Source organism: Bacillus sp. BHET2 (assembly GCF_005938125.1).
Taxonomy (GTDB): domain Bacteria; phylum Bacillota; class Bacilli; order Bacillales; family Bacillaceae_B; genus Rossellomorea.
Genome location: NZ_VCQN01000009.1, coordinates 1 through 56,362, shown reverse-complemented (window position 1 = coordinate 56,362; position 56,362 = coordinate 1). Strand labels below are relative to the sequence as shown.

The 56,362-nt window shown below is 41.5% G+C and carries 71 protein-coding genes, 1 rRNA gene and 2 other annotated features (1 of these 74 cut by a window edge); all 72 genes read right to left on the bottom strand.

Going from position 1 to position 56,362, the window contains the following annotated elements; translation table 11 throughout:
- Positions 1-534, bottom strand: the 5' portion of a protein-coding gene (locus FGG79_RS20375; protein ID WP_138781685.1) for a P-loop NTPase. Its footprint begins 516 nt before the window's first position; 534 of the gene's 1,050 nt are visible here — the first part of the coding sequence; it begins with the start codon at positions 532-534; the stop codon falls past the left edge of the window.
- Positions 535-686: 152 nt separating this feature from the next.
- Complete coding sequence (cwlD, locus tag FGG79_RS20370; RefSeq protein ID WP_138781683.1) at positions 687-1,412, bottom strand: N-acetylmuramoyl-L-alanine amidase CwlD; 726 nt, start codon at positions 1,410-1,412, stop codon at positions 687-689.
- Between the two features lie 95 nt (positions 1,413-1,507).
- Complete coding sequence (locus FGG79_RS20365; RefSeq protein ID WP_138781681.1) at positions 1,508-1,954, bottom strand: DUF2521 family protein; 447 nt, start codon at positions 1,952-1,954, stop codon at positions 1,508-1,510.
- A 234-nt stretch (positions 1,955-2,188) separates the two neighbouring features.
- Positions 2,189-2,581 (bottom strand): 30S ribosomal protein S9, encoded by a 393-nt coding sequence (gene rpsI, locus FGG79_RS20360; protein WP_138781679.1) that lies wholly within the window; start codon positions 2,579-2,581, stop codon positions 2,189-2,191.
- 22 nt (positions 2,582-2,603) lie between these two features.
- Entirely contained in the window at positions 2,604-3,041 is a 438-nt protein-coding gene (gene rplM, locus FGG79_RS20355; RefSeq protein WP_098438503.1) for a 50S ribosomal protein L13, read from the bottom strand.
- Between the two features lie 183 nt (positions 3,042-3,224).
- Positions 3,225-3,977 carry a tRNA pseudouridine(38-40) synthase TruA gene (gene truA / locus FGG79_RS20350; RefSeq protein WP_138781677.1) on the bottom strand — a complete coding sequence of 251 codons (753 nt, stop codon included), beginning with the start codon at positions 3,975-3,977 and terminating at the stop codon, positions 3,225-3,227.
- 15 nt (positions 3,978-3,992) lie between these two features.
- Positions 3,993-4,790: an energy-coupling factor transporter transmembrane component T family protein gene (locus FGG79_RS20345; protein ID WP_138781675.1), complete on the bottom strand. Its 798-nt coding sequence runs from the start codon at positions 4,788-4,790 to the stop codon at positions 3,993-3,995.
- On the bottom strand, positions 4,787-5,656 hold the full coding sequence (locus FGG79_RS20340; protein ID WP_138781673.1) for an energy-coupling factor ABC transporter ATP-binding protein: 870 nt from the start codon (positions 5,654-5,656) through the stop codon (positions 4,787-4,789). Before FGG79_RS20340 ends, FGG79_RS20345 begins: the two co-directional genes overlap by 4 nt.
- Entirely contained in the window at positions 5,632-6,492 is an 861-nt protein-coding gene (locus FGG79_RS20335) for an energy-coupling factor ABC transporter ATP-binding protein (protein WP_171051024.1), read from the bottom strand. The genes FGG79_RS20340 and FGG79_RS20335 overlap by 25 nt, the downstream gene beginning before the upstream one ends.
- Positions 6,493-6,746: 254 nt before the next feature.
- A complete protein-coding gene (gene rplQ, locus FGG79_RS20330; protein ID WP_138781671.1) occupies positions 6,747-7,109 on the bottom strand; it encodes a 50S ribosomal protein L17 in 363 nt (120 codons plus the stop codon).
- Between the two features lie 44 nt (positions 7,110-7,153).
- A complete protein-coding gene (locus tag FGG79_RS20325; protein WP_138781669.1) occupies positions 7,154-8,098 on the bottom strand; it encodes a DNA-directed RNA polymerase subunit alpha in 945 nt (314 codons plus the stop codon).
- A 171-nt stretch (positions 8,099-8,269) separates the two neighbouring features.
- On the bottom strand, positions 8,270-8,659 hold the full coding sequence (gene rpsK, locus FGG79_RS20320; RefSeq protein WP_064091233.1) for a 30S ribosomal protein S11: 390 nt from the start codon (positions 8,657-8,659) through the stop codon (positions 8,270-8,272).
- Positions 8,660-8,684: 25 nt separating this feature from the next.
- A complete protein-coding gene (rpsM, locus tag FGG79_RS20315; protein ID WP_034765943.1) occupies positions 8,685-9,050 on the bottom strand; it encodes a 30S ribosomal protein S13 in 366 nt (121 codons plus the stop codon).
- A gap of 24 nt (positions 9,051-9,074) precedes the next feature.
- A complete protein-coding gene (gene rpmJ, locus FGG79_RS20310) occupies positions 9,075-9,188 on the bottom strand; it encodes a 50S ribosomal protein L36 (protein WP_003156543.1) in 114 nt (37 codons plus the stop codon).
- Between the two features lie 38 nt (positions 9,189-9,226).
- Complete coding sequence (infA, locus tag FGG79_RS20305) at positions 9,227-9,445, bottom strand: translation initiation factor IF-1 (protein ID WP_034765945.1); 219 nt, start codon at positions 9,443-9,445, stop codon at positions 9,227-9,229.
- Positions 9,438-9,761: a KOW domain-containing RNA-binding protein gene (locus FGG79_RS20300; RefSeq protein ID WP_138781697.1), complete on the bottom strand. Its 324-nt coding sequence runs from the start codon at positions 9,759-9,761 to the stop codon at positions 9,438-9,440. Before FGG79_RS20300 ends, infA begins: the two co-directional genes overlap by 8 nt.
- Positions 9,762-9,776: 15 nt before the next feature.
- On the bottom strand, positions 9,777-10,523 hold the full coding sequence (gene map, locus FGG79_RS20295; RefSeq protein WP_138781667.1) for a type I methionyl aminopeptidase: 747 nt from the start codon (positions 10,521-10,523) through the stop codon (positions 9,777-9,779).
- Complete coding sequence (locus FGG79_RS20290) at positions 10,523-11,173, bottom strand: adenylate kinase (protein ID WP_138781665.1); 651 nt, start codon at positions 11,171-11,173, stop codon at positions 10,523-10,525. The genes map and FGG79_RS20290 overlap by 1 nt, the downstream gene beginning before the upstream one ends.
- A 62-nt stretch (positions 11,174-11,235) precedes the next feature.
- The gene (secY, locus tag FGG79_RS20285; RefSeq protein WP_138781663.1) at positions 11,236-12,528 is read right to left on the bottom strand and encodes a preprotein translocase subunit SecY; all 1,293 of its coding nucleotides are present in this window, start codon (positions 12,526-12,528) and stop codon (positions 11,236-11,238) included.
- A complete protein-coding gene (gene rplO / locus FGG79_RS20280; RefSeq protein WP_113970897.1) occupies positions 12,528-12,968 on the bottom strand; it encodes a 50S ribosomal protein L15 in 441 nt (146 codons plus the stop codon). Before rplO ends, secY begins: the two co-directional genes overlap by 1 nt.
- A 32-nt stretch (positions 12,969-13,000) precedes the next feature.
- The gene (gene rpmD, locus FGG79_RS20275) at positions 13,001-13,183 is read right to left on the bottom strand and encodes a 50S ribosomal protein L30 (RefSeq protein WP_138781661.1); all 183 of its coding nucleotides are present in this window, start codon (positions 13,181-13,183) and stop codon (positions 13,001-13,003) included.
- 13 nt (positions 13,184-13,196) lie between these two features.
- Entirely contained in the window at positions 13,197-13,697 is a 501-nt protein-coding gene (gene rpsE / locus FGG79_RS20270; protein ID WP_138781658.1) for a 30S ribosomal protein S5, read from the bottom strand.
- 22 nt (positions 13,698-13,719) lie between these two features.
- Positions 13,720-14,082: a 50S ribosomal protein L18 gene (rplR, locus tag FGG79_RS20265; RefSeq protein ID WP_138781656.1), complete on the bottom strand. Its 363-nt coding sequence runs from the start codon at positions 14,080-14,082 to the stop codon at positions 13,720-13,722.
- A 33-nt stretch (positions 14,083-14,115) separates the two neighbouring features.
- Positions 14,116-14,655 (bottom strand): 50S ribosomal protein L6, encoded by a 540-nt coding sequence (rplF, locus tag FGG79_RS20260; protein ID WP_138781654.1) that lies wholly within the window; start codon positions 14,653-14,655, stop codon positions 14,116-14,118.
- A gap of 30 nt (positions 14,656-14,685) precedes the next feature.
- Positions 14,686-15,084: a 30S ribosomal protein S8 gene (gene rpsH / locus FGG79_RS20255; RefSeq protein ID WP_060674108.1), complete on the bottom strand. Its 399-nt coding sequence runs from the start codon at positions 15,082-15,084 to the stop codon at positions 14,686-14,688.
- A 30-nt stretch (positions 15,085-15,114) separates the two neighbouring features.
- Positions 15,115-15,300, bottom strand: coding sequence for a type Z 30S ribosomal protein S14 (locus FGG79_RS20250; protein WP_010191505.1), 186 nt, complete (start codon positions 15,298-15,300; stop codon positions 15,115-15,117).
- A 24-nt stretch (positions 15,301-15,324) separates the two neighbouring features.
- Positions 15,325-15,864 (bottom strand): 50S ribosomal protein L5, encoded by a 540-nt coding sequence (rplE, locus tag FGG79_RS20245; protein ID WP_138781652.1) that lies wholly within the window; start codon positions 15,862-15,864, stop codon positions 15,325-15,327.
- A 26-nt stretch (positions 15,865-15,890) separates the two neighbouring features.
- The gene (gene rplX, locus FGG79_RS20240; RefSeq protein WP_034765969.1) at positions 15,891-16,202 is read right to left on the bottom strand and encodes a 50S ribosomal protein L24; all 312 of its coding nucleotides are present in this window, start codon (positions 16,200-16,202) and stop codon (positions 15,891-15,893) included.
- Positions 16,203-16,241: 39 nt separating this feature from the next.
- Complete coding sequence (gene rplN / locus FGG79_RS20235) at positions 16,242-16,610, bottom strand: 50S ribosomal protein L14 (RefSeq protein ID WP_060674112.1); 369 nt, start codon at positions 16,608-16,610, stop codon at positions 16,242-16,244.
- Between the two features lie 44 nt (positions 16,611-16,654).
- Positions 16,655-16,918 (bottom strand): 30S ribosomal protein S17, encoded by a 264-nt coding sequence (gene rpsQ, locus FGG79_RS20230; RefSeq protein WP_138781650.1) that lies wholly within the window; start codon positions 16,916-16,918, stop codon positions 16,655-16,657.
- Between the two features lie 20 nt (positions 16,919-16,938).
- Entirely contained in the window at positions 16,939-17,142 is a 204-nt protein-coding gene (rpmC, locus tag FGG79_RS20225; protein ID WP_138781648.1) for a 50S ribosomal protein L29, read from the bottom strand.
- A complete protein-coding gene (rplP, locus tag FGG79_RS20220) occupies positions 17,132-17,566 on the bottom strand; it encodes a 50S ribosomal protein L16 (protein ID WP_044340527.1) in 435 nt (144 codons plus the stop codon). The genes rpmC and rplP overlap by 11 nt, the downstream gene beginning before the upstream one ends.
- 2 nt (positions 17,567-17,568) lie before the next feature.
- A complete protein-coding gene (gene rpsC, locus FGG79_RS20215; protein WP_138781646.1) occupies positions 17,569-18,225 on the bottom strand; it encodes a 30S ribosomal protein S3 in 657 nt (218 codons plus the stop codon).
- A gap of 3 nt (positions 18,226-18,228) precedes the next feature.
- The gene (gene rplV, locus FGG79_RS20210; protein WP_034765976.1) at positions 18,229-18,570 is read right to left on the bottom strand and encodes a 50S ribosomal protein L22; all 342 of its coding nucleotides are present in this window, start codon (positions 18,568-18,570) and stop codon (positions 18,229-18,231) included.
- A 19-nt stretch (positions 18,571-18,589) separates the two neighbouring features.
- Complete coding sequence (gene rpsS / locus FGG79_RS20205) at positions 18,590-18,868, bottom strand: 30S ribosomal protein S19 (protein WP_060674120.1); 279 nt, start codon at positions 18,866-18,868, stop codon at positions 18,590-18,592.
- 60 nt (positions 18,869-18,928) lie between these two features.
- Complete coding sequence (gene rplB / locus FGG79_RS20200) at positions 18,929-19,759, bottom strand: 50S ribosomal protein L2 (RefSeq protein ID WP_138781644.1); 831 nt, start codon at positions 19,757-19,759, stop codon at positions 18,929-18,931.
- A gap of 31 nt (positions 19,760-19,790) precedes the next feature.
- The gene (gene rplW / locus FGG79_RS20195; protein WP_034765982.1) at positions 19,791-20,075 is read right to left on the bottom strand and encodes a 50S ribosomal protein L23; all 285 of its coding nucleotides are present in this window, start codon (positions 20,073-20,075) and stop codon (positions 19,791-19,793) included.
- Positions 20,075-20,698, bottom strand: coding sequence for a 50S ribosomal protein L4 (gene rplD, locus FGG79_RS20190; RefSeq protein ID WP_138781642.1), 624 nt, complete (start codon positions 20,696-20,698; stop codon positions 20,075-20,077). Before rplD ends, rplW begins: the two co-directional genes overlap by 1 nt.
- A gap of 30 nt (positions 20,699-20,728) precedes the next feature.
- Positions 20,729-21,358 carry a 50S ribosomal protein L3 gene (gene rplC / locus FGG79_RS20185; protein ID WP_138781640.1) on the bottom strand — a complete coding sequence of 210 codons (630 nt, stop codon included), beginning with the start codon at positions 21,356-21,358 and terminating at the stop codon, positions 20,729-20,731.
- Between the two features lie 35 nt (positions 21,359-21,393).
- Entirely contained in the window at positions 21,394-21,702 is a 309-nt protein-coding gene (gene rpsJ / locus FGG79_RS20180; RefSeq protein WP_007085291.1) for a 30S ribosomal protein S10, read from the bottom strand.
- Between the two features lie 694 nt (positions 21,703-22,396).
- Positions 22,397-23,587, bottom strand: coding sequence for an elongation factor Tu (gene tuf, locus FGG79_RS20175; RefSeq protein WP_138781639.1), 1,191 nt, complete (start codon positions 23,585-23,587; stop codon positions 22,397-22,399).
- Between the two features lie 129 nt (positions 23,588-23,716).
- A complete protein-coding gene (gene fusA, locus FGG79_RS20170) occupies positions 23,717-25,795 on the bottom strand; it encodes an elongation factor G (RefSeq protein WP_138781637.1) in 2,079 nt (692 codons plus the stop codon).
- Positions 25,796-25,846: 51 nt separating this feature from the next.
- Positions 25,847-26,317 (bottom strand): 30S ribosomal protein S7, encoded by a 471-nt coding sequence (rpsG, locus tag FGG79_RS20165; RefSeq protein ID WP_138781635.1) that lies wholly within the window; start codon positions 26,315-26,317, stop codon positions 25,847-25,849.
- Between the two features lie 44 nt (positions 26,318-26,361).
- Entirely contained in the window at positions 26,362-26,784 is a 423-nt protein-coding gene (rpsL, locus tag FGG79_RS20160; protein ID WP_034765995.1) for a 30S ribosomal protein S12, read from the bottom strand.
- A 99-nt stretch (positions 26,785-26,883) separates the two neighbouring features.
- Positions 26,884-27,132, bottom strand: a complete 249-nt coding sequence (locus tag FGG79_RS20155) for a 50S ribosomal protein L7ae-like protein (RefSeq protein ID WP_138781633.1) — start codon at positions 27,130-27,132, stop codon at positions 26,884-26,886.
- A 160-nt stretch (positions 27,133-27,292) separates the two neighbouring features.
- On the bottom strand, positions 27,293-30,892 hold the full coding sequence (gene rpoC, locus FGG79_RS20150; RefSeq protein WP_138781632.1) for a DNA-directed RNA polymerase subunit beta': 3,600 nt from the start codon (positions 30,890-30,892) through the stop codon (positions 27,293-27,295).
- A gap of 51 nt (positions 30,893-30,943) precedes the next feature.
- Positions 30,944-34,501, bottom strand: coding sequence for a DNA-directed RNA polymerase subunit beta (gene rpoB / locus FGG79_RS20145; RefSeq protein ID WP_138781629.1), 3,558 nt, complete (start codon positions 34,499-34,501; stop codon positions 30,944-30,946).
- A gap of 232 nt (positions 34,502-34,733) precedes the next feature.
- Positions 34,734-35,342 carry a class I SAM-dependent methyltransferase gene (locus FGG79_RS20140; protein ID WP_138781695.1) on the bottom strand — a complete coding sequence of 203 codons (609 nt, stop codon included), beginning with the start codon at positions 35,340-35,342 and terminating at the stop codon, positions 34,734-34,736.
- Positions 35,343-35,495: 153 nt separating this feature from the next.
- Complete coding sequence (gene rplL / locus FGG79_RS20135) at positions 35,496-35,855, bottom strand: 50S ribosomal protein L7/L12 (protein ID WP_138781627.1); 360 nt, start codon at positions 35,853-35,855, stop codon at positions 35,496-35,498.
- A gap of 58 nt (positions 35,856-35,913) precedes the next feature.
- A complete protein-coding gene (rplJ, locus tag FGG79_RS20130) occupies positions 35,914-36,414 on the bottom strand; it encodes a 50S ribosomal protein L10 (RefSeq protein WP_138781626.1) in 501 nt (166 codons plus the stop codon).
- A gap of 42 nt (positions 36,415-36,456) precedes the next feature.
- Positions 36,457-36,601 (bottom strand) — a sequence feature (ribosomal protein L10 leader region).
- Positions 36,602-36,652: 51 nt separating this feature from the next.
- On the bottom strand, positions 36,653-37,354 hold the full coding sequence (gene rplA, locus FGG79_RS20125) for a 50S ribosomal protein L1 (protein WP_138781624.1): 702 nt from the start codon (positions 37,352-37,354) through the stop codon (positions 36,653-36,655).
- A gap of 126 nt (positions 37,355-37,480) precedes the next feature.
- A complete protein-coding gene (gene rplK, locus FGG79_RS20120; protein ID WP_032085258.1) occupies positions 37,481-37,906 on the bottom strand; it encodes a 50S ribosomal protein L11 in 426 nt (141 codons plus the stop codon).
- Between the two features lie 175 nt (positions 37,907-38,081).
- Positions 38,082-38,615 carry a transcription termination/antitermination protein NusG gene (gene nusG / locus FGG79_RS20115; protein WP_138781622.1) on the bottom strand — a complete coding sequence of 178 codons (534 nt, stop codon included), beginning with the start codon at positions 38,613-38,615 and terminating at the stop codon, positions 38,082-38,084.
- A 170-nt stretch (positions 38,616-38,785) separates the two neighbouring features.
- Positions 38,786-38,965, bottom strand: a complete 180-nt coding sequence (gene secE, locus FGG79_RS20110) for a preprotein translocase subunit SecE (RefSeq protein ID WP_138781620.1) — start codon at positions 38,963-38,965, stop codon at positions 38,786-38,788.
- Between the two features lie 48 nt (positions 38,966-39,013).
- Positions 39,014-39,160, bottom strand: a complete 147-nt coding sequence (rpmG, locus tag FGG79_RS20105) for a 50S ribosomal protein L33 (protein ID WP_079534455.1) — start codon at positions 39,158-39,160, stop codon at positions 39,014-39,016.
- Positions 39,161-39,232: 72 nt separating this feature from the next.
- Entirely contained in the window at positions 39,233-39,886 is a 654-nt protein-coding gene (gene sigH / locus FGG79_RS20100; protein WP_481747295.1) for an RNA polymerase sporulation sigma factor SigH, read from the bottom strand.
- A 68-nt stretch (positions 39,887-39,954) separates the two neighbouring features.
- Positions 39,955-40,464: an NYN domain-containing protein gene (locus FGG79_RS20095; protein WP_138781616.1), complete on the bottom strand. Its 510-nt coding sequence runs from the start codon at positions 40,462-40,464 to the stop codon at positions 39,955-39,957.
- A gap of 5 nt (positions 40,465-40,469) precedes the next feature.
- A complete protein-coding gene (gene rlmB / locus FGG79_RS20090; RefSeq protein ID WP_138781614.1) occupies positions 40,470-41,213 on the bottom strand; it encodes a 23S rRNA (guanosine(2251)-2'-O)-methyltransferase RlmB in 744 nt (247 codons plus the stop codon).
- Positions 41,210-41,635 carry a Mini-ribonuclease 3 gene (locus tag FGG79_RS20085; protein WP_138781612.1) on the bottom strand — a complete coding sequence of 142 codons (426 nt, stop codon included), beginning with the start codon at positions 41,633-41,635 and terminating at the stop codon, positions 41,210-41,212. Before FGG79_RS20085 ends, rlmB begins: the two co-directional genes overlap by 4 nt.
- A complete protein-coding gene (gene cysS / locus FGG79_RS20080) occupies positions 41,635-43,035 on the bottom strand; it encodes a cysteine--tRNA ligase (RefSeq protein WP_138781610.1) in 1,401 nt (466 codons plus the stop codon). The genes FGG79_RS20085 and cysS overlap by 1 nt, the downstream gene beginning before the upstream one ends.
- Positions 43,032-43,682 (bottom strand): serine O-acetyltransferase, encoded by a 651-nt coding sequence (gene cysE, locus FGG79_RS20075; protein ID WP_138781608.1) that lies wholly within the window; start codon positions 43,680-43,682, stop codon positions 43,032-43,034. Before cysE ends, cysS begins: the two co-directional genes overlap by 4 nt.
- Positions 43,683-43,979: 297 nt before the next feature.
- Positions 43,980-44,200, bottom strand: a binding site (T-box leader).
- Between the two features lie 43 nt (positions 44,201-44,243).
- Entirely contained in the window at positions 44,244-45,701 is a 1,458-nt protein-coding gene (gltX, locus tag FGG79_RS20070) for a glutamate--tRNA ligase (RefSeq protein ID WP_138781606.1), read from the bottom strand.
- An 86-nt stretch (positions 45,702-45,787) separates the two neighbouring features.
- Complete coding sequence (gene ispF, locus FGG79_RS20065) at positions 45,788-46,264, bottom strand: 2-C-methyl-D-erythritol 2,4-cyclodiphosphate synthase (RefSeq protein ID WP_138781604.1); 477 nt, start codon at positions 46,262-46,264, stop codon at positions 45,788-45,790.
- On the bottom strand, positions 46,257-46,961 hold the full coding sequence (gene ispD / locus FGG79_RS20060; protein WP_138781602.1) for a 2-C-methyl-D-erythritol 4-phosphate cytidylyltransferase: 705 nt from the start codon (positions 46,959-46,961) through the stop codon (positions 46,257-46,259). Before ispD ends, ispF begins: the two co-directional genes overlap by 8 nt.
- Positions 46,962-47,038: 77 nt before the next feature.
- Positions 47,039-48,130: a PIN/TRAM domain-containing protein gene (locus FGG79_RS20055; protein WP_138781600.1), complete on the bottom strand. Its 1,092-nt coding sequence runs from the start codon at positions 48,128-48,130 to the stop codon at positions 47,039-47,041.
- Positions 48,131-48,343: 213 nt separating this feature from the next.
- Entirely contained in the window at positions 48,344-49,417 is a 1,074-nt protein-coding gene (gene disA / locus FGG79_RS20050) for a DNA integrity scanning diadenylate cyclase DisA (RefSeq protein WP_138781598.1), read from the bottom strand.
- 3 nt (positions 49,418-49,420) lie between these two features.
- Entirely contained in the window at positions 49,421-50,797 is a 1,377-nt protein-coding gene (radA, locus tag FGG79_RS20045; protein WP_138781596.1) for a DNA repair protein RadA, read from the bottom strand.
- Positions 50,798-50,991: 194 nt separating this feature from the next.
- Positions 50,992-53,439 (bottom strand): ATP-dependent protease ATP-binding subunit ClpC, encoded by a 2,448-nt coding sequence (gene clpC, locus FGG79_RS20040; RefSeq protein WP_138781594.1) that lies wholly within the window; start codon positions 53,437-53,439, stop codon positions 50,992-50,994.
- Position 53,440: 1 nt separating this feature from the next.
- Positions 53,441-54,523, bottom strand: a complete 1,083-nt coding sequence (gene mcsB / locus FGG79_RS20035; protein WP_138781592.1) for a protein-arginine kinase McsB — start codon at positions 54,521-54,523, stop codon at positions 53,441-53,443.
- Positions 54,520-55,068 carry a protein-arginine kinase activator protein McsA gene (gene mcsA / locus FGG79_RS20030; RefSeq protein WP_138781590.1) on the bottom strand — a complete coding sequence of 183 codons (549 nt, stop codon included), beginning with the start codon at positions 55,066-55,068 and terminating at the stop codon, positions 54,520-54,522. Before mcsA ends, mcsB begins: the two co-directional genes overlap by 4 nt.
- Before the next feature lie 20 nt (positions 55,069-55,088).
- Positions 55,089-55,550, bottom strand: coding sequence for a CtsR family transcriptional regulator (locus FGG79_RS20025; RefSeq protein WP_138781588.1), 462 nt, complete (start codon positions 55,548-55,550; stop codon positions 55,089-55,091).
- Positions 55,551-56,240: 690 nt separating this feature from the next.
- Positions 56,241-56,357 (bottom strand): 5S ribosomal RNA (gene rrf, locus FGG79_RS20020).
- Positions 56,358-56,362: the final 5 nt, after the last annotated feature.

Below are 56,362 nucleotides of genomic sequence, written 5' to 3'. Positions count from 1 at the left end.
GATGACTTTCACACCAAAACGTTCTACTGGAATAATTCTTTCCCCACGAACGACTGGTCTCTTCACGATTCCCATCATATCTGGAACGCTAAAACCATAAATGTCGGCATCCACAAGTCCCACCTTCTTACCTTGACGAGCCAAGGATACAGCCAGGTTTACGGAAACCGTCGATTTCCCTACGCCACCTTTTCCGCTGGCAATCGCGATAAAGGTTGTCTTACTTGCCGGTGATAGTAAGTCCGTTCCTTCTCCACCCGCTCCTCTATGCTTTTCGAGCTCTTCTTCTGGAAGCTCAGTGAAACGGATTCCCACAGATTCAGCTCCATTATCCTTTAAAAGCTGTACAATTTTTTGTTGGAATTGCATTTGCTCTCCCGTACCTGTCTTCGCAATAGCAATCTTTACACTTACATGATTCTTCTCTTCTTTTACTGCAATTTCGACAACGCCATTTGTTTCTTCTAATGTTTTATTTAAAAAAGGATCTTTTAGTCCAAATAAAAGTTCGCGTGTTTGTTGTTCTGTTAGCATGAATATCCACCCTTTTCTATGTATTCGTTTTCAAGCAACTGCCTTCAGTATAACATATTCTTAGTTTAATGAATGCTCAAAAGGTTTTGAATGCTTTAGTTGAATAATAAAGTCGTTCTTTTAAAAATGCCAAAAAAATAAAAGCTGAGAGGTTATTCCTCATCAGCTTTTTCTTTGTCTTTATCCATCGTTAAATAATTGAGTACTCCCTGGTAAACGGAGGCAGCAATCTTTTGCTGGTAGTCTTCTTTAAGGAGGTTAGCCCGCTCACCTGGGTTGGATAAGAAACCGATCTCCACGAGAGCACCTGACTTTTTCGCATGTTTTAGGATGTAGACATTTTGAAGACCTTTTGCTTCCCTTGTCGTGTTTTCTAAATTCCGCGTCAGTTCACCTTGAATGGCTTTCGCTAAGGCTTTGTTTTCTTCATATTTTGGGTTGTAAAAAGTTTGGGCGCCACTCCATTTTGCAGAAGGGATGGAATTCAGGTGGATGCTTAGAAATAGATCGGCTTGAGAATCATTAATCAGGTTTAGCCTTTTCTTTAAATCCTCCACTTTCCTACGGCTGTATCCCCTTGTACCTTCATCTGCGAGATCTTCGTCCTTCTCCCTAGTCAGGATTACGAGAGCCCCTTGTTCCTGGAGATAGTCCCTTATCATTAGAGAAACACTTAAAGCAATATCCTTCTCCAAAGCATCCTGATCTCCGGCCCCACCGTCCGGACCACCGTGCCCGGGATCTATATAGACGATTTTACCTGATAAGGGGAGATTCCAAGAATCCCATGTATTCTTGTCCAGAATCTTATATTGAATAATGAATATTAAAATGGCCAGTGCAAAAATCATCCCGATAATCTTTACTTTCTTGATCATTCCAGTCCCCCTACTTCCAGTTTCAACACGGATGAAATTTCTCCGCTGTCCTTACTAAAAATATGGGACAAGAATGGTTTTTAGAACTGAAATGATTAATTCAAGCGTAGTTTATGACGTTTGATACCCTTGTTATATCCTTCTGACCACCATGTTTCTACAAAGTGCTCACAGCAGAAATAAAAGGATTCGTCTACTTGGTTCGATACCCCCAACTCAGACCAATACAGCCAGAAATTATAGAGTGTATCAATAAAATGCTTTAATTCATCATGACACCGCTTTTTAACAACCTCTGGATTTTCACCGGAGTAACCAAACTTACTAATCTTCCCACCAAGTAGATAAGCTTCAATCGCTACATCAAAGCACGCCTCATCAAAACCCTCCTGCATAAATACGCCACCTTGAACCTTTATATATCCAAAATGCTTTCGGACACTCTCCTGTAGCATCTTTATCGAAATTTCTTTCAACAACGTTCTTTCCGTCTTTATCTGCTTTTCGCGTCTCTTTGTATTAAAAGTTGTAATAACAGTCAAAGATCATCCACCCCTTTGAACGTATTTTCCTACTTAACACACCACTTCATTCGAGTAACTGTTACCAATTTTTTGAGGGACGGACCTCAAATTTCAGTCGTTTGAAGTGGATGAAGCTTGATGTGAGAAGGGCAAGGTTCAGGATTTGGATCGAAATTGGAGGTCCGTCCCTCCTGCAAATAACAAAAAAAGCCCAGCCGAATGAATCGGCTGAGCTTTTGTTTGAAATAATAATTAACGCTTAGAGAATTGTGGCGCGCGACGTGCACCTTTAAGACCGTATTTTTTACGCTCTTTCATACGAGAGTCACGAGTTAATAATCCAGCGCGTTTTAGAGTTCCGCGGTATTCAGGGTCTGCTTGTAGTAAAGCACGAGCGATTCCGTGACGGATCGCACCAGCTTGACCAGAATAGCCTCCACCATTAACGTTTACTAAAACGTCATAGTTACCAAGAGTTTCAGTTGCAACTAGTGGTTGCTTAATTACTTCTCTTAGTGCTGCGAATGGGATATAAACTTCTACTTCACGATCATTGATAACAATGTTTCCGTTACCTGGTACTAAACGTACACGAGCTACTGAGCTCTTACGACGACCAGTTCCGTAATATTGAACTTGAGCCAAGATAATAACCTCCTCTTATTAATTATCCACGAAGTTCGTAAACTTCAGGTTGTTGTGCTTGATGCTTATGTTCTGCTCCAGCATATACATGCAATTTCTTGAACATTTGACGACCTAGAGAACCTTTTGGAAGCATACCTTTAATAGTAAGCTCTAACATTTTCTCTGAGTAATTTGTACGCATTTCTAATGCTGTACGTTGTTTTAAACCACCTGGGTGATTCGTGTGACGGTAGTAAATCTTGTCCGTTAACTTTTTCCCAGTTAATTCAATTTTTGAAGCATTAAGAATGATTACATGATCACCAGTGTCAACATGTGGTGTGAATGTTGGTTTGTGTTTTCCGCGTAGAATTGAAGCAACTTCACTGGATAGACGTCCAAGAGTTTTTCCTTCAGCATCTACAACGAACCATTTACGATCGATTTGATTGGCTTTAGCCATATACGTTGTACGCATGATTTAACCTCCTATTTAATGAATCCGTAGTATTTATTTTCTAATCACAATAAGTTTCCGGGGCTTATCGTGGGGTTAATAACATACCATATGCTATATTATCTTGTTCCCAGTCTATTGTCAAGAGAATGTTACACCAGGATTAGTTGTTTTAGTATTTTTTTTAATAACTTATCTATAATCCTATTTCAAAACAGGATCATAATCGACCTTCCACAGATACAGTCCATGGGGAGGTGCAGTCTTTCCTGCACGATTACGGTCCCTGACTTCGAGTATTCCAGGAATCTCTTCTACCAGGGTGTTGCCCGCACCTACCTCCAATAATGTACCCACAAGGATTCTAACCATATTGTACAAAAACCCATTTCCCACAAAGGAAAACATGATTTCTTCCTCATTTTGAGAAATGTTAATACGGTGAATGATTCTTACTTTATCTTCTACTTCCGTCTTAGCTGAGCAGAAACTCGTGAAGTCATGCTCCCCGATGAGATGCCGCGCAGCCCGCTCCATATCCTCAACCGATAGGGAATGAGGATAGTGAAGGGCAAAGTGGCGATTGAAAGGACTCCTCGATTTTCCTGTATACACTCGGTAGCGGTACTCCTTTTGCACAACCGAAAACCTTGAGTGGAAGTCAGCCGACACAAACGCAGCTTCCTTAACGGTCACTTCATCCGGTAAGCGTGTATTTAAGACGACCGGCCATTTCTCTTCTGGAATGGACAGGGGTGTATCAAAATGAAACACCTGACCGTTTGCATGGACACCAGCGTCCGTCCGACCAGATCCGCTGATTCGAATACGATCACCTTTATGGATCGTAGATAAGATGTCCTCTATAATCCCCTGAACGGTTCGTTGTTGAGGTTGAACCTGATACCCATGAAAATAGGTTCCATCATATGCGATGGTACATCTAACTCTCTGCATACTTAGACACTCCCGTTATACTCTGAAAATGATTAATACAATTGTCAGGAGAATGAGTACGACTAAAGCACCCGTATCCTTCTTATGCCAGGATAACAAGCGGTATTTCGTTCTTCCCTCTCCACCTTGGTATCCTCTTGCTTCCATGGCTGTTGCCAGGTCCTCCGCCCTTTTGAAGGCACTGACGAATAGAGGAATAAGTAAAGGGATAATCGCTTTGATCCGATCTTTCAGGGGACCGGATGAAAATTCAGCACCCCTTGCAATCTGGGCCTTCATGATTTTATCTGTTTCCTCCATTAAGGTCGGGATGAAACGCAAAGAAATCGACATCATCAGAGCAAGCTCATGAACAGGAAACTTTATTTTCCTTAGTGGGTTCAGGAGTGTCTCAAGGCCGTCTGTTATTGTAATCGGAGAGGTAGTCAACGTTAATAACGATGTAACGAGAATAAGATAAAAGAATCGTAAAGAAATAAAGACCCCTTGCCTTAACCCCTCCTCATGAACCGATAATATTCCTAAGTCCAGGACAACTGGTCCTTCCCTGGTAAAGAATACGTGTAAGAAGAACGTAAACAGAATCAACCACAGAATCGGTTTCAGACCTCCGATGATAAATCGGATGGAAAGGTTAGATAGAATGAGTGCGCTAAACGTAAAAATCCCTAGTAATGCATATGTCATCACATTATTAGCGAGAAAAACTACACATATAAATCCAAATATAAATAAAAGCTTGGCCCTTGGATCCATTTGATGAAGAATGGATTTCGCAGGTACATAACGACCAAATATCATTTTCTCCATCATCGGACTTCACCTCCACCCTGTATCATACCGATGGCTGAGGCTAATTCCTCTAGAGTTAAACAAGTCTTCGGTAACTTCTTCCCTGTTTTCTGCTCGAATTGGTATTGAAAGCGAACGACATCGGGAACATCTAACCCCATCTCAAACAATTCATCAGCCTCTGAGAAGATTTCCTCTGGAGTTCCTTTTCGTTTTAAGTGCCCTTTTTGCATAATCACAATCTCTTCTGCATAATGAGCGGCATCTTCCATACTGTGGGTGACGAGAATGGTGGTTAGTCCTTTTTCCTTATGAAGTTCATAGAACATGTCCATGATTTCCCTCTGCCCTCTTGGATCAAGTCCAGCTGTTGGTTCATCAAGTACGATAACTTCAGGATTCATAGCCAGAACACCTGCAATGGCTACACGCCTCATCTGTCCACCTGATAAATCAAAAGGAGATTTTTGCAATACTTCTTCAGAGAGTCCGACCTTTACGATCAGCTCTTTCGCCCGGAGTATAGCTTCTTCTTCAGATACTCCGAAATTCATTGGTCCATAGCAAATATCCTTAAGCACGGTTTCTTCAAACAACTGATGCTCGGGAAATTGAAAGACGATTCCCACCCTTTGTCTGACCGGCTTTAAGCTTTTCGCCTTTTGCTTTGACTTGATTTCGTGATCTCCTACTTTGACAAGTCCCTCAGTAGGCTTTAACAGACCATTTAGATGCTGTAAAAGAGTAGACTTACCTGACCCGGTGTGGCCAATCACAGCGAGAAACTGGCCTGTCGGGATCGAAAGATTGATATCTTGAAGGGCAAGCTTTTCGAATGGAGTGTTGAATGAATATCTGTATTCTACTTGTTGAAATGTGATCTGCATAATTCACTCACCAACTCTTCTTCTGTGAAATAGGTTTTAGACAGGGGAATCCCTGCTTCTTTAAGAGCACGAGCAAGCTTTACAGTAAACGGAGAGTCTAGTCCCAGCTTCAAGAGTTCGTCTTCTAATAAGAAGATTTCTTCAGGAATTCCTTCTTTAAAGACCACTCCTTGGTTTAAGACTATCATCCGATCAGCTTTTGTCGCCTCTTCCAAATCATGAGTGATGGAGATTACCGTTAAGTTTTCTTCTTCTTTCAGCTTTCGGATGGTCTCTAACACTTCTTTTTTCCCTTTTGGATCAAGCATCGACGTCGCTTCATCCAAGATGATAATCGATGGTTGCAACGCTACGACTCCGGCGATTGCTACTCTCTGTTTTTGACCACCTGATAAATGGTGCGGCTCTTGATCAAGAAAATCTTCCATATGGACACTTTTTAGAGCGTCATTAACTCTTTGTACCATCGTTTCATAAGGTACCCCATGGTTTTCTAACCCAAAAGCCACATCATCTTCTACTGTAGCACCTACAAACTGATTATCGGGGTTCTGAAATACCATACCTAGTTTCTGACGGATGTCCCAAATTGAGTCTTCTGCAAGATGTATCCCATCCACCGTCACATCTCCCTTCTCCGGGAAATGAAGGCCATTCAACATCTTGGCAAGGGTCGACTTACCGGAACCATTATGACCGACAATCGCTAACCACTCACCTTGTTTAACAGTCAGGCTAATGCCTTTAAGGGCATAGTTTACCTGATCCTGATATCTAAAATGAACATCGTTCACTTTAATGATTTCCTTCAATTCTGTAACCTCCTCTACGCTCATACTCAGCTCTGCTAAAAACCTTTGCATATAAAAAAAAGCCTGCACCCCTACCAAAGAAAAGACAATCTTTTCTTGTTCATCCATTGAACAGCTTCTATCTAAATAGAAGTTGGAAGGGGTGCACGAGCTAGACGAGTCAGACAGCGCTGCTCATCGTAACGCTCTGCTTTTCATCAACATGCACTTATACAAAAAGGGCAAAGAAGCAGTTAAGGATTAACTGTCCCGCCCTTAATGTTAGAAGTCACGAATTATTAAACTAATTCGATGATTGCCATTGGAGCACCGTCACCACGGCGAGGACCAACCTTCATAATGCGAGTATATCCACCTTGACGCTCTGTGTAACGAGGAGCGATGTCAGAGAATAACTTTTGTAAAGCATCTTGGTTGTTTTCAGCATTTGCAATTTCTTTACGGATAAATGCAGCAGCTTGACGACGCGCATGGATGTCACCACGTTTACCTAATGTGATCATCTTTTCCACAACAGAACGAAGCTCTTTCGCACGAGTTTCAGTTGTTTCGATGCGCTCGTTAATGATTAGGTCTGTAGCTAAATCACGTAGCATTGCTTTACGTTGAGCACTAGTACGTCCTAACTTTCTGTAAGCCATTAAGGGTTCCCTCCTTTGTTGAATCTATATATGAAAGAAGATTATCAGTCGTCTTTACGTAAGCCAAGTCCAAGGTCTTCAAGTTTAACTTTAACCTCTTCAAGTGATTTACGTCCTAAGTTACGAACTTTCATCATATCTTCTTCAGTTTTGTTAGCAAGCTCTTGAACAGTATTGATTCCAGCACGCTTCAGGCAGTTATAAGAACGAACAGAAAGATCTAATTCTTCGATTGTCATCTCAAGAACTTTTTCTTTTTGGTCTTCTTCTTTTTCTACCATGATTTCAGCATTCTGCGCTTCATCTGTAAGGCCAACGAAAATATTTAAGTGTTCTGTTAGAATCTTAGCACCTAAGGAAATGGCTTCCTTTGGTCCAATACTTCCATCAGTCCATACATCAAGAGAAAGTTTATCGTAGTTCGTCATTTGACCAACACGAGTATTTTCTATTTGATAGTTAACGCGTGAAACTGGAGTGTAAATAGAATCGATTGGGATCACGCCAATTGGAAGATCCTCACGTTTGTTTTGGTCTGCTGGTCTGTACCCGCGACCACGAGATGCACTTAAACGCATACGGAAGTGACCACTCTTAGATAATGTTGCGATGTGTAAATCTGGATTTAACACTTCGACATCAGAATCATGAGTAATATCAGCAGCCGTCACGACTCCTTCACCCTGTACATCAATTTCCAGCGTTTTTTCTTCATCAGAGTAGATCTTTAACGCTAGTTTCTTGATATTCAAGATGATGGATGTTACATCCTCTACGACGCCTTCAATTGTTGAAAACTCATGCAGTACGCCATCTATTTGAATAGATGTGACAGCAGCACCTGGGAGTGACGATAGTAGGATACGACGTAAGGAGTTACCCATAGTTGTACCATATCCACGCTCAAGTGGTTCTACGACGAATTTTCCATATGTGGCATCATCGCTGATCTCAACCGTTTCAATTTTTGGCTTTTCAATTTCGATCATTAATATTTACCCTCCTTCAAAACGTCGAAACTCCGGGCTAAATAATATAAAGTCCGAAATTCCCCATGTTTACGTTCCCTATTGTGCACCAACAACTGGTTACTTTTCTGAATGAACGTATCTTGTATCATATCCCATTATAGACAACGATACAAAATATATACAGAAAGATTAAACGCGGCGACGTTTTGGTGGACGGCATCCATTATGAGGAACTGGAGTAACGTCTCTGATTGCAGTAACTTCTAGACCTGCTGCTTGAAGAGCACGGATAGCTGCTTCACGACCAGCACCAGGACCTTTAACTGTTACTTCAAGAGTTTTTAAACCATGTTCTTGAGAAGCTTTAGCTGCTGTTTCAGCTGCTAATTGCGCTGCGAATGGAGTAGATTTACGAGAACCTCTGAATCCTAGTGAACCTGCACTTGACCATGCAACAGCATTTCCGTGAACATCAGTAATAGTTACGATTGTGTTATTGAATGTAGAACGAATGTGTGCAATACCAGCTTCGATATTCTTTTTCACACGACGTTTACGAGTGTTTGTTTTACGTGCCATACTAAGAAGTAACCTCCTTTACCTATTATTTTTTCTTGTTAGCTACAGTCTTACGAGGACCTTTACGTGTACGAGCATTGTTCTTCGTATGTTGTCCACGAACAGGTAGTCCACGACGGTGACGAAGACCGCGGTATGAACCGATTTCCATAAGACGTTTGATGTTTAGTGATACTTCACGACGAAGATCACCTTCTACTTTTAATTTATCAACGATATCACGAATCTTTCCTAGTTCGTCGTCTGTAAGATCGCGAACGCGAGTATCTTCAGATACACCAGCTTCAGATAAGATTTTCGCAGCAGTATTTTTACCAATACCGTAGATGTATGTTAATGAAATGACCACACGTTTGTCACGTGGAATGTCTACACCAGCAATACGTGCCATAGTGATAGCGCACCTCCTTTAAGATTAGCCTTGTTTTTGTTTGTGTTTAGGGTTTTCACAGATAACCATAACTTTACCTTTTCTACGAATAACTTTACATTTTTCGCAGATTGGTTTAACAGATGGTCTAACTTTCATCTTATTCTAACCTCCTTAATAGTACGGAGTGCAATAGATTATTTATAACGATAAGTGATTCTACCACGAGTTAAGTCATACGGTGATAATTCAACTGTTACTTTGTCACCAGGTAGGATACGAATGAAATGCATACGGATCTTTCCTGAAACATGTGCCAGTACTGTATGACCATTTTCTAATTCTACCTTAAACATCGCATTGGGCAAAGTCTCAGCGACCTTACCTTCAACTTCAATTACATCATCCTTAGCCATCGAACATGTCTCCCTTCTTCTCATCATTTAAAACTTCGTTAACAAACTTTGAAACAGCATAACGCAGTTTACCGTTCGTCACTCTACCTGTTTCCATCATACTGTTTTGAACTTCTGGAGAAACATAGTCACACAAGTGAAGATGAGCAATGTTCTTTCGCTTGGCGCGATCAAACTTCCGTTTATCTCCATCTGCTATAAGTACAAAACGTTCATCCAATTGCTGAACAACGACCGAGTAGCATCCTGTTTCTCTCCCTTTAAGGGTTTGAACAATCTGACCAATCCTCGGAATCGTCGAATCTGACTCGATCAATCCAATCACCTTCACTTAGGCTTTCGTCAATATCTCATAGCCTTCTTCAGTAATTGCAATGGTGTGTTCAAAGTGCGCACACATCTTATCATCAACTGTGACAACTGTCCAGTTATCTGATAACGTCCTAACATATCGACTTCCTGCATTAACCATTGGTTCAATAGCCAGTACCATGCCAGGCTTTAAACGAGGACCTTTGTTGGGTGGTCCATAATGAGGAATTTGAGGATCCTCATGTAAGTCTTGACCAACTCCGTGTCCTACATACTCTCGAACGATAGAAAAGCCATTAGCCTCAACAAAAGTTTGTATACTATGAGAAATATTCGACAGACGCTCGCCTGGTTTAGCTTCCTTAAGCCCCAGAAATAACGATTCTTCTGTTACATCGAGAAGCTTCTGGGTTTCATCATCTATTGTTCCAACTGGATACGTCCAAGCTGAGTCACCGTGATAACCGTTATACTTAGCACCGATATCGATACTGATTATATCGCCATCTTTCAGGACCCGATCACCTGGAATTCCATGTACCAACTCATTGTTGACTGAAGCACAGATGCTACCACGAAACCCATTATACCCTTTAAAAGATGGAATTGCATCATGTTTACGAATGAAATTTTCAGCAATTGCATCCAATTCCTTCGTTGATATTCCTGGAGAAATATACTTTTGCAATTCCGCATGAGTCAACGCAACGATCTTACCAGCATGTCGCATGATCTCAATCTCTCGCGGAGTCTTAGAAATGATCATTATGAAAGGCCCCCAAGTAGTTCATCAATGTCATCAAACACTCTATGGATGTCTTGTTGACCGTCAATGTTTTTCAGATAGCCTTTTTCTTCGTAGTAAGCCAATAGTGGTTGGGTTTGTTTGATGTTTACGTCTAAACGGTTTTGAACCGTTTCTTCGTTATCATCTGCGCGTTGATATAACTCGCCGCCGCAGCGATCACAAACACCCTCTTCTGTTGGCGGATTAAAGACAAGATGATAAGTAGCGCCGCACTCTTTACAGATCCTGCGACCTGTCAAGCGCTCCATCAGGATGTCCTTATCTACATTAATATTCATGACATAATGCATTTTTTTACCAAGATCAGCCAGGATGTTTTCAAGTGCTTCTGCTTGAGCAACCGTTCTTGGAAACCCATCCAGTAAGAAGCCTTTTTCACAATCCTCTTTGCTCAAACGTTCACGGACGATGCCGATTGTTACTTTATCAGGAACAAGATCACCGTTATCCATGAATGATTTAGCTTTCAAGCCTAGTTCAGTACCTTCTTTAATAGCTGCACGGAACATATCGCCTGTAGAGATATGGGGGATACCATATTTATCTACGATTTTTTCAGCTTGAGTGCCTTTTCCTGCGCCTGGTAAGCCCATAAGAACTATGTTCACTCAGAACTCCCCCTAATTATCTATAAAATGGTTTCAGGAACAAGATGTTCCCGAAAACCCTCTTATTTAATAAATCCTTTGTAGTGACGCTTCACTAACTGTGCCTCTAGTTGCTTCATTGTCTCAAGTGCAACCCCTACTACGATGAGCAAGCTTGTTCCACCAATTTGAGCTGCAGGAGGTAATCCCGCAAAGTTAATGAAGAAAACTGGAAGGACTGCGATAACAGCTAAGAAAATAGCCCCAACAAATGTTAGACGATACAGAACGCGAGTGAGATATTCTTGAGTGGTTTTACCTGGACGGATACCAGGGATATAGCCACCTTGCTTCTTCAAGTTTTCAGCCATTTGTTCTGGATTCACTTGAATGAAGGCATAGAAATACGTAAAGGCCACGATCAGAGCTACATAGATGATCATACCAACTGGTTTAGTGTAATCAAAGATGTACTGAATCGTACTAGTCACATCATTTTCCCCAAAGAAGGATGAAATGGTCTGTGGCGTGATAATGAAAGAAATCGCAAAGATAACTGGAATAACACCCGCAGCATTCACCTTTAAAGGTAGATGTGTTGATTGTCCACCAACCGGACTACGCCCCACTATACGTTTTGCATATTGAATCGGAATTTTACGAAGTGCCTGTTGGATAAACACGACTCCAACTACGATTGCAATAACTGCTAAAACAAGAAGTGCAAGAACCACAATACGAAGGAAGAGCTGCTCGCCTGCTCCTTCGATTTGCTGAGCATAGATTTGGTTGACAGTGTTAGGGATAGCGGCAACGATACCTGCAAAGATCAGGATCGAGATACCATTCCCAACACCTTTAGCTGTAATTTGTTCACCCAACCACATAAGAAAAGCCGTACCGGCTGTTAGAACTAATGCTATTAGTAGGTACGTACTGACTCCCGGGCTTTGGATAAGCATTCCACCGTAAATTCTATTAAAACCATAGGACATACCTAAAGCTTGAATAAAACCTAGAACGATAGTGAAATAACGTGTGAACTGAGCTAACTTACGACGGCCGACTTCACCTTGCTTTGACCACTCTGTAAACTTCGGAACAACATCCATTTGCAGGAGCTGTACGATGATTGAAGCGGTAATGTAAGGCATGATTCCCATCGCAAAGATGGAGAAGTTCTTTAATGCACCGCCACCAAATGTATTCAGGAATCCGAGAATTCCTGCTTGGTCTTGCATTTTCAATACATTAGCGTCTACGTTTGGTACCGGTATAAAGGTACCAAGACGGAAGACTATTAACATTAGAAGGGTGAAGATAATTTTGTTTCTTATATCACCCACGCGCATAAAATTGGAGACAGTTTGAAACATTAGATCACCTCGGATGTACCGCCAGCAGCTTCGATAGCTTCTTTAGCAGTGGTTGAGAATTTTTGTGCTTTTACTGTAAGCTTTTTCTCGATTGAACCTTTACCAAGAATCTTAATTCCCGCTTTTTCGTTACTCACTACGCCAGTTTCTACAAGTAGAGCTGGAGTAACTTCTGTACCATCTTCGAAGCGATTCAATGCGTCAAGGTTGACGATTGCATATTCTTTACGATTGATGTTTGTGAATCCACGTTTTGGTAGACGTTGGAATAATGGTGTTTGACCACCCTCAAAGCCAGGACGTGTTCCGCCACCTGAACGGGCGTTTTGTCCTTTATGACCTTTACCAGAAGTCTTTCCATTACCTGAACCAATACCACGTCCTACACGATTGCGGACCTTACGTGAACCTTCTGTAGGTTTTAACTCATGTAATTTCATGTCGGCACCTCCTTTTTTTCGAAAGAAATCGATTATTTTTCTGTAACCGTTACAAGGTGAGCAACTTTAGTGATCATACCACGAATAGCGGCATTATCTTGTTGTTCAACTGTTTGATGCATTTTGCGAAGTCCTAAAGCTTCAACCGTTTTGCGTTGATCTTGTGGACGACCAATAACGCTTCGAGTGAGGGTAATTTCTAGTTTGTTAGCCATCGTTATCCCTCCCTTATCCTAATATCTCTTCTACTGATTTACCACGTAATTTTGCAACGTCTTCAGCAGTCTTTAATTGTTTTAAACCTTCGATTGTTGCGCGAACCATGTTAATTGGAGTGTTAGATCCTAAAGACTTAGATAGGATATCTTGAACACCAGCTAATTCAAGTACGGCACGAACAGGTCCACCAGCAATAATTCCTGTACCCGCAGAAGCAGGTTTGATAAGAATTTGACCAGCACCAAATCGTCCAGTTACTAGGTGAGGTGTTGTACCTTCAACCATAGGAACTTCAATTAGATTTTTCTTCGCATCTTCAATCGCTTTACGGATTGCATCAGGTACCTCTTGAGCTTTACCCGTTCCGAAACCAACGTGACCGTTTTTGTCGCCTACTACTACAAGAGCAGCGAAACGGAAACGACGTCCACCTTTTACAACTTTCGCAACACGATTGATTGTAACTACGCGTTCTTCAAATTCTAGTTTACTTGGATCAATACGACGCATCTGGATTGTCCCTCCTTTTTAATTAAAATTCTAAGCCGTTTTCACGAGCTGCTTCAGCTAAAGCTTTAATACGGCCATGGTATAAATATCCACCACGGTCAAATACTACGGATTTCAATCCTTTTTCTACTGCACGTTTCGCAACTAGTTCTCCAACTTTCGTTGCAGCATCAATAGTAGCTGCTGAGTCTAGATCGAAATCTTTATCTTGAGAAGATGCACTAACTAGAGTAACACCGTTCATATCATCGATAAGTTGAGCGTAGATATTTTTGTTAGAACGGAAAACGTTCAAACGAGGACGAGTTTCAGTTCCAGTAATTTTTGAACGGACACGAGCATGTCTCTTCTTACGTGTTTTGTTCTTATCTGGCTTAGTAATCACCTACGGTCACTCCTTTCTTTTGCCTACGCGGCATTATTTACCTGTTTTACCTTCTTTACGACGAACATATTCACCTTCGTAGCGAATACCTTTTCCTTTGTAAGGCTCAGGAGAGCGTACAGCACGAATGTTAGCAGCTAATGCTCCAACACGTTCTTTGTCGATACCTTTGATAGATATCTTTGTGTTAGCTGGTACTTCGATCTCGATACCTTGTTCTGGTTCAATCTCAACTGGGTGAGAGTAACCAACGTTTAGTATAAGCTTCGTACCTTGCTTTTGAGCACGGTAACCTACACCGACTAGCTCAAGATTTCTTTGGAATCCTTTAGATACACCTTCAACCATGTTCGCGATTAGGGCACGAGTTGTACCGTGTAACGCGCGGTGTTCTTTTGCATCAGAAGGACGAGTAACTGTTGCTACATTTCCTTCTAATTCTACTTTAATATCAGAATTGAATGTACGAGAAAGTTCCCCTTTAGGTCCTTTTACAGTTACAGTGTTATCTTCACCTACTGTTAGAGTAACGTCAGATGGAATTTCGACTGGTAGTTTTCCTACACGTGACATCCTGTTGCACCTCCATTCATATAAAAAATATTACCAAACGTAAGCTAGTACTTCTCCGCCTACTTGTTGAGCACGAGCTTCTTTATCAGTTAAAACACCTGTAGAAGTAGAAACAAGTGCAATACCTAAGCCGTTTAATACTCTAGGTACTTCTGTAGATTTCGCATATACACGTAAACCAGGTTTAGAGATACGCTTTAATCCAGTAATTACACGTTCGTTATTTGCTCCATATTTTAAGAAAATGCGGATAACACCTTGCTTGTTATCTTCTACATATTCAACGTCACGTACGAAACCTTCACGTTTGAGGATTTCAGCAATTTCTTTCTTGATGTTAGAAGCAGGAACTTCTAATCTTTCGTGACGAACCATGTTCGCATTACGGATGCGAGTTAGCAAATCTGCAATTGGATCTGTCATTGTCATAATAATTTACCTCCTTCCCAATATGGGGTATTACCAACTAGCTTTTTTAACGCCTGGAATTTGACCCTTGTATGCAAGTTCACGGAAACAAATACGGCAAAGCTTGAATTTACGGATTACTGAATGAGGACGTCCGCAACGTTCGCAACGAGTGTACGCTTGAACATTATGCTTTGGCGTGCGTTTTTGTTTCGCAATCATAGATTTTTTAGCCACATTTTCGCCTCCCTTATATAGCGATTACTTTTGGAATGGCATTCCGATTTGTGTCAATAATTCACGAGCTTCTTCGTCTGTGTTCGCAGTAGTTACGATTACGATATCCATACCACGTGCTTTAGACACTTTATCATAATCAATCTCAGGGAAAATCAATTGCTCTTTTACTCCTAATGTATAGTTACCGCGACCGTCGAATGCTTTTTTAGAAACACCGCGGAAGTCACGTACACGTGGAAGTGAAACAGAAATTAATTTATCTAAGAATTGGTACATACGCTCTCCGCGTAGAGTAACTTTTGCACCGATTGGCATACCTTCACGAAGACGGAAGCCTGCGATAGATTTTTTTGCTTTCGTTACAACTGGTTTTTGACCAGTGATTTGAGTTAATTCATCAACAGCTACATCAAGAGCTTTTGAGTTTGAAACAGCATCGCCGATACCCATGTTGACAACGATCTTATCAACTTTAGGTACTTCCATTACTGATTTATAATTAAATTTGCTCGCTAGAGCTGGACTGATTTCTTGTTGAAATCTTTCTTTTAGGCGGTTCATTCAGAATACCTCCCTTCTTAATCGTACTATTTATCTAGAACTTCACCTGATTTTTTTGCTACACGTACTTTTTTGCCGTCTTCTGTCTTATAACCTACACGAGTTGGCTCGTTAGATTTTGGATCTAGAAGCATAACATTTGATACATGGATAGATGCTTCTTGGCTGATGATTCCGCCTTGCGGATTCATTTGTGAAGGCTTAGCGTGTTTTTTTACAACGTTGATACCTTCAACTAGCACTCGGTCTTTCTTTGGGAATGAAGCAAGAACAACACCTGTTTTGCCTTTGTCTTTCCCAGTAATGACCATTACTTTATCGCCTTTTTTTACATGCATTTCATCGCACCTCCTTGAATGGCCCAATGCTAATATCTATTAAAGAACTTCTGGAGCTAAAGATACAATTTTCATAAAGTTGCTGTCACGTAGTTCACGGGCAACAGGTCCGAAGATACGAGTTCCACGTGGTCCCTTATCGTCACGGATAATTACACAAGCGTTCTCGTCGAACTTAATGTAAGTACCGTCTTGACGACGTACACCAGATTTAGTACGTACAACAACTGCTCTGACTACGTCACCTTTTTTAACAACGCCACCTGGTGTTGCTTGTTTTACTGTACAGACGATAACATCACCGATGTTAGCTGTCTTGCGTCCAGAACCACCAAGCACTTTGATAGTTAATACTTCACGAGCACCAGAGTTGTCAGCGACTTTTAAACGTGATTCTTGTTGAATCATGTAGGTAACCTCCCTTCGGAATATAAAATATCCGAACAAATATATTAGATAATAACTGCTTTTTCAACAACTTCTACTAAACGGAAACGTTTTGTAGCAGATAGTGGACGAGTCTCCATGACACGTACGATATCGCCAACTTTTGCTTCGTTGTTCTCATCATGCGTCTTTAACTTCTTAGAGTACTTAACGCGCTTGCCGTATAGAGAATGCTTTTTATAAGTTTCTACCATAACCGTTACTGTTTTATCCATTTTGTCGGAAACAACACGGCCAGTGTATACCTTACGTTGATTGCGGTCACTCATTTAAGCAAACCTCCTCTCATTTATCGATTGTTAACCCCGATCTCTCTTTGACGGATTACAGTTTTCATACGAGCGATCCCTTTGCGGACTTCACGGATGCGAGCTGTATTTTCTAATTGTCCAGTCGCAAGTTGGAAGCGAAGGTTAAATAACTCTTCTTTCAGAGTCTTTACTTTTTGTTCAATTTCAGCAGTGGTTAGGTCACGAATTTCATTAGTTTTCATTTGATTCACCACCAATTTCCTCACGTTTTACAAACTTCGTTTTGATCGGAAGTTTATGTGATGCTAGACGAAGTGCTTCACGAGCTACCTCTTCAGAAACACCAGCGATTTCAAACATGATTTTTCCAGGCTTAACTACTGCTACCCAACCTTCTGGAGCACCTTTACCTGAACCCATACGTACTTCTAAAGGTTTTGCAGTGTAAGGTTTATGAGGGAAGATTTTAATCCATACTTTACCGCCACGTTTCATGTAACGAGTCATAGCGATACGAGCTGCTTCGATTTGACGGTTTGTGATCCAAGAAGCTTCCACTGCTTGTAAACCGTATTCACCGAACGCTACTTCTTGACCGCCTTTAGCACGTCCACGCATTTTTCCGCGGTGTTCGCGACGATGTTTAACGCGTTTAGGTAATAACATAATTATTTGCCTCCTTCCTCAGATTTCTTTCTTGTAGGAAGAACTTCTCCACGATAGATCCATACTTTAACGCCAAGCTTACCGTAAGTTGTGTCAGCTTCTGCATGAGCGTAGTCAATGTCAGCGCGTAGAGTATGAAGTGGAACAGTACCTTCACTGTAATGTTCTGCACGAGCGATATCTGCTCCGCCTAAACGACCAGATACTTGTGTTTTGATTCCTTTAGCGCCAGAACGCATAGCACGTTGGATCGATTGCTTTTGAGCACGACGGAAAGAAACACGGTTTTCTAATTGGCGAGCAATGTTTTCTGCTACTAGTTTAGCATCAACGTCAGCTCTTTTGATTTCTACGATGTTGATGTGTACACGTTTTGAAGTAAGTTCGTTTAATGCTTTACGAAGTGCTTCAACTTCTGTACCACCTTTACCGATAACCATACCAGGCTTAGCTGTATGAACAGTAATGTTAATACGATTTGCAGCACGTTCGATTTCTACTTTAGAAACAGAAGCGTCTACTAAACGTTTTGCAATATATTCACGTACTTTAATGTCTTCGTGTAAAAGATTAGCGTAATCCTTATCTGCGTACCATTTAGATTCCCAATCACGGATTATACCGACACGAAGTCCGACCGGATGTACTTTTTGACCCACAGCTTATCCCTCCTTCTTTTCTGATACGACAAGTGTAATGTGACTTGTACGTTTGTTGATTTGACTTGCACGTCCCATCGCACGAGGACGGAAACGTTTAAGTGTTGGTCCTTCATTTACATAAGCCTCAGTTACCACTAGGCTATTAATATCCATATCAAAGTTGTGCTCTGCGTTCGCAATAGCAGACTTAAGTACTTTTTCGATTACTGGTGAAGCTGCTTTCGGTGTATGCTTTAAGATAGCTACCGCTTCTCCAACTTGCTTACCTCGGATTAGATCAACGACTAAACGTACTTTACGAGGAGCAATACGTACTGTTCTTGCAACAGCTTTTGCTTGCATTAGGATACCCTCCTCTCAATTAGCGTCTTGTTTTCTTATCATCACTTGCGTGACCTTTGTAAGTACGAGATGGTGCAAATTCACCAAGCTTGTGTCCTACCATGTCTTCAGTGACGTATACAGGTACATGTTTACGACCATCGTAAACTGCGATAGTGTGACCGATGAATGCTGGGAAGATCGTTGAGCGACGAGACCAAGTTTTAACAACTTGTTTGCCTTCAGTTTCGTTCAATTTCTCAACCTTATTCATTAAATGATCATCAACAAAAGGTCCTTTTTTTAAGCTACGACCCATGTTTGAACCTCCCTTCGTGATTGATCTACGGCTCTTTTAAGGAACCGTAGTACAATCCCGTTATTTTTTGCGACGACGCACAATAAATTTATCAGATTTGTTGTTTTTCTTACGTGTCTTGAATCCAAGAGTAGGTTTACCCCATGGAGACATTGGTGATTTACGTCCGATTGGAGCACGTCCTTCACCACCACCGTGTGGGTGATCGTTAGGGTTCATTACAGAACCACGAACTGTTGGGCGTTTACCTAACCAACGAGAACGTCCGGCTTTACCAATGTTAATAAGTTCGTGTTGTTCGTTTCCAACTTGACCTACAGTAGCACGACAAGCAGAAAGAATCATACGAGTTTCACCAGAGTTAAGACGTACAAGTACATATTTACCTTCTTTACCAAGAACTTGAGCAGATGTTCCAGCAGAACGAACTAACTGGCCACCCTTACCTGGTTTAAGTTCAATATTGTGTACGATTGTACCAACTGGGATGTTGATAAGTGGTAATGTGTTACCCACTTTGATATCTGCTTCAGGTCCAGACATTACTTCCATTCCTACAACAAGTGTTTTAGGAGCAAGAATGTAACGTTTTTCCCCATCAGCATAGTTGATTAGTGCAATGTTAGCTGAGCGGTTTGGATCGTATTCGATCGTAGCAACGCGTCCAGGTATACCATCTTTTTCACGTTTGAAATCGATGATACGGTATTGGCGCTTATGGCCGCCACCTTGATGACGAACTGTTAACTTACCTTGGTTGTTACGGCCACCCTTTTTGTGTAGGGGTGCTAAAAGTGACTTTTCCGGAGAATCCGTTGTGATTTCAGCGAAATCAGAACTAGTCATGCCGCGACGACCATTAGAGGTAGGTTTATACTTTTTAATCGCCATGTTTTTCCCTCCTCTTCTTAATTAAAAGATTTTATACTTCAAAGAATTCGATTTCTTTACTATCAGCAGTAAGCTTAACGATTGCTTTACGACGCTTGTTAGTGTAACCAGCGTGTTTACCCATACGTTTGAACTTACCTTTGTAGTTCATGATGTTAACTTTGTCTACTTTCACGTCAAAGATTGCTTGAACAGCGTCTTTTACTTGAGTCTTGTTAGCTCTAGTATCAACTTCGAAAGTATACTTTTTCTCAGACATAAGATCAGTTGAAGCCTCTGTAATTACGGGGCGCTTAATGATTTCACGTACATCCATTATGCGAGCACCTCCTCTACTTTTTCAACAGCTGATTTAGTCATCACTAGTTTGTCATGTCCTAATACATCTAGAACGCTAATTCCATCAGCAGGAACAACTGTTACACCAGGGATGTTTCGAGCAGAAAGTGCTACATTTTCGTCAAGACCGTCAGTGACAACTAATGTTTTAGAGTTAACTGAAAGACCTTTAAGAACGTTAGCAAATTCTTTTGTTTTAGGAGCATCGAATGATAATGCTTCTAAAACTAAAATGTTTTCTTCTACTACTTTAGAAGATAGAGCAGATTTAATCGCTAAGCGACGAACTTTCTTAGGAAGTTTGTAGCTGTAGCTACGTGGAACTGGTCCAAATACAGTACCACCACCGCGCCATTGTGGAGAACGGATTGACCCTTGACGGGCACGACCTGTTCCTTTTTGACGCCAAGGCTTACGCCCACCGCCACGCACTTCAGAACGACCTTTTACTTTATGATTACCTTGACGTAAAGAAGCTCTTTGCATCAATACTGCTTCAAACAATACATGTTTGTTAGGTTCAATACCAAAAACAGTGTCATTAAGTTCGATATCACCGACCTTAGAACCGTTTTGGTTAAATAATGCTACTTTCGGCATTCTTGTTTCCTCCTTTCTTGAAAAGTTCTATTAGTTTGCTTTAATAGCTGACTTTACTTTGATCAGTTGTTTCTTAGGTCCAGGTACATTACCTTTAACTAAGATAAGGTTACGTTCAGCATCAATCTTTACAATTTCAAGGTTTTGAATTGTAATTTGCTCTCCACCCATACGTCCAGGTAGTAATTTACCTTTGAATACACGGTTTGGATCAACAGGACCCATTGAACCAGGACGACGGTGATAACGAGAACCATGGGACATAGGTCCACGTGATTGGTTATGACGCTTGATAGCACCTTGGAATCCTTTACCTTTTGAAACTCCTGTTACATCTACGATTTCGCCTGCCGCGAAAATATCAACTTTGACTTCTTGACCAACTTCGTACTCTTCTACGTTTACACCGCGGATTTCACGGATGAAGCGCTTAGGAGCAGTTTCTGCTTTAGCAACGTGGCCTCTCTCTGGTTTGTTAGAAAGCTTTTCACGTTTGTCTTCAAAACCTACTTGGATAGCTTCGTAGCCATCAACGTCTGTAGATTTCTTTTGAAGTACTACGTTTTGAGCAGCTTCGATAACAGTTACAGGGATAAGATCACCGTTTTCAGCGAAAACTTGAGTCATACCAATCTTTCTTCCTAAGATTCCTTTGGTCATAAGTCACACCTCCTAATAATTATGGTTTTTATGAATTAAAGTTTGATTTCGATATCTACACCTGATGGTAAGTCAAGACGCATAAGCGCATCTACTGTTTGAGGTGTCGGGTTTACAATGTCGATTAAGCGTTTATGAGTACGCATTTCGAATTGCTCACGAGAATCTTTGTATTTGTGCACAGCACGTAAGATTGTGTAAACAGACTTTTCTGTTGGTAGTGGGATCGGTCCAGAAACCGCCGCACCAGAACGTTTCGCTGTTTCAACAATTTTCTCAGCTGATTGATCAAGAATTCTGTGATCATAAGCCTTTAAACGGATACGAATCTTTTGTTTTGCCATTATTTTCCCTCCTTTATCGCCTATTTTTGAATAGACATTCTCCACAGAAATTTCCCACACACTCGCCATGGCAAAGCGGCCGTGTGTGTCAGCAACCTTCTGTTTCATCGCAGTCAAAGACCAACATTGTCTATTATAACTAAATCACCTAGAAGATGCAATAGTTTCTTGCAAAAACTTTATGTTTTGCACACTTTCTCTATTATACAAACGAACAGTGTGATTTTCAAGGTTATATGGTATTTTCACAATATTTAATATAACGATTTTTTTGAACCAAACTACATTTATTTAAAGGAAACTAGTATTCATTTTTTATTAGGACTTATTTCATACTACTTCCTAAAGAGTGAGTGCTTGTTGATTTCCGCTCCAGGATGTTCGCTTTCCGCGGGGTGGGCGGTGAGCCTCCTCGGCTTCGCCTGCGGGTTCTCACCTGTCCCACTATTCCCGCAGGAGTCGAACATCCTTCCGCACCAATCAACTTAGTGTTTCAAATACTTATTCAAGTAGGGAATTTATTTTATATGATAAATACTGAAAGTTGATCAACATAAATAATAAAGTACTATACTATATAGAAGAAACACGACAACACCCTCACATTTATCGTTTGAATACTGACCGTATATATAGCTATTTAAACACAAAAAAACAGATGGACAAGATGTCCATCTGTTTTTGAAATCAATGATTACTCAGTGATTGTAGCTACTACTCCAGCACCTACAGTACGTCCACCCTCACGGATAGAGAACTTAGTACCTTCTTCGATAGCGATTGGAGCGATAAGCTCAACAGTCATTTCGATGTTATCGCCAGGCATAACCATTTCTACACCTTCAGGAAGGTTACAGATACCAGTTACGTCAGTTGTACGGAAGTAGAACTGTGGGCGGTAGTTAGTGAAGAATGGAGTGTGACGTCCACCTTCTTCTTTAGAAAGAACATAAACTTCTGCTTTGAACTTCGTGTGTGGAGTGATTGTACCTGGCTTAGCAAGTACTTGTCCACGTTGGATATCTTCACGAGCTACACCACGAAGTAGTGCACCGATGTTGTCTCCAGCTTCAGCATAGTCAAGAAGCTTACGGAACATTTCTACACCTGTTACAGTTGTAGATTTAGGCTCTTCATTAAGACCGATGATGTCGATAGTGTCTCCAACTTTAACTTGTCCACGCTCAACACGACCAGTAGCAACTGTACCACGACCCGTGATTGAGAATACGTCCTCAACAGGCATCATGAATGGCTTTTCAGTGTCACGCTCTGGAGTTGGGATGTAGCTATCTACAGCTTCCATAAGTTCGAAGATTTTCGCTTCCCACTCAGCATCTCCTTCAAGAGCTTTAAGAGCAGAACCTTTGATTACTGGTACGTCATCGCCAGGGAAATCGTACTCAGAAAGAAGGTCACGAACTTCCATTTCTACTAATTCAAGTAGTTCTTCGTCGTCTACCATGTCACATTTGTTCATGAATACAACTAGGTAAGGAACACCTACTTGACGAGAAAGAAGGATGTGCTCACGAGTTTGTGGCATTGGGCCATCAGCAGCAGAAACTACTAGGATCCCACCATCCATTTGTGCAGCACCAGTGATCATGTTTTTAACATAGTCAGCATGTCCTGGGCAGTCAACGTGTGCATAGTGACGAGTATCAGTTTCATACTCAACGTGCGCAGTAGAGATTGTGATTCCACGTTCTCTTTCTTCTGGAGCACCATCAATTTGGTCATATGCCATTGCAGTTCCACGACCATACTTCTTGTGAAGTGTAGTTGTGATTGCAGCTGTTAGAGTTGTTTTACCATGGTCAACGTGACCGATTGTACCGATATTCGCATGTTGCTTGGAACGATCAAATTTTTCCTTACCCATTTGAAAATCCTCCTTTGATTTTAAAGAAAATAAGTATATTTTGGGATGCCTCAGAGACAGTATGACACCACCTCTGAAACAACAATTGCTTACATTAGTATTTATACTTTATAAAAGTGAATAAATCAATTATTCACCTTTATTTTTTTTGATGATTTCTTCAGAAATCGATTTAGGTACTTCTTCATAGTGATCGAAGTGCATGGAGTATGTTCCACGTCCTTGTGTGTTAGAACGAAGGGATGTTGCATATCCAAACATTTCAGAAAGTGGTACGAACGCTTTAACGACTTGAGCGTTACCGCGAGCTTCCATACCTTCTACACGACCACGACGAGAAGTTACATCACCCATGATATCTCCAAGGTATTCCTCAGGGATAACAACCTCTACTTTCATCATTGGCTCTAGAATTACTGGCTTACATTTAGAAGCAGCATTCTTAAGTGCCATTGATGCAGCGATTTTAAACGCCATCTCAGAGGAGTCAACGTCATGGTATGAACCATCGAATAATCTTGCTTTAACATCAACAAGTGGGAAACCAGCTAGGACACCATTATCTAAAGCGTCAGATAGACCGGCTTGTACTGCAGGGATGTATTCACGAGGAACTACACCACCGACGATACCGTTCTCGAATTCGAATCCTTTACCTTCTTCGTTAGGTGAGAATTCGATCCAAACGTGTCCGAATTGTCCACGTCCACCAGATTGACGAGCGAACTTACCTTCAACTCTAGCCGTATCACGGAAAGTCTCACGGTAAGATACTTGAGGAGCTCCTACGTTTGCTTCTACTTTGAATTCACGTTTCATACGGTCAACGATGATATCTAAGTGAAGCTCACCCATACCTGCGATAATAACCTGTCCAGTTTCCTGGTCAGTATGTGCACGGAATGTTGGGTCTTCCTCTTGAAGTTTTTGTAGAGCAGTAGTCATTTTATCTTGGTCAGCTTTTGATTTAGGCTCAACCGATAGAGAGATAACCGGTTCTGGGAACACCATTGACTCTAAGATCACTAGACCTTTTTCATCACATAACGTATCTCCAGTACTTGTATCTTTCAGACCAACTGCTGCTGCAATGTCTCCAGCGTAAACAGTAGAGATTTCTTCACGAGAGTTAGCGTGCATTTGTAGGATACGTCCTACACGCTCACGTTTACCTTTAGAAGAGTTTCTTACATATGAACCAGAATCTAATGTTCCTGAGTACACACGGAAGAATGTTAATTTACCAACATAAGGGTCAGTTGCAACTTTAAACGCTAAAGCAGAGAATGGAGCATCGTCTGTTGATGGACGAGTAACTTCTTCTTCTGTATCAGGAATAAAGCCTTTGATATCTTCTACGTCAGATGGCGCAGGAAGGTAATCAATAACTGAGTCAATTAGTAATTGAACCCCTTTGTTTTTGAATGCAGAACCACATACTACTGGGTAGAACTCAACAGTAAGTGTTGCCGCACGGATAGCAGCTTTGATTTCATCGTTAGAAAGCTCTTCGCCTTCTAAGTACTTCATCATAAGCTCCTCATCAAGTTCAGATACAGCTTCAATTAGCTTTCCGCGGTATTCTTCAGCTTGATCTTTGTACTCTTCAGGAATGTCGCGAGCTTCTGCGCGAGTTCCAAGGTCATCTTCGTAGAAATAAGCTCTCATTTCTACTAAGTCGATGATCCCTTCGAAGTCATCCTCAGCACCAATTGGAAGCTGAATTGGATGTGCATTAGCTTGTAGACGTTCATGAAGTGTACCAACAGAGTAAAGGAAGTCAGCACCGATTTTGTCCATTTTGTTAACGAACACAACACGGGGAACCCCGTAAGTTGTTGCTTGGCGCCAAACTGTTTCAGTTTGAGGCTCAACACCAGATTGAGCATCAAGAACTGCTACAGCACCATCAAGTACACGAAGAGAACGTTCAACTTCAACAGTGAAGTCTACGTGTCCTGGTGTATCGATGATGTTGATACGATGGCCTTTCCATTGGGCAGTTGTCGCAGCAGAAGTGATAGTGATACCACGTTCTTGCTCTTGCTCCATCCAGTCCATTTGAGAAGCACCTTCGTGAGTTTCTCCAATTTTATGGATACGACCAGTATAAAATAGGATACGCTCAGTAGCAGTTGTTTTACCAGCATCGATGTGAGCCATGATACCGATATTACGAGTGTTTTCTAAGGAGAACTCTCTAGGCATGCGGTATTTCTCCTTCCTTATATGAGAATGGTTTGTTTGTTTAAGATCAGATTACCAACGATAGTGAGCAAACGCTTTGTTCGCTTCAGCCATCTTGTGTGTATCTTCACGCTTCTTAACAGAAGCACCAGTGCTATTTGCTGCATCAAGAATTTCGTTAGCTAAACGCTCTTCCATTGTCTTCTCACCGCGAAGACGAGAATAGTTTACTAACCAACGAAGACCTAATGTTGTACGACGCTCTGGACGCACCTCTACAGGTACTTGATAGTTTGAACCACCAACACGACGAGCTTTTACTTCTAATACCGGCATGATATTTTTTAAAGCTGCATCAAATACTTCCATTGCATCTTTACCTGAACGCTCGCTAATGATATCAAACGCTGCGTATAATTTCTTTTGAGCTTTACCTCTTTTACCGTCAATCATGATTTTGTTGATTAAACGAGTAACTAATTTAGAATTGTACATTGGATCAGGTAAAACGTCTCTTTTTGCTACAGGACCTTTACGTGGCATGTGATTTCCTCCTTTCAACGAGAAATGAATTTATGATTATTTTATTATTTTTTAGCTGCTTTAGGGCGCTTAGTTCCGTATTTAGAACGTCCTTGCATACGACCGTCAACTCCAGCTGTATCAAGCGCACCACGTACGATATGATAACGTACTCCAGGTAAATCCTTTACACGTCCTCCACGAATAAGAACAACACTATGTTCTTGAAGGTTATGTCCGATACCAGGAATGTAAGCAGTAACCTCGATTCCATTAGTCAAACGAACACGAGCATATTTACGTAAAGCCGAGTTCGGTTTCTTCGGAGTCATTGTACCAACACGAGTACATACACCACGTTTTTGTGGAGAAGACAAGTTCGTGTGCACTTTCTTAAAGCTGTTATAACCTTTGTTAAGTGCAGGTGACTTTGATTTAGTTGATTTAGACTGACGAGGTTTGCGAACTAATTGGTTAATAGTTGGCATTTTGTTTTCCTCCCTTCTTATTTGGTAAGCCCACACATCCAGGTGGTTCTTTTTTGGGTAAAAGTAAAGTTTTTGTAGATCGTTTCTACAAAAACTATTTTACTGTATAATCGCAACAGCTGCTGCTCCAACATCTATTCCGCACGATTTTCCAAGTTTCTTCATCGAATCCACTTTGTTAACCGGTACATTAAGATCGATTGCGGCCTGAACTACTTTCGTTGTAACTTTGGGATCAGCATCTTCCGCAATAACAACTTCTAGTACATGACCTGTTTTTAGAGCTTTCACTGCTTGCTTTGTTCCTACAATAATTTCTTTAGCCTGCGCTACTTTTTCATAAGACATATCATATCCTCCAAAGTAACAGGTTATTAATAGGAGCAACCTTGAATATATTATCATCTTAAAATCTTTATGTCAACATAGATTTATAAGATTTATAAAAGCTAACTCTTAAAGCTTTGGTTTGAGCAATCAAACCAGCCTAAGAGTTAGCCTAAATAGATTACTCTACTGTTACTGTTTCTTCACTAGTATCTTCTGCTAATACCGGCTCTGCCTTGCGGTATCGTTCCATACCTGTTCCAGCAGGAACCAGTTTACCAATGATAACATTTTCTTTCAATCCTAGTAACTCATCACGTTTTCCTTTAATCGCAGCGTCCGTCAACACACGAGTTGTTTCCTGGAACGATGCTGCAGACAAGAAGGAATCCGTTTCAAGTGAAGCTTTGGTAATTCCAAGCAGTACAGGGCGTCCTGTTGCAGGAAGTTTACCGCCGAACAATGCTTTTTCGTTCGCATCTCTAAATTGATGGATGTCCATGAGAGTACCTGGTAGTACTTCCGATTCACCTGCATCAATAACACGAACCTTACGCATCATTTGACGAACCATTACCTCAACGTGTTTGTCGCCAATTTCAACCCCTTGCATACGGTATACTTTTTGTACTTCGCGCAGCAAGTATTCTTGAACGGCTGATACATCACGAACTTTAAGAAGTTCTTTAGGATCAATTGAACCTTCAGTGATTTCTTGACCGCGTATTACTTTATCGTTCACAGCAAATTTCAATCGCGCTGTGTAAGGAGCTGTGTAACTTCTAGTTTCCACATCACCTTGGACGGTAATTTCATACTGACGATCTTTTCCTTCACTGATCGATGTAATGACACCATCGATTTCAGAAATAACAGCTTGACCTTTCGGATTACGCGCTTCGAATATTTCTTGGATACGCGGTAAACCTTGAGTGATATCGTCTCCTGCTACCCCACCCGTATGGAACGTACGCATTGTTAACTGAGTACCAGGTTCCCCGATGGATTGAGCAGCGATGATTCCTACAGCTTCCCCAACTTCGACTTTTTGACCTGTCGCCAAGTTTGTTCCGTAACATTTCTCACAAACACCATGTCTAGTGTTACATGTGAACGCAGAACGGATTGAAACATGTTCGACACCCGCATCAATAATTGTCTTAGCTAAGTCTTCTGTAATTAGCTGATTTTCAGTCATAATGATTTCATCTGTTTCAGGGTGACGTAGCGTCTTACGTGAATAACGACCAAGTAAACGTTCTTCAAGAGGTTCGATGATTTCTGTACCTTCTTTGATAGAACCTACTAGTAGGCCTCTATCCGTTCCGCAGTCTTCTTCACGAACGATAACGTCCTGAGCTACATCAACCAGACGACGCGTCAGGTAACCTGAGTCGGCTGTTTTCAGTGCTGTATCGGCAAGACCTTTACGGGCACCATGTGTAGAGATGAAGTATTCAAGTACCGTTAATCCTTCACGGAAACTTGATTTGATCGGTAACTCAATGATACGACCAGCCGGATTGGCCATCAGACCACGCATACCAGCAAGCTGAGTGAAGTTAGATGCGTTACCACGGGCACCTGAGTCACTCATCATGAAGATAGGGTTACGTTTATCCAGTGTCGCCATTAATTTACCTTGAATGGTATCTTTCGCAGCACTCCAGATTGAGATAACGCGATCGTATCTTTCATCTTCAGTAATTAAACCACGTTTAAATTGCTTTAATACGTTGTCCACTTTACTTTGCGCTTCGATTAAGATCTCTTCTTTTTCAGCTAGTACAACGATATCAGCGATACCTACTGTAATACCTGCTTTAGTAGAGTATTTGAATCCTAAGTCTTTCATTTTATCAAGCATACGAGATGTTTCAGTAATCGCAAACTTCTTGAATACTTCCGCAATGATATTACCTAAGAAACCTTTTTTGAATGGGTTGATTAGCTCACGGTTTTTGAATACTTCTTTCACATCCGTTGACGGGTCAACAAAGTAAGCCTCAGGAGTAGCAACTTCTAAGTTTGTATTTGTCGGTTCGTTAATGAACGGGAAGGTTTCAGGTAAGATCTCATTAAAGAGTACTTTACCAACCGTCGTTAATAATAATTGTTGATTTTGTTTATCTGTAAACGTTTTGTTGTTGATGGTGCTTGCATGGATGGCAATACGGGTATGCAAGTGCACATAGCCATTTTGATACGCAAGAATGACTTCATTTGCATCCGTAAAGATCATACCTTCACCAACAGCATTTTCACGTTCTAGTGTCAGGTAATAGTTACCTAGTACCATATCTTGGGACGGAGTAACAACTGGTTTACCGTCTTTCGGATTTAGAATGTTTTGGGCAGCAAGCATGAGCATACGAGCTTCGGCTTGTGCTTCAGAAGATAGAGGTACGTGAACCGCCATTTGGTCACCATCGAAATCGGCATTGTATGCAGTACATACAAGTGGATGAAGACGGATAGCTCTACCTTCGACAAGAGTTGGTTCAAATGCTTGAATACCAAGTCTGTGAAGAGTAGGTGCACGGTTTAAAAGAACTGGATGTTCTTTAATGACCCCTTCTAATACATCCCATACTTCTGGTTGTACGCGTTCGATCTTACGTTTCGCACTCTTAATGTTGTGGGCTAATCCCTTTTCAACGAGTTCTTTCATAACAAATGGTTTGAATAATTCAAGAGCCATTTCTTTAGGAAGACCACATTGATACATTTTAAGATTAGGTCCAACAACGATTACAGAACGACCGGAATAGTCAACACGTTTACCAAGAAGGTTTTGACGGAAACGGCCTTGCTTCCCTTTAAGCATATGTGAAAGGGATTTTAATGGACGATTACCCGGTCCAGTAACTGGACGGCCACGACGACCATTATCAATTAAAGCATCCACCGCTTCTTGAAGCATACGCTTCTCATTTTGAACGATGATGCTTGGAGCACCAAGGTCCAGTAAACGTTTCAGACGGTTATTACGGTTAATCACTCGACGATATAAATCGTTTAAGTCAGAAGTAGCAAAACGTCCACCGTCAAGTTGAACCATCGGGCGAAGCTCTGGAGGAATGACAGGCAGTACATCAAGAATCATCCAATCTGGATCATTTCCTGAGTTTCTGAAAGATTCCACAACTTCCAAACGTTTAATCGCACGTGTCCGGCGTTGACCCTGTGCCGTTTTTAGTTCTTCTTTTAAGAAATCAGCTTCTTTATCCAAGTCAATGTCTTGAAGAAGCTTCTTAATCGCTTCAGCTCCCATTGCTGCCTGGAATTTCACACCGTATTTCTCACGGTAAGCACGGTACTCTTTTTCTGAAAGAAGTTGTTTTCTCTCTAGAGCCGTGTCACCTGGTTCTGTTACAACATAGGAAGCGAAGTAGATTACTTCTTCCAATGCGCGTGGAGACATGTCTAATACAAGTCCCATACGACTTGGAATCCCTTTGAAGTACCAGATGTGGGATACAGGAGCTGCAAGTTCAATGTGACCCATACGCTCACGACGAACTTTAGCCTTTGTTACTTCGACACCACAGCGGTCACAAACGACGCCTTTATAACGGACACGCTTGTATTTACCACAGTGACATTCCCAGTCCTTAGTAGGACCGAAGATACGTTCACAGAACAAACCATCTTTTTCTGGTTTTAACGTACGATAGTTAATCGTTTCGGGTTTTTTAACTTCCCCGAAAGACCACGAACGGATCTTATCGGGGGAAGCTAAACCAATTTTCATATACTCAAAATTATTTACATCTAGCAAGGGGCCTACCTCCCTTTTAATCTACAGGCTCTAACCCTTTTTGCTCTAAATTTATTCTTTTGACCCTACTGTCTCGGATTCTTTTGCATTAGATTCAGAGATATTTAGCGTGTCTGCTTGTTGTACTTCTTCTTCATCCTCTAAGTCACGCATTTCAATTTCTTCTTCGGTACTAGAGAGGATTTTTACATCCATACCTAAACTTTGAAGCTCTTTGATCAGAACCTTGAATGATTCTGGAACTCCAGGCTCAGGAACGTTTTCACCTTTGACAATGGCTTCGTATGTTTTCACACGACCCACAACATCATCCGACTTAACCGTTAGAATTTCTTGTAGAGTGTAAGCTGCACCATAAGCTTCCAGTGCCCATACCTCCATCTCACCGAAACGCTGTCCACCGAATTGAGCTTTACCACCCAATGGTTGCTGCGTAACAAGTGAATAAGGACCAGTTGAACGTGCGTGAAGCTTGTCATCAACCATGTGAGCCAGTTTGATCATATACATGATTCCAACTGATACACGATTATCAAACGGTTCACCACTTCTACCGTCATAAAGAACGGTTTTGGCATCGCGCGCCATACCTGCTTCTTCAATGGTTGCCCATACATCTTCCTCACGCGCTCCATCAAATACTGGTGAAGCAACATGAATTCCAAGGTATCTGGCAGCCATACCTAAATGAAGCTCCAGCACCTGTCCGATATTCATACGAGATGGTACCCCTAATGGGTTCAGCATGATATCGATCGGTGTGCCATCTGGTAAGAACGGCATGTCTTCTTCAGGAAGGATTTTAGAGATAACACCTTTGTTACCATGACGACCAGCCATTTTGTCTCCTTCAGAAATCTTACGTTTCTGAACGATATATACACGTACAAGCTGGTTAACACCTGGTGGTAATTCGTCGCCATCTTCGCGATTGAAGACTTTAACATCAAGGATGATCCCTCCACCACCATGTGGTACACGAAGAGATGTATCTCGAACTTCACGAGCTTTCTCACCGAAGATTGCATGTAAAAGACGCTCTTCAGCAGTCAACTCTGTTACACCTTTAGGCGTTACTTTACCAACAAGTAGGTCGCCATCTTTCACTTCAGCACCGATTCGGATGATTCCGCGTTCATCAAGATTGCGAAGGGCATCTTCACCGACGTTTGGAATATCACGAGTGATTTCTTCAGGCCCTAATTTCGTATCACGAGATTCGGACTCATATTCTTCAATATGAATAGAAGTGTATACATCGTCTTTTACAAGACGTTCACTCATGATGATCGCATCTTCATAGTTGTAACCGTCCCAAGTCATGAAGCCAACCATAACGTTACGTCCTAAAGCAAGTTCTCCTTTTTCCATTGAAGGACCATCAGCAAGGATCTCTCCCACAACTACACGGTCGCCTTCACTTACAATCGGACGCTGGTTGTAACATGTACCTTGATTAGAACGGATGAATTTCTGCATACGATACTTATCGAGGTCACCTTTTACTTCTTGACCGTCGATTTCTTTCACACGACGCACCCAAACTTGCTTCGCTTCAACCTTTTCCACAATACCTTCATGCTTACAAATCACAGCGGCACCAGAGTCTTTCGCAGATACGTGTTCCATACCTGTTCCAACGATTGGTGATTCCGGATTCATCAATGGTACTGCTTGACGCTGCATGTTCGCTCCCATAAGAGCACGGTTGGAGTCATCGTTCTCTAAGAATGGAATACATGCTGTCGCGGCTGATACTACTTGTTTAGGAGATACATCCATATAGTCAAGACGTTCACGCTTGATTACCGTGTTTTCACCACGGAAACGAGCGATGACTTCTTCATCAAGGAATGCACCGTCATCACCTAAGCGTGCGTTTGCTTGTGCCACTACATAGTTATCTTCTTCGTCTGCTGTCAGGTAATCGATTCGATCGGTCACCATCCCCGATTCAGGGTCAACACGACGATACGGCGTTTCGATAAAGCCGAATTTATTCACTTTCGCAAATGAAGAAAGTGAGTTGATCAGTCCGATGTTAGGACCCTCAGGCGTTTCAATCGGACACATACGACCATAGTGAGAATAATGTACGTCACGCACTTCAAATCCAGCACGTTCACGGGTTAACCCACCAGGCCCTAAGGCAGATAGTCGACGTTTGTGCGTTAACTCTGCAAGAGGATTCGTTTGGTCCATAAATTGAGACAATTGAGAGCTACCAAAGAACTCTTTAATTGAAGCGATAACCGGACGAATGTTGATCAGTTGTTGAGGCGTGATTGTATTCGTGTCTTGAATTGACATTCTTTCACGAACCACACGCTCCATACGTGATAAACCGATACGGAATTGGTTTTGAAGCAATTCGCCAACCGAACGTAAACGACGGTTTCCTAAATGGTCAATATCATCTGTCAGCCCTACTCCATGTAATAAATTAAAGAAGTAAGAAATAGAAGAGATGATATCTGCAGGTGTAATGTACTTAACCTCTTCTTCAACATAAGCATTGCTGATTACGTTGATTTCAAATTCTCCCTCTTCATTAGGAGAATAGATTTTGATAGATTGAAGAACTACGTCTTCATCTAACACGCCACCGGACTGTTGGTAGCTTTTGAAACCAATGCCGTTTTCGAGATAAGGAATAACCTTATCAAGTGCGCGACGATCAAGGACCGTACCCTTCTCTGCCAGAATCTCGCCCGTTTCCGGATCTGCAAGAGTTTCTGCTAGAGTCTGACCGAATAAACGGTTCTTAATGTGTACCTTTTTGTTCATTTTGTAACGTCCAACGTTTGCTAAGTCATAACGCTTTGGATCAAAGAAGCGAGAAACGAGTAAACTTTTGGCATTTTCTACTGTAGGAGGCTCTCCTGGGCGTAGACGCTCATAAATCTCAAGCAATGCCTTGTCGATACCTTCCGTGTTGTCTTTCTCGAGTGTGTTACGAATGTACTCATTATCACCGATCAAATCGATGATTTCTTGATCAGAGCCAAACCCAAGGGCACGTAAAAGAACCGTTACCGGTAGTTTGCGAGTTCGATCAATTCGCACATATACAACATCTTTTGCATCTGTTTCATACTCAAGCCAAGCTCCGCGGTTTGGTATAACGGTAGCAGTAAACCCTTTCTTTCCGTTCTTATCTACTTTTCCGCTAAAGTAAACACTAGGTGAACGTACTAACTGAGAAACGATAACGCGCTCAGCACCATTAATGACAAAAGTACCTGTTTCAGTCATTAATGGGAAATCACCCATAAATACGTCTTGATCTTTTACTTCTCCTGTTTCCTTGTTCACAAGACGGACTTTCACTCTAAGCGGTGCAGAGTAAGTAACATCTCTTTCCTTTGATTCTTCCACCGAGTACTTTGGCTCTCCCAGACTATAATCAATAAATTCTAAAGAGAGATTACCAGTGAAGTCCTCAATCGGAGAAATGTCACGGAACATTTCTCTTAACCCCTCATCAAGAAACCATTGATACGAGGAAGTTTGAATTTCGATTAAATTCGGTAATTCTAAAACTTCACTGATACGCGCAAAACTTCTGCGTTGGCGGTGTCGTCCATACTGAACTAGTTGACCTGTCAACTGATTCACCCCTCAAATCAAGCGTTTTGGTTGTGTCTATATGCCTTTTAGTAGAAATACTAGTCTACACAAGACAAAAAGAAAAAGGGTTTTAATGATAAAACCTCATTTTCAGATGACGAACTATTATTTTATAATCTTTTCCAATTTATCCATTATATATACATATGGACATAATACCGGAAAATAATATTTTTGCATTTTATAATGTTATCATAGCAGTAAAGCTACGTCAACGGATTTCTTTTATCGATTTCAAGATGTAGTAGCCCTTTTTCCTTGCGACGATCTCTACATTCGAAAATAATTCTTCCATCTTTTCCATTGCAGACGGAGCGCCTTGCTTCTTCTGAATAACGACCCACAACTGACCGCTTTCCTTCAGATGATCGTAACTTATCTCAAGAATCGAATGGACCGTTTCTTTTCCTGCTCGTATCGGGGGATTCGTTAAAATAGCCGAAAACTCCCTTTCAACGACATTGGTATATCGATCGCTTTGATAGATGTTGATGTTTTGAACTTTATTCAGGCTTGCGTTTTCTCTCGCAAGGGACAATGCTCGCTCGTTTACATCAATCATATGGACCGTCCGGTCTTCATGATCTTTGGCTAAAGACAATCCGATTGGACCATACCCGCAACCTACATCCAATAACGCTCCCGTTACCTCAGGTACTTCAAACGCTTCAATTAACGCTCTTGACCCAAAATCGACTTCCTTTTTCGAGAATACACCTTGATCCGTTTTGAAACGGAAGGTATGTCCTCTCAATTCAAAGGCAATCGTTTGAGGGTTACTTTCTACATCAGGGTTTTGAGAATAGTAGTGATTGGTCATTATATCATCTCCATCCATTGGTACATATCATCCATTAGCCAACTTCTTTAAGAAAGAGTTTGGTGAATAGACAATGAACGTGTTTATATTCTGATAGAAGTCAGACAAGAAAAAAGCCCGCCAAATATAGCGAGCTTTTCATCTATACAATCATTACTTAACTTCTACGCCAGCTCCAACTTCTTCAAGTTTAGCTTTAAGTTCTTCAGCATCTTCTTTAGAAATACCTTCTTTAAGAGCTTTAGGAGTGTTATCAACCATTTCTTTCGCTTCTTTAAGGCCAAGACCTGTGATTTCACGAACAACTTTGATAACTTTGATTTTTTGAGCTCCAGCGCTCTCAAGAATTAAGTCGAATTCAGTTTGTTCTGCAGCAGCGTCCGCGCCACCAGCAGCTACAGCTACAGGTGCAGCAGCAGTTACTCCGAATTCTTCTTCGATTGCTTTAACTAGATCATTTAGTTCAAGAACTGACATTTCTTTAATCGCGTCAATGATTTGCTCTTTACTCATTTTAAATTTCCTCCTTGTGATGTATGCTTAATTTTTTATTTAAACGACTTGCTTTAGCTTACGCGCCTTGCTCTTCTTTTTGATCTGCAACGGCTTTTGTCGCCAACGCAAAGTTGCGCATTGGTGCTTGAAGCACGCTGAGTAGCATAGAAAGAAGTCCTTCGCGGTTTGGAAGTTCAGCGATTGCTTTAACATCCTCAACTGAAGTGATTGTTCCTTCAATGACACCCGTTTTGATTTCTAGGGCTTCGTGTTCTTTAGCAAAGCTGTTAAGAATCTTTGCAGGTGCAACTACTTCTTCTGAACTGAACGCGATTGCGTTCGGACCAGTTAGGAATTCGTTTAACCCTCCAAGACCAGCTTCTTCTGCAGCACGACGTACCATAGTGTTTTTGTACACTTTGAAGTCGATGCCAGCTTCACGAAGTTGTTTACGAAGCTCAGTTACTTCGGAAACATCTAGGCCACGGTAATCTACAACGATTGTAGATACACTGTTTTTTAGCTTGTCAGAGATTTCTCCAACGATATGTTTCTTTTGATCTAGAATGCTGCTCATCATTACACCTCCTGTAGATTGACTGATGAACATTTATACCGTCATCCAATAAAAAATGCCCTTATATCAAGGTAGACATAAGGGCATTGCAAACACGCTAAAAGCGGTTATTTTATCGCAATTACCTCGGCAGGTTATTAAGCTCGGGAAGAGCACCTACTGTCTACGGTACAAATGTATTCGTTTTTTAACAACAGAACTAATTATAATCACTAGTTCTTAGTAAGTCAATACCAAATTATGCCTTAACTGCGAAAGATGAAGGATCGACTTTAACGCCAGGTCCCATTGTAGAAGTTACTGAAACATTTTTCATGTAAGTTCCTTTTGCAGCAGCAGGTTTAACTTTAAGCATTGTTTCATACATTGTAGCAAAGTTTTCAACAAGCTTTTCGTTGTCGAAAGAAATCTTTCCAACAGGAACGTGAACGTTACCTGATTTGTCAGCACGGTATTCAACTTTACCAGCTTTGATTTCATTGACAGCTTTTGTCACGTCGAATGTAACTGTTCCAGTTTTAGGGTTTGGCATTAAACCTTTAGGTCCTAATACACGACCAAGTTTACCAACTTCACCCATCATGTCTGGAGTTGCTACGATTACGTCGAACTCGAACCAACCTTGGTTGATTTTGTTGATAAGTTCTGCATCACCTACGAAGTCAGCGCCAGCAGCTTCTGCTTCTTTTGCTTTTTCGCCTTTAGCGAATACAAGAACTTTTTGAGTTTTACCAGTACCGTGTGGAAGTACAACTGCTCCACGGATTTGCTGGTCATTTTTACGAGTATCTACACCTAAGCGGAACGCTACTTCAATCGTTGCGTCAAACTTAGCGAAGTTTGTTTTCTTAACTAATTCGATTGCTTCTTCAGCTGAATAAGCTGTAGTACGTTCTACAAGCTTTTGAGCTTCAAGAAACTTTTTACCTTTTTTTGCCATTTTTTATTTCCTCCTATATGTGGTTTTAGCGGAATAACCTCCCACGAAATAAGGTTGCGAGTGAAACGTACATTTCATCATCGCAACCTCGTTCAACAGGAACCTTAACTATAACGAAGCTTGGGATTAGTCTTCGATGACGATACCCATGCTGCGCGCAGTTCCTTCTACCATGCGCATAGCTGATTCAACACTAGCTGCATTTAAGTCAGGCATTTTTGTTTCAGCAATTTCACGTACTTTATCGCGTTTAAGTGTTGCCACTTTCTTGCTGTTTGGTTCGCCTGAACCAGACTCGATACCAGCTGCTTTTTTAAGTAGAACAGCAGCGGGTGGAGTTTTTGTGATGAATGTAAATGAACGGTCTTCAAACACCGTAATTTCAACAGGAATGATTAAGCCAGCTTGATCTGCTGTACGAGCATTGAATTCCTTACAGAATCCCATGATGTTAACACCTGCTTGACCTAGTGCAGGACCAACTGGTGGAGCTGGATTAGCTTTACCGGCAGGGATCTGCAATTTAACCATTTTTATAACTTTTTTAGCCACGAGACACACCTCCTTAAGTCCGTGATGTGGTTATTGGGTTCTTCACCCTCCCACTCATGTAAAAAATGTCTTTATCAACATAAAGAACGTCTATTAATTTCAGTATCTCTTTGTGGAGACGCACTGACTTATGAAATAGTACCATTTTTTCAGAATGATTTCAAGTTCTTTTCCATTATAATTTATCAATTTGGGAGAAATCCAGTTCTACCGGGGTGTCTCTACCAAACATATTGACATGAACTTTCACTTTTGATTTGGCATTGTCGATCTCTTCGATTGAACCTGTAAAGTTAGCAAATGGACCTTCGTTCACTCTAACTGTTTCTCCTAATTCGAAGTCGATCTCTACCTTTTTCTCTGTCATACCCATTTGCTTCAGAAGATTTGTTACTTCTTCAGGCAATAATGGTGTAGGCTTTGAACCGGATCCTGATGAACCGACAAACCCTGTAACGCCCGGTGTATTACGAACAACATACCAGGAATCATCCGTCATGACGATTTCAACAATCACATAACCAGGGAATACCTTCTTCTTTACGACTTTCTTTTTACCATTTTTAAAATCTGTCTCTTCTTCTTCAGGTACCATTACGCGGAAGATTTTATCTTGCATCCCCATCGTTTCAACACGCTTCTCAAGGTTTGCTTTAACCTTGTTCTCGTATCCTGAATAAGTATGGACTACATACCAATTCTTCTCCATATAATAGGACTAAACGTCCGTCCCTCCTCACTATTTAAGAATACCTCTTTGCTTTTTTTCTGCAAATGAAAAAACCCGCAAAAAGATAACGGGCTCTAAGGTCATGTACTCTATTAACATTCATTATACCATGCTTTCATGGTATATATACAATTAATTCTATGTTTCTCTTACTTAGAACCAATGATCAATCGCATAAGTTCTGAGATGCCCAAGTCAATTACAGAAAAGAAAAGGGCAACAAAAACCACTGTTGTAATAACGGTGATTGTATAGCGCGTTAACTCTTTACGTTTAGGCCAGCTGACCTTCCTCATTTCCGATGCAACATTGCCAAAGAATTTAAACATCCGTTTGTAACCTCCAACTAATATCAATACCCCAAAAGTGCTACTCCACTATTTTGTTTCTTTGTGTAGGGTGTGAGCATTACATGTATTACAGAATTTCTTTAATTCTAATCGAACTGCTTGATTACGATTACCCGGTACACTATAATTTCTGGAACCACACACCGTACAAGCAAGTATTAATTTAGTAGTCATATATTCCACCTATACTATACATAGTAAGTCCTATCAAAAATAACACGACCACCAATTTGTGTCAATATGACTTTACATCGTTATTTCCCGAACCTCCAAGTATCGTTCGAGCTTCCTTTTCACCCGCTGCAATGCATTGTCGATGGACTTAACATGGCGGTTCAATTCTTCAGAAATCTCCTGATAGGATTGCCCGTCCAAATACAGGGCTAGTACTTTCCTCTCAAGATCACTCAATAACTCAGCCATCTTATCTTCCATGTTATCGAATTCCTCACGATTGATGAAAAGCGCTTCTGGGTCCATTACTTTCGCCCCTGAAATTACATCTAAGAGTGTTCGATCAGACTCGTCATCATAAATAGGTTTATCCAATGAAACATACGAATTTAACGGAATATGCTTCTGTCTCGTGGCTGTCTTGATAGCCGTAATGATTTGTCTCGTGATACAAAGCTCTGCAAACGCTTTAAAAGAAGTTAGCTTGTCCTCTTTATAATCACGGATTGATTTGTATAATCCGATCATACCTTCCTGGACGATATCTTCCTTATCGGCTCCAATTAAAAAATACGAGCGGGCTTTCGCTCTTACAAAATTACGATATTTCCTAATCAAAAAATCTAACGCTTCGCTGTGACCCTGATGGACGGCTTCTATTATCTGTTCATCATCCATGCCTTCTAATCGATTATCAAATGCTTCTGTCCTGGTGATATTGCCCACACACATCCCCCCGCGCAAAACAATAGATAGAAATATTATACATTACAGAAAATTCAATCGTCAACCTATCATTGTTCCCCACGGCGCCATTTTTCGAAAATTTCTGCAACTTCTTCTGATAATTGGATCTTTGAAGCCGGTCTTTTCTCACTTGAATTCCGTACTTTTCGTTCGATTTTCTTTTCGATGACTTTCACTTCCGTCAGGAGCTCCCTCGCTGATTTACGAAGGGCTCCCTGACCAAAGATCACCCATTGCTCCGTGAAATCCGAAGTTGCTACATGAACCTGGGTCTTAATATTATTTAACTCAATGGCCAATTTCTCAATTCGTTCATCGGCTGTCTCGTTTTCTTTCGTAAATAACACTTCTACTTTATAGTTTCGGTATTGACGAGCAATCCCTTGAACATAATAGGCATCAAATACGACGATGACCCGATAGCCTGTATACCCCTGATATTCTGCCATCAATTCTACCAGACGGTCTCTTGCTGCGGCTAAATCCTTCTGCTTCAACTCATTTAATTCTGACCAAGCACCGATTATGTTATAGCCATCCACAAGGAGAATATCCATTTCCCCTATTCCCCCAATGGGTGGCGTTTACGATAGACCTCATACATTAAAATACTAGCTGCCACCGAAGCGTTTAATGATGTAACATGACCGATCATTGGCAACTGGACAAGGAAATCACATTTGTCTCTCAATATGCGGCTCATCCCTTTTCCTTCGCTCCCGATGATTAAGCCGATTGGCAGAGTGCCGTCCAACTGACGGAAATCCTGCTTTCCTTTCGCATCCGTTCCTGCTACCCACACTCCACGTTCTTTCAGTTCGTCCACCGCTCTGGATAGATTGGTAACACGCGCAACCGGAATATGCTCAATGGCACCAGTAGAAGCTTTCGCTACTGTAGATGTAAGGCCAACCGCTCTTCTCTTCGGGATAATAATTCCGTGGGCACCCGCTGCATCCGCAGTCCTCATAATAGAACCAAGGTTATGAGGATCTTCTAATTCGTCCAAGATCAGAATAAAAGGATCTTCCCCGTTTTGTTCTGCCCTTTTAAATAAATCATCGATTTCTGCATACTGATAAGCAGCAACAGAAGCGACAACCCCTTGGTGATTTTCAGCTACCATCTGCTCAATCTTCTTCTTCGGAACATATTGAATCATCACATTTGTTTCCTTGGCAAGTCCTACAATTTGCTGGATGGAGCCTTTCTGGGAACCTTCCGCAATCCAAATCTTATTTATATCCCTTCCTGACTTTAATGCTTCAATGACGGGATTTCTTCCTCCGATAAAATCTTTACTCATTTTGATTCCTCCCTTCCTGCCTGGGCTTGTTCAAATATAATCTTCAATAGTTCCTCTAATCGTTCTCTCCGATTAAGTAAAAACAAATATCCAATGAGTGCCTCAAAAGCAGTGCTGTGTTTATATGTCTGTACATCCGTGTTCTTTGGAGTCGTTCCTGATTTTGCATTGCGACCACGCTTTACTATCGTGACTTCCTCTTCGGTCAATAGATCCTGATCAAACAGCGTTCTCAATATAGCCGCTTGCGCTTTAGCCGAGACATAATTCGTCGCCGCCCTGTGCAGCTGATTCGGTTTAATCTTCCCTTTTGTCAGGAGGAGTTGCCGTACATACGTTTCGTATACAGCATCCCCCATATAAGCCAGTGCAAGTGCGTTGATCTGTTTCGCGTCAATTTGTTCATTTATCTCATGCAGCATTAAGATCCTCTTTTCCAGCGAATGCCTTGAGGTGTATCTTCCAAGATGATATTCATCTCTTTCAACCTGTCACGGATTTCATCTGCCAATTGGAAGTTGCGGTCTTTACGTGCCTGGATGCGTTTTTCAATCAGCTCTTCCACTTCTTCATCCAATAGTTCAGCATCCTTCAGAGTAAGTCCGAGTACAGAGAAGAAATCTTCGAATTGGTGCAAGAACCCATCGATCACTTCTGTGGAGGTATTCTTCTCCATCAGGTAATAATTCGCTTGTTTGGATAATTCAAATAACACGGAAATCCCATTGGCTGTATTAAAATCATCATCCATTTCTGAAATAAACTCGGCCTTCAAATCCATGATTTTATCCAGCCATTCCTGGTTATTCTCTGTTAAATCTGTACTCGATTCACTGCGGTGCTTTAAGTTTTCGTAAGCTGTCTTAATCCGATTCAACGCCGACTCAGCATTTTGAAGAAGTTCTAAATTATAGTTAATCGGATGACGATAATGAACAGATAACATAAAGAAGCGAAGCACTTGTGGGTCCTGCTCCTTTATAATGTCGTGAACGAGTACAAAGTTCCCGAGAGATTTAGACATTTTCTCATTATCGATATTGATATAGCCGTTATGCATCCAATACTTCGCAAACGTCTTGCCACTAAGTGCCTCTGATTGGGCGATTTCATTCTCATGATGAGGGAATGTCAAATCCTGTCCCCCGGCGTGGATATCAATCGTATCTCCCAGGTATCGCTTCGCCATGGCAGAGCACTCAATATGCCAACCAGGACGACCTGCTCCCCAAGGGCTATCCCAAGAAATTTCGCCTTCTTTCGCCGCTTTCCATAAAACGAAATCAAGGGCATCTTCTTTTTTGTCTCCCACATCAATACGGGCTCCCGCTTTCAGTTCATCAATTGGCTGATGTGAAAGCTTCCCATAACCTTCAAACTTTCTTGTACGATAGTAAACGTCACCCTTTGATTCATATGCATACCCTTTTTCAACCAAGGCGGAAATAAAATCAATAATGGTATCAATATTGTCCGTAACGGTCGGATGGATATCTGCTTTCTTGCAGCCAAGCGCTCCCGTATCTTCGAAATATGCTTGTATGAATCGCTCGGCAATGGTAGGTACATCTTCTCCCAATTCCTTTGCCGCACGGATTAATTTATCGTCCACATCTGTGAAATTCGAGACAAATTGAACATCGTAGCCCCGATATTCCAAATAACGTCTCACCGAATCGAACACAATAGCAGGACGTGCATTTCCTATATGAATATAATTATATACCGTTGGGCCGCACACATACATTTTAACTTTCCCCTCTTCTAGGGGGATAAATTCCTCTTTATTTCTTGTTAGTGTATTGTATAAACGAATCGTCAAGATGTTCGACTCCTTCCCTCATAGTCCCTTACTAATGATTTTAACTCATTCAGTTCTTCTTCCATTTGTTTCATACGATCATTCATCGGATCAGGCAAATCACAGTGATTCAGATCCTTCTGTATTCTCACCCCGTCTTGAATGACGACCTTCCCAGGTATACCGACTACGGTTGAATTCGAGGGAACATCCTTCAGTACGACCGAACCTGCCCCTACCTTAGAATTTTCCCCAACTACAATCGATCCTAATACTTTTGCGCCGGTAGCGATCAAGGCATTATCCTGAATCGTTGGGTGACGTTTCCCTTTTTCTTTCCCCGTTCCTCCGAGGGTGACCCCTTGAAAAATCGTCACATTATCTCCAATTTCACATGTTTCGCCAATTACGACTCCCATACCATGGTCGATGAAGAAACGGCGGCCAATCTTAGCACCTGGATGAATCTCTACTCCTGTAAAGAAACGACTTACTTGCGAAATGACCCGTGCGATAAAATAGAATTTACGTTTGAAGAATGAATGAGCAACACGATGTGCCCATATAGCATGAAGTCCCGAATACGTGAGAATGACCTCCACATAATTCCTCGCTGCCGGATCCTGATCAAAGACTACATCAATATCCTCCTTAAACGACTTAAACATTCAATCCCCCCCCTTCGGAAAAAATAAAAGCGCAGGCGGCTTGGTCAGAGGCGACAAGCATAAGGCGAGCCCACCGGAAAGGCGGTCTTTGCCTTTTTGGCGGGATTGACTTATGACCTCGAGCCTCTAGTCGCCGGAGCTGGACAATAATAAAAGCGCAGGCGGCTTGGTCAGAGGCGACAAGCATAAGACGAGCCCACCGGAAAGGCGGTCTTTGCCTTTTTGGTGGGATTGACTTATGACCTCGAGCCTCTAGCCGCCGGAGCTGGACAAAAAAAACGCCCCTGTCAATAAACTGACAGAGACGCTTTGGTAGCGCGGTTCCACTCTGATTGAGAAGTAAACGTCCTTCTCCAACTCGAATCCTGTTAACGGTAGGAAACCGCCTTTACCTACTTTATTTCAGTAACGGGCTCAGAGGTGCATTTCAGAATCGGAGAGGCTTAAACCACTTTCAGCCGGTGATGGTTCTCTCTACTAAGCATCCTTTTCTTACTTCTCCTCTTCAACGCGATATCATTTATATTGATACTCTTACTATATTACAGATCATTCAAAATGTTAACCTAAAAGACTTTGAAGACGATGTTTAACTGTATCTTTCCCTAAAAGTTCAATGGCATTCGGTAACTCAGGACCATGGGTTTGGCCTGTTACAGCTACACGGATTGGCATAAATAATTTTTTCCCTTTATGACCGGTAGACTTTTGGACCGCTTTAATAGACGATTTAATTTCCGCCGCTTCATAATTTTCAAGAGCTTCAATTTCATTCAAGAAAGCTTGAAGAACTTCAGGAACTTCCTCTTCATCCAAAACAGCCTTAGCATCTTGATCATATTCAAGGTCCGTCTTGAAGAACATTTCAGACAGCTCCACTATTTCAGCACCGAAGCTCATTTGCTCCTGGTATAAAGAAATGACGCGTTTAGCCCATTCGTGCTGCTCATCAGACATATTTTCTGTAAGCTTACCAGCACTGATCAAGTGTGGCAGCGATAGTTCCACGACTTCATCCAACTCTAAGTTCTTCAAATACTGATTGTTCATCCATGTAAGCTTCTGGTTATCAAACAGGGCAGATGAAGTGGATAACCGCTCAGGATCAAAGATTTCAATGAACTCATCTTTAGAAAACAGCTCATCCTCTCCTTTTGGAGACCAACCTAATAACCCAATGAAGTTGAATAACGCTTCTGGTAAATACCCTAATGCTTCATACTGCTCGATGAACTGAATGATACTCTCATCACGCTTACTTAATTTTTTACGACTTTCATTGACGATTAGTGTCATATGACCGTAGACAGGCGCCTTCCATCCCAATGCGTCAAAAATCATTAATTGTTTGGGCGTATTGGAAATATGATCTTCCCCGCGAAGAACGTGTGTGATCTTCATCAAATAATCATCCACTGCAACCGCAAAATTATACGTTGGAGTTCCATCTTTTTTCGCAATGACAAAATCACCGATTCCATCTGATTCAAAGGCTACATTTTCTTTCACGATATCATTGAAAGAAAATACTTTCCCTGCAGGAACACGGAAGCGAACGCTCGGCTGACGGCCTTCTGCAGCCAGTCTTTCCTGATCTTCTTTCGTCAGGTTACGACATTTTCCGGAATAGCGAGGCATTTGACCTGCGGCAGATTGAGCTTCACGTTCAGCTTCAAGTTCTTCTTCCGTACAATAGCATTTGTAGGCTTGGTCGCTTTCTACTAGCTCATTTAAGTACTGCTCGTAAATATGATTACGCTCTGATTGACGATAAGGACCATATTCACCCGGCTTATCCACGCTTTCATCCCAATCGATGCCAAGCCACTGAAGATATTTAAGCTGGCTTTCTTCGCCACCTTCGATATTACGTTTCTTATCCGTGTCTTCAATCCGGATTATGAACTTTCCGCCTACGCTGCGAGCGTATAGATAATTGAATAAAGCGGTTCTAGCATTTCCAATATGTAAATGACCCGTTGGACTTGGGGCATAACGGACGCGTACTTCTTGTGTCATTTGTTTTCCTCCTCTTATGATTCCTGCTTAAAAGTCTATGACCTATTTTAACACCGTTATGTAAGGGAATAAAGCGAATTTATCCCTTACTTCTTTTTAATTAATATCGTCGTTTGTGCGGCAATTCCTTCGCCTCTTCCAGTAAATCCGAGCTTCTCTGATGTTGTTGCCTTTACGTTCACTTCCGCCATATCCGCTTCTAATAAAAAGGCGATGCTTTGTCTCATTTCGTCAATATACGGAGCCATCTTCGGTTTCTGAGCAATGATCGTACAATCGATATTTCCCAATTCATAGCCTTCCTCTTTCACAAGAGACCAAACATGCTTGAGCAGCTTTGCTGAATCGGCATCCTTGAATTCAGGGTCTGTGTCCGGGAAATGCTTTCCGATATCCCCTGCCGCAATGGCACCTAGGCACGCATCCGCTACAGCATGTAACAATACATCTGCATCCGAGTGACCCAATAACCCTTTTTCATAAGGGATCGTAACGCCTCCCATGATAAGTGGTCTCTCTTCCACTAATTGATGAACATCAAATCCTTGTCCTATCCTAAACATGTGTGTCCCCTCCACTCATTTCATCTTGCTTCTTTAATATTGCCTCGGCAAAATACAAGTCTTCAGGTGTTGTCAGTTTAATATTGTCATAATCGCTCTCAACAACAGAAACTTCAACATCCAATCTTTCTACCAAGGAAGCATCATCTGTACCGAGAAAACCATCTTCATCCGCTTCCCCATGTGCCTTTTTCAAAACGGAAACACGAAAAGCTTGTGGAGTTTGAACCATCCACAAGCTTGAGCGTTCAATCGTTTCCTCGACCTTTCCATCCAGCACTTTCTTAATGGTATCTTTAACAGGAACAGCGGCAATAGCCGCTCCTGTTGAATACGTCTTTTCCACCAACTGGTGAATGGTCGATTCTTTAATAAAAGGTCTTGCCCCGTCGTGCACAAGAACAATTTCATGTCTAACCTCAAGCAATGCATTGTACACACTATGCTGTCTTTCTTCTCCACCGTCTACAAGCTTGACGACCTTCGTAATCCCGAAGCGTTTTAATAAACTTGTGAAGGCATCCCGCTCCATTGGATGAATCGCTAAATAGATCCCTTTACAATGGGAGTCCCGTTCAAAGACACGCAATGTATGAATAATAACAGGACAGTTATTCAACTCAAGAAGCAGCTTGTTCTTGCCCGCTTTCATTCGTTTACCTTGCCCCGCAGCAGGAATGACAACTTCATATTCCATACGATAACCCCTTTAACCCTCAAGTAATACTATTTATTATACCTTACTGAATCACTGGAGTCAGGGGCAATGATTACTTATAAAGCTTTTTCTAATTGCTTTGGCTTTGCAAAGATCATTCGGCCGGCAGACGTTTGCAGAACTGACGTTACAAGTACATCAATGTACTTACCAATGTAATTGCGTCCTTCTTCCACAACGATCATTGTACCATCATCAAGGTAGGCAATCCCTTGGTTATGTTCTTTCCCATCTTTGATAACCTGTACCTTCAATTCTTCACCTGGTAGTACTACTGGCTTAACAGCATTGGCTAAATCATTAATATTCAATACTTGTACACCTTGAAAATCACATACTTTATTCAAGTTGAAATCATTCGTTACTACGATTCCATTTGTAATCTTTGCTAACTTCACCAGCTTCGAATCCACTTCTTGAATTTCCTCAAAGTCGCCTTCATAAATCTGAACCTCTACTGGAAGTTCTTTTTGGATTCGATTCAGAATGTCCAACCCACGGCGACCACGGTTACGCTTCAACACATCCGAAGAATCAGCAATATGCTGTAGTTCTTCAAGCACGAACTGTGGAATTACAACGATTCCCTCTAAAAATCCGGTTTGGCAGATATCAGCGATACGTCCATCAATGATGACACTGGTATCCAAAATTTTAAGGGTTTTTACACCTTCTTCATCTGAATCCTCTTCCGTGCCTTTTTTCTTACCCCGAGTAGACGCACCAAATAGACTAACTAGTTCATCCCTTTTCTTAAAACCTACCTGGAAACCTAAATATCCCAGAAGCAATGTTAATAGAATAGGGACCACCGTGTTCACAATCGGAATCTGCATCTGATTGAAAGGAATCCCGAACAAATACGCAACAAAAAGACCGATAATAAGACCTAAACTACCAAATAACAGATCCGTAACTGGGGCCTTTACTAAGCTATCTTCAAACCACTTGACGAAATTGACAACATACTCGACTGCCCAAAACGTAAGAATATAAAAGATAATGGCACCAAATATAGCAGTCATATACGGGTTATTAATTAAAGGAATGTCTGATAAATTTATGACGGTAAATAATTCGGGAAGAAGAAATATCCCTAGTGTTCCCCCGACGATCAGGAAGCACGCTTGAACGATTCTTTTTAACATTCCCTCACCTCCTCCTATTCATTATAAACAATTTACTATTTTTGAAACGTAATGAGCTTGAGATTTTTAAATTTAATGGAATCGAAATCATTTTGATATACGTATCCCATCATAATTGAGTCCTTAAATGAAGGCTAACATGTCTCAAACCGACTGTCAATTTTTTGAAAATGATTCATTTATACCACTTATGGGAAATGCAGGACTACCTTCCTATAACTGCCGGTCGGCAAATGTTTGCTCCTTAATTAGCTTTAGGCCCTCTTTGATCTTCCTCGCCCTTACTTCACCAATTCCTTCCACTTCATCCAGGTCATCCACCGTAGCATTGACTACATGAGGAAGTGTTCCGAATCTTGAAATGAGATTTTCAATGATCACAATCGGCAAACGGGGTATTTTATTCAACACGCGATATCCCCTAGGGAATATCGCATCATCGTGGTGAACATACCCATGATAGCCTAATAGCTTAAATAACACATTATCCTCAAGCACCTCTGAGTGAACGAGTTCCTGAAACTTATATAGAAGATCGAACGGCTTGATGTTTCTCTCTTGAGAATAATCCCTAATGATCAGCATCGCTTCATCTTCTATATCCGCTAATAGCTCATTCATCTGCAGCCGTATCAGTCTTCCTTCAACCCCAAGCTCACTCAGATAGGTTAAAAGCTCATTCTTAATCCGCAATACCATTTCGAATCGGTGAAGCACTTTTAATAAGTCGCTTTGGGTTACAAGTTCTTCAAACTCGAGCACAGACAAATTAGAAATGCTCTGATCAAGAACCACTTTATATTTCTCCAACGTTTGAATAGCTTGATTTGCCTTCGTTAAGATGACAGAGATGTCCTTTAGAGCATATCGAAAGTTTCCTTGATAAAGGGTAATGACATTTCTCCGCTGTGAAATAGCGATAACAAGAGCATTAGTTTGTCGTGCAACCCGCTCCGCCGTTCGATGTCTCATTCCAGTCTCCGTAGAAGGGACATATACATCGGGAGCAAGCTGAGCGTTGGCCAATATGATCTTTGTGCCTGCTTCATTCAGAATGATTGCCCCGTCCATCTTGGCCAACTCATACAAATAACTAGGGGAAAAAGCACAGTTAATATGAAAGCCCCCATCCAGTGCAGACTTCACCTTATCGTTATAACCAACAACAATCAGCCCACCCGTATTGGCTCGTAGGACATTATCAATACCATCTCTTATCGGCGCTCCCGGAGCAACGAATTGTAATATATCCGATATGGACTTATCTCTTGCCTTCTTATCTTCCATTTCTTATCCTCCTAAAATAATTGACAGCGCTTCGTTAATATTTGATACACCTGTAACCTCTATGTCAGAAGGCGGCTGCCACCCACTTAAGTTATTTTGGGGAATGATAACACGTTTAAATCCAAGCTTCGCTGCTTCCTGGACACGTTGCTCTATTCTTGACACCCTCCTGATCTCACCTGTAAGTCCCACCTCACCAATGATGCAGTCGTGGGCACGAGATGCCGTGTCCCGAAAGCTTGAGGCAATGCTCGCAGCTACAGCCAAATCGATGGCAGGTTCATCAAGTTTGACGCCTCCCGCTACTTTCAAGTATGCATCCTGCTGCTGTAACAACATTCCTGCCCGTTTCTCTAAAACGGCCATAATGAGTGAGACACGGCTATGATCGATTCCTGTTGCCATTCTTCGAGGGTTGTTGAAGCTAGTAGGCGTGACAAGGGCCTGGATCTCAACAAGAACAGGTCTTGTCCCTTCCATCGAAGCCACAACCGTTGACCCCGCAGCACCCTGAGAACGCTCTTCTAAGAATATCTCAGAGGGATTCGCCACTTCCTCCAAGCCGAGCTCCTTCATTTCAAAGATCCCCATCTCATTTGTTGAACCGAAACGATTCTTCACCGCTCTTAAAATCCGATACGAATGATGACGCTCCCCTTCAAAGTACAGCACGGTATCAACCATATGTTCAAGCAAACGAGGTCCTGCAATCGACCCCTCTTTTGTAACATGCCCGACAATAAAGATGGCAATGCCTTTCGTCTTTCCAATCCTCATTAATTCAGCCGTACACTCTCTTACCTGGGAAACACTGCCGGGAGCCGATGTCACCTCAGGGTGGAAGATCGTTTGAATCGAGTCGATGATGACGAAATCCGGTGAAATTTGCTCAATCGTTTGATGGATTAATTCAAGACTGGTTTCCGCATAAATATACAAATCATCGGACCTCACATGTAAACGATCAGCCCGAAGCTTCGTTTGTTTGATCGACTCTTCTCCAGATATATATAAGACCTTCTGTTTTTGATCAGCAAGTTGAGCAGAAACCTGAAGAAGTAGAGTAGACTTCCCTATACCCGGGTCCCCACCGATCAACACGAGTGACCCTGGGACGACTCCGCCCCCTAGCACACGATTCAACTCTTTGGATTCGGTCAATACTCTTGGTTCTTGCTTTGTTTCAATGGAAATAAGCTTTTGCGCCTTAGTCGGTCCGCTATCTTCAGAATGCATAAACGACGCACGAGGTTTCTTTCCGGTCATCTCAACCTCTTCCACCATCGTGTTCCATTCGTTACACCCTGGACATTTCCCCATCCATTTAGCAGACTCGTACCCACATGATGAACACACAAATTTCGTCTTTTTCTTTGCCAATCTATTCTTCTCCTCTATTACTCTATTTGTACTCCCACCAAATCATGACAATACCATTTGGAATGATTGTATCGGTTTTATGTATTTGATTCAAGAAAAGCGCAGGTGGCTTGGGCAGGCCTGACAAAAGCTTCCCCTATGATAAAAGAGGTACACGAAAAGCATATACGTGTACCTCTTTGTCAAAATTCTTATTATGTCGGAGTATTAGCGGCTTCTTCTTTAAGCACTTTTACAACAAACTCATTTTCTTCTACATCAATCAGGATATTTTGTCCTGTCAGCACTTTGCCTCTTAATAGTTCCTCTGACAGTTTATCCTCCACATATTTCTGAATCGCTCGACGGAGTGGACGTGCACCATATTCAGGATCGAATCCTTCTTCTGCAATTTTATCTTTAGCAGAAGCCGATAGCTCTAAATGAATGTCTTGTTCTTTCAATCGAGTTGTCAATTGGTTGGACATCAACGTCACAATCTCTTTCAAGTGATCTTTTTCAAGTGAATGGAACACGATGATTTCATCGATACGGTTAAGGAATTCTGGTCGGAAAGCCCGCTTCAGCTCTTCCATTACCTTCCCTTTCATATCCTTGTAATCCTGTTGTCCGTCCTGAATATTGAAGCCGACATACTTGTTGCTCTTAAGTGACTGAGCACCAACATTCGATGTCATGATTAGAACCGTATTTCTAAAGTCTACTGTTCTGCCTTTAGAATCTGTTAAACGGCCATCTTCCAATACTTGTAGAAGGATATTGAATACGTCCGGATGCGCTTTTTCAATTTCGTCTAATAAAACGACCGAGTACGGTTTACGGCGAACTTTTTCTGTTAATTGGCCGCCTTCTTCATAACCGACATATCCTGGAGGTGAACCGACTAAACGGGACGTCGAGTGCTTTTCCATGTACTCGGACATATCAATGCGAATCATTGCATCTTCGTCACCAAACATAGATTCCGCAAGCGCTCTGGCCAGTTCCGTTTTCCCTACTCCAGTTGGTCCCAAGAAGACAAATGAACCGATTGGTCGCTTCGGATCTTTTAAGCCTGCTCTTGCACGTCGGACAGCTTTAGATACGGCTACAACTGCTTCCGATTGCCCAATGACTCTAGAATGAAGGATTTCTTCTAATTTAAGCAAGCGGTCCGTTTCGGTTTGAGCCAGTTTCGATACCGGTACTCCCGTCCAGTTCGATACAACCTTTGCAATATCTTCAACGGTTACTTCCGTATTTTCCTGACCCTGCTTTTCTTTCCAAGTGTTCTTTGTTTCTTCTAATTCTTCACGAAGCTTTTGCTCTGAATCCCGTAACGAAGCAGCTTTTTCAAATTCCTGGCTTTGGACGGCTGCATCCTTCTCTTTGCGGATTTCCTCTAGCTTTGCTTCAAGCTCTTTCAAGTTCGGCGGTGTAGTGTAAGAGCGTAAGCGCACCTTAGAACCTGCTTCATCAATTAAGTCAATCGCTTTATCCGGTAGGAATCGATCAGAAATATAACGATCAGACATCTTCACTGCTGCATGAATCGCTTCATCCGTAATGGATACACGGTGATGGGCTTCATAACGATCACGTAAACCCTTCAGAATCTGAATGGACTCATCTGGCGTTGGCTCATTAACTTGGATTGGTTGGAAGCGACGCTCGAGTGCAGCATCCTTTTCGATATATTTACGGTACTCATCTAGTGTTGTAGCACCTATACATTGTAACTCTCCGCGAGCAAGAGATGGCTTTAAGATATTTGAGGCATCAATCGCACCTTCAGCCCCACCTGCTCCGATTAAAGTATGAAGTTCATCGATGAACAAGATGATGTTACCGGCTTGACGGATTTCATCCATAACTTTCTTCAGTCGGTCCTCAAATTCGCCACGGTATTTCGTACCAGCGACTACTGTACCCATATCAAGGGTCATCACGCGTTTATCCCGAAGGATTTCAGGTACTTCATTGGCAATGATCTGTTGTGCAAGACCTTCTGCAATAGCAGTCTTCCCTACACCTGGCTCACCGATCAATACCGGGTTATTCTTTGTACGTCTACTTAAGACTTCAATTACACGTTGAATCTCTTTACTTCTTCCGATGACTGGATCTAGGCTGCCTTCACGGGCAATCGCCGTTAAGTCCCGGGCTAAACTGTCAAGCGTAGGTGTGTTGGCATTGGCATTGCCCCCACCCTGGTGATTACTCGAATCATTGCTACCAAGTAACTGCAATACTTGTTGTCTTGCTTTATTTAAGCTGACACCGAGGTTACCAAGCACTCGAGCGGCTACTCCTTCACCTTCTCGAATTAACCCCAGTAAAATATGTTCCGTCCCAACATATGAGTGACCCAATTTCCGGGCCTCATCCATAGATAGCTCAATCACTTTCTTTGCGCGAGGTGTGTAATGGATCGTTTGGGATTTCTCAGTCCCTTTCCCAATTAACCCTTCCACTTCCTTCTGAATCTTTTCAGGGCTCAACCCCAATGCCGTAAGGGCCTTGGCGGCAATACCTTCACCTTCTCGGACAAGTCCTAATAAAATATGTTCAGTACCAATATTACTGTGCGACAAACGAATCGCTTCTTCTTGAGCTAATGCCAATACTTTTTGTGCTCTTTCTGTAAATCGACCAAACATCATATTATTTTTCCTCCTCACATATATCCTTATCTAACTTAATTCGCTCTCGAATCAAAGAAGACCTTCTTATATCTCTTTCATTTGGTCTCAATGGACCTCCAGAATATTGTTGTAAAAAACCAGGTTGTGTCAAAATCATTAGTTCATTCAATATATTCTTAGATATTGCATTGATGTATCCTAAATCGATTCCGAGTCTAACATCCGATAAACACTTCGCTGCTTCCTTGGATTCAATAATCCGACTGTGCTCAAGCACTCCAAGTGAACGAAAGATCCTATCTTCTAATTGTATGTTTGATGTTTTAACTAATGCGTCCCTTGCCGATTGTTCTTTTTCTATGATTTGCTTCACGACACTTAACAAATCTTCCACGATATCCTCTTCTGACTTTCCTAGTGTCGTTTGATTGGAAATCTGAAAGATGTTACCCAACGCCTCGCTGCCTTCTCCATAAATCCCTCTCACCACTAACCCCAATTGGTTAATGGCCGGGATGATCCGGTTTAATTGCTGTGTTAAAACCAGACCCGGTAAGTGCATCATCACAGAAGCTCTAAGTCCCGTTCCTACATTGGTGGGACAAGTCGTTAAATATCCATGTTTCTCATCAAAAGCAAAATCGAATTCACTTTCAAACCAATCATCAATCTGATTGGCTTTTTGTAAGGCTTCCTTTAATTGCAAACCCGGATATAGACACTGTATTCGAATATGGTCCTCTTCGTTTACCATAATGCTAATATCTTCTTCACTTGATAAAAGGACAGCCCCGTAATTCGCATCCTCTGCCAAGTTAGGACTTATGAGGTGTTTCTCCATTAATACCCTCTTTTGTAGGGGCTGAATCTCACTTGTAGGTAAAAATTCTAATTCACCTAAATCCTTCGGGTAGAATGAGAGCTTTTCCTTCACACGATCGACGATTTCTTTCGCTTCATCAGAAGAATAAAATGTAGAAAATCGGAAGTCCGTAAGATTCCTCGCAAGCCTTACCCGTGAGCTCAGAACAATATCTGAATTTGGACCTTCTTCATTCATCCAAGAGCTAACAGCATTACTTAAGAATTTTTCCAGACTCATTCCTTATCTCCCCCCTCTTTCTTAACCTCTTTCTCCAGGGAGCGAATTTCATCTCGAATCTCAGCAGCTTTTTCAAACTCTTCATCTGCAATCATCCCTTGCAGATCGACTTTCAATTGCTGGATTTTCTTTTTCACATGAATGGCTCCGCCCATACGTTCTGGAACCTTCCCATGATGCTCCACGTTTCCGCTATGAACACGCTTTAACAAAGGAGTCAACTCATCTTTAAATGTCTCGTAGCAATGAGCACAACCAAATCGTCCTACATTTATGAACTGGTGAATCGTCATTTTACATTTTTCACACTGTAAAACTTCTGTTCTAGGAATTTCTGTTTCCTTTGCCTGCTTAAATGCAGGTGATATATTAAGAAGACCTGCCAATAGATTGTTCACTGAAAATCCGGGAGAAGAATCAAACATAAACATCTCACCTTTATCCTGAGCACAATGCTCACATAAATGAACCTCCGTCTTTTCCCCATTTATCACTTTAGTAAAATGAAGGGTTGCAGGTCTTTCATCACACTCTTGACAAACCATCCCTCTCACCTCTTTAGCACTTACTCATATTTCAATGTATCAAGCATCGCTCTGAGCATTCTTCCTCTCAGTATATCCCGTTCAGGTAAGTCCACCATAATGACCGAGCGATCCATCACACTAAGCATGATCTTCGCTTCTCTTTCAGAAATAATCTCTTCCTCAACCAACCGGAAGACAATATCTGCGGCTGTATTCTGGCTTATCGTTTGTGTAATCAAAGCCACCAGCTGGTCAATCAGATGAACTTGATCGTGGGCTTTCACCTTCATGATCCGGATATATCCCCCACCACCGCGTTTACTTTCTACTACATACCCTCGTTCTATCGTGAAACGGGTATTGATCACGTAATTAATTTGAGAAGGAACACATTGAAACTTATTTGCGATTTCGCTTCTTTTAATCTCGAGTATCTCACTTTCACTCAGTTCTAACACATTCTTTAAATAACTTTCAATGATGTCGGATATGTTCCTCATCAAACCTCCTCCTCATTTTGACTTTGACTATATTTGACTATAATTATACAACCGAGAATTAAACTTTGCAATTATGAAGTTTGACCTTAAAAGTTTTCCTGTTTCAGAATAGTTTTAAACGTACAATTCGGAAAATGTTGGATAGAAATTGTAATTTGGGGAACTTTGAATGGGGGGATATTCAAATGAGATGGTTCTAATGGCAGGGATTAGAGGATTAAAATTAGTGTAGTTATTCCGATTTGGTAAGGGAATGGTTTCGTGCGATTCATTGAATGAAAAGGGTGGTTATAAGCTAAAATAGGAGGTTTTTTATGAATTGGTTGTTTGAGGGGGGGTTTTTTGGAGAAGATGAGAAATCTTGTATAGATGTTGGAATGCTTGCATAATTTAGAATCAAGATTGTGTCATTTTTTATATTTATGTTGTGTTTTGCGTTTTTGGATGGGGTATCTGTTGAAATTTGAACTGTATTTTTGTGTAGGATTGCGTCAATTTCACCTATTATTGCGTCACTTTACAATTTTTTGCGTCATTCCCAACCGTTTATGCGTCGTTTTTTTCATTTATGCGTCATTCTGGTCCACTTATGCGCATTTTACCAATTATACCCATCACAAGCCCTAACTCAAAAGCTGACCATTCCATCAAAAAAAAGAGTAACCACAACGGGCTACTCTTTCACATATTGCCTGGCGACGTCCTACTCTCACAGGGGGAGATCCCCCAACTACCATCGGCGCTGAAGAGCTTAACTTCCGTGTTCGGCATGGGAACGGGTGTGACCTCTTCGCGATTATCACCAGACATTT

Excerpts from the sequence above, each read along its gene's own strand:
- cwlD (WP_138781683.1), bottom strand. The coding sequence starts at position 1,412 with ATGATCAAGAAAGTAAAGATTATCGGGATGATTTTTGCACTGGCCATT.
- rplM (WP_098438503.1), bottom strand. The coding sequence starts at position 3,041 with ATGCGTACAACGTATATGGCTAAAGCCAATCAAATCGATCGTAAATGG.
- truA (WP_138781677.1), bottom strand. The coding sequence starts at position 3,977 with ATGCAGAGAGTTAGATGTACCATCGCATATGATGGAACCTATTTTCAT.
- FGG79_RS20345 (WP_138781675.1), bottom strand. The coding sequence starts at position 4,790 with ATGATGGAGAAAATGATATTTGGTCGTTATGTACCTGCGAAATCCATT.
- FGG79_RS20340 (WP_138781673.1), bottom strand. The coding sequence starts at position 5,656 with ATGCAGATCACATTTCAACAAGTAGAATACAGATATTCATTCAACACT.
- FGG79_RS20335 (WP_171051024.1), bottom strand. The coding sequence starts at position 6,492 with ATGAGCGTAGAGGAGGTTACAGAATTGAAGGAAATCATTAAAGTGAAC.
- rplQ (WP_138781671.1), bottom strand. The coding sequence starts at position 7,109 with ATGGCTTACAGAAAGTTAGGACGTACTAGTGCTCAACGTAAAGCAATG.
- FGG79_RS20325 (WP_138781669.1), bottom strand. The coding sequence starts at position 8,098 with ATGATCGAAATTGAAAAGCCAAAAATTGAAACGGTTGAGATCAGCGAT.
- rpsK (WP_064091233.1), bottom strand. The coding sequence starts at position 8,659 with ATGGCACGTAAAACAAACACTCGTAAACGTCGTGTGAAAAAGAATATC.
- rpsM (WP_034765943.1), bottom strand. The coding sequence starts at position 9,050 with ATGGCACGTATTGCTGGTGTAGACATTCCACGTGACAAACGTGTGGTC.
- rpmJ (WP_003156543.1), bottom strand. The coding sequence starts at position 9,188 with ATGAAAGTTAGACCATCTGTTAAACCAATCTGCGAAAAATGTAAAGTT.
- infA (WP_034765945.1), bottom strand. The coding sequence starts at position 9,445 with ATGGCTAAGGATGATGTAATTGAAGTTGAAGGTAAGGTCGCTGAGACT.
- map (WP_138781667.1), bottom strand. The coding sequence starts at position 10,523 with ATGATCATTTCTAAGACTCCGCGAGAGATTGAGATCATGCGACATGCT.
- secY (WP_138781663.1), bottom strand. The coding sequence starts at position 12,528 with ATGTTTCAAACTGTCTCCAATTTTATGCGCGTGGGTGATATAAGAAAC.
- rplO (WP_113970897.1), bottom strand. The coding sequence starts at position 12,968 with ATGAAATTACATGAGTTAAAACCTACAGAAGGTTCACGTAAGGTCCGC.
- rpmD (WP_138781661.1), bottom strand. The coding sequence starts at position 13,183 with ATGGCTAACAAACTAGAAATTACCCTCACTCGAAGCGTTATTGGTCGT.
- rpsE (WP_138781658.1), bottom strand. The coding sequence starts at position 13,697 with ATGCGTCGTATTGATCCAAGTAAACTAGAATTTGAAGAACGCGTAGTT.
- rplF (WP_138781654.1), bottom strand. The coding sequence starts at position 14,655 with ATGTCACGTGTAGGAAAACTACCAGTCGAAATTCCATCTGACGTTACT.
- rpsH (WP_060674108.1), bottom strand. The coding sequence starts at position 15,084 with ATGACAATGACAGATCCAATTGCAGATTTGCTAACTCGCATCCGTAAT.
- rplE (WP_138781652.1), bottom strand. The coding sequence starts at position 15,864 with ATGAACCGCCTAAAAGAAAGATTTCAACAAGAAATCAGTCCAGCTCTA.
- rplX (WP_034765969.1), bottom strand. The coding sequence starts at position 16,202 with ATGCATGTAAAAAAAGGCGATAAAGTAATGGTCATTACTGGGAAAGAC.
- rplN (WP_060674112.1), bottom strand. The coding sequence starts at position 16,610 with ATGATTCAACAAGAATCACGTTTAAAAGTCGCTGACAACTCTGGTGCT.
- rpsQ (WP_138781650.1), bottom strand. The coding sequence starts at position 16,918 with ATGAGTGACCGCAATCAACGTAAGGTATACACTGGCCGTGTTGTTTCC.
- rpmC (WP_138781648.1), bottom strand. The coding sequence starts at position 17,142 with ATGAAAACTAATGAAATTCGTGACCTAACCACTGCTGAAATTGAACAA.
- rplP (WP_044340527.1), bottom strand. The coding sequence starts at position 17,566 with ATGTTATTACCTAAACGCGTTAAACATCGTCGCGAACACCGCGGAAAA.
- rplV (WP_034765976.1), bottom strand. The coding sequence starts at position 18,570 with ATGCAAGCAAAAGCTGTTGCAAGAACAGTACGTATTGCTCCTCGTAAA.
- rpsS (WP_060674120.1), bottom strand. The coding sequence starts at position 18,868 with ATGGGTCGTAGCTTAAAAAAAGGACCTTTTGTTGATGATCATTTAATG.
- rplB (WP_138781644.1), bottom strand. The coding sequence starts at position 19,759 with ATGGCGATTAAAAAGTATAAACCTACCTCTAATGGTCGTCGCGGCATG.
- rplW (WP_034765982.1), bottom strand. The coding sequence starts at position 20,075 with ATGGATGTACGTGAAATCATTAAGCGCCCCGTAATTACAGAGGCTTCA.
- rplD (WP_138781642.1), bottom strand. The coding sequence starts at position 20,698 with ATGCCGAAAGTAGCATTATTTAACCAAAACGGTTCTAAGGTCGGTGAT.
- rplC (WP_138781640.1), bottom strand. The coding sequence starts at position 21,358 with ATGACCAAAGGAATCTTAGGAAGAAAGATTGGTATGACTCAAGTTTTC.
- rpsJ (WP_007085291.1), bottom strand. The coding sequence starts at position 21,702 with ATGGCAAAACAAAAGATTCGTATCCGTTTAAAGGCTTATGATCACAGA.
- tuf (WP_138781639.1), bottom strand. The coding sequence starts at position 23,587 with ATGGGTAAGGAAAAATTTGATCGTTCCAAGCAACATGCGAATATCGGT.
- fusA (WP_138781637.1), bottom strand. The coding sequence starts at position 25,795 with ATGCCTAGAGAGTTCTCCTTAGAAAACACTCGTAATATCGGTATCATG.
- rpsG (WP_138781635.1), bottom strand. The coding sequence starts at position 26,317 with ATGCCACGTAAAGGTCCTGTAGCAAAAAGAGACGTTTTACCTGATCCA.
- rpsL (WP_034765995.1), bottom strand. The coding sequence starts at position 26,784 with ATGCCAACTATTAACCAATTAGTTCGCAAACCTCGTCAGTCTAAATCA.
- FGG79_RS20155 (WP_138781633.1), bottom strand. The coding sequence starts at position 27,132 with ATGTCTTATGAAAAAGTAGCGCAGGCTAAAGAAATTATTGTAGGAACA.
- FGG79_RS20140 (WP_138781695.1), bottom strand. The coding sequence starts at position 35,342 with ATGACCAATCACTACTATTCTCAAAACCCTGATGTAGAAAGTAACCCT.
- rplL (WP_138781627.1), bottom strand. The coding sequence starts at position 35,855 with ATGAGTAAAGAGCAAATCATTGACGCGATTAAAGAAATGTCAGTTCTT.
- rplJ (WP_138781626.1), bottom strand. The coding sequence starts at position 36,414 with ATGAGCAGCATTCTAGATCAAAAGAAACATATCGTTGGAGAAATCTCT.
- rplA (WP_138781624.1), bottom strand. The coding sequence starts at position 37,354 with ATGGCAAAAAAAGGTAAAAAGTTTCTTGAAGCTCAAAAGCTTGTAGAA.
- nusG (WP_138781622.1), bottom strand. The coding sequence starts at position 38,615 with ATGGAGAAGAATTGGTATGTAGTCCATACTTATTCAGGATACGAGAAC.
- secE (WP_138781620.1), bottom strand. The coding sequence starts at position 38,965 with ATGTTTAAATTCTTTGGCAATGTTGCATCGGAAATGAGGAAGGTCAGC.
- rpmG (WP_079534455.1), bottom strand. The coding sequence starts at position 39,160 with ATGACTACTAAATTAATACTTGCTTGTACGGTGTGTGGTTCCAGAAAT.
- FGG79_RS20095 (WP_138781616.1), bottom strand. The coding sequence starts at position 40,464 with ATGGATATTCTCCTTGTGGATGGCTATAACATAATCGGTGCTTGGTCA.
- rlmB (WP_138781614.1), bottom strand. The coding sequence starts at position 41,213 with ATGAGTAAAGATTTTATCGGAGGAAGAAATCCCGTCATTGAAGCATTA.
- FGG79_RS20085 (WP_138781612.1), bottom strand. The coding sequence starts at position 41,635 with ATGCTGCATGAGATAAATGAACAAATTGACGCGAAACAGATCAACGCA.
- cysE (WP_138781608.1), bottom strand. The coding sequence starts at position 43,682 with ATGTTTAAGTCGTTTAAGGAGGATATTGATGTAGTCTTTGATCAGGAT.
- gltX (WP_138781606.1), bottom strand. The coding sequence starts at position 45,701 with ATGACACAAGAAGTACGCGTCCGTTATGCCCCAAGTCCAACGGGTCAT.
- ispF (WP_138781604.1), bottom strand. The coding sequence starts at position 46,264 with ATGTTTAGGATAGGACAAGGATTTGATGTTCATCAATTAGTGGAAGAG.
- ispD (WP_138781602.1), bottom strand. The coding sequence starts at position 46,961 with ATGGAATATGAAGTTGTCATTCCTGCTGCGGGGCAAGGTAAACGAATG.
- FGG79_RS20055 (WP_138781600.1), bottom strand. The coding sequence starts at position 48,130 with ATGTTAAAAAGAATCGTTCAAGCGTGCTTCCTGATCGTCGGGGGAACA.
- disA (WP_138781598.1), bottom strand. The coding sequence starts at position 49,417 with ATGGAAGATAAGAAGGCAAGAGATAAGTCCATATCGGATATATTACAA.
- clpC (WP_138781594.1), bottom strand. The coding sequence starts at position 53,439 with ATGATGTTTGGTCGATTTACAGAAAGAGCACAAAAAGTATTGGCATTA.
- mcsB (WP_138781592.1), bottom strand. The coding sequence starts at position 54,523 with ATGAGTCTGGAAAAATTCTTAAGTAATGCTGTTAGCTCTTGGATGAAT.
- mcsA (WP_138781590.1), bottom strand. The coding sequence starts at position 55,068 with ATGGTTTGTCAAGAGTGTGATGAAAGACCTGCAACCCTTCATTTTACT.
- FGG79_RS20025 (WP_138781588.1), bottom strand. The coding sequence starts at position 55,550 with ATGAGGAACATATCCGACATCATTGAAAGTTATTTAAAGAATGTGTTA.